The following is a 56,717-nucleotide window of genomic DNA, read 5'->3' as shown; positions in this document are numbered from 1 at the left end:
GTTTCCTTGTCGATGTGGCGGCCGAACGCCATGTGGCCCATCTGCATCGGCGGTTCGACGATCAGCTTCAGGTGGTACTTGCCCGGGCCTTGCAGCTTGACGTTGTCGCCATAGTGCGGACCGTCGTTCGCGACCATCGGCATCAGGTCGCCCTTGATCGGCTGGTTCGAGCCGGCCTTCGTCAGTTCGTAGTGCACCTGCAGATACGGCATCCAGTCGCCTTCGGCGAAACCGGTCGGATTGTTCTTGACCGCGTGGATGTCGGACTCGAGGTGGATGTCCGACTCCGACGCCTTGCGCATCATGCCTTCGGGTTCCATCGTGATCGGTTGCAGATAGACCGCGCCGATTTCCATGCCGCCCTGGATCTGCTGCTTGCCGATCGGATATTCGGCGGCCGAGGCGGACAGCGCCGCGGCAGCGGCTACCGCTGCCGCACCGCCCCGCACAAAGGAAGACATCCGCATTGAAACTCCTTGTTTTTATCAGACTGGAATCGATTTGATCGGAACTGAGCGCTCGCAAGCCAGATGTGAATTTAAATGCGAACCATTCTCAATATTGGTTGAGTTTATCATCGATCGCCGACGAGAACAAATCTGCCAGCACGCCCGGCCTTGTGCCGTCAGGGTCTTAAGGCTCGCTTAAGAAAACCGGTGTGCGCCGGGCGAAACAGGGACCGAATGAATCGCGGCCACGGCGGCCGCGCCGACGGCTCGAGCGGGAGCTTAAGCGCCGGCTGCGGTGAGCAGGCGCGGCGAATGGCCGCGCCCTTTGATGGTGGTCAAAAGCAAGGGGGAAAACGCGTCGGTCACTCGATGCCCGACACATGGTCGCCGACGTTCGCGCCGAACACGCGTTGACGCAGCAGCGCCAGCTGGTCGCGGGTCTGCGCGGCCTTCTCGAATTCGAGATTCTTCGCGTGCTCCATCATCTGCTTTTCGAGGCGCTTGATCTCTTTGGCGAGCTGCTTCTCGGACATGTCCTCGAACTTCGCCCGGACCTGCTGCTCCTTCAACTCGGCGCGCGCTTCGTCGACGTTGTAGACGCCGTCGATGATGTCGCGAATCCGCTTGACCACCCCACGCGGCGTGATGCCGTGGGCGGCGTTGAACGCGATCTGCTTCGTGCGGCGCCGCTCGGTTTCGTCGATCGCGCGACGCATCGAGTCAGTGATCTTGTCCGCGTACAGGATCGCCTTGCCGTTCACGTTACGCGCCGCCCGGCCGATGGTCTGGATCAGCGAACGCTCGGCGCGCAGGAAGCCCTCCTTGTCCGCGTCGAGAATCGCGACGAGTGACACCTCCGGAATATCGAGCCCCTCACGCAGCAGGTTGATCCCGACCAGCACGTCGAACGCGCCCAGACGCAGATCGCGGATGATCTCGACACGCTCCACCGTGTCGATGTCGCTATGGAGGTAGCGCACCTTGATGCCGTGGTCGGCCAGAAACTCGGTGAGCTGCTCGGCCATCCGCTTGGTCAGCGTCGTGACCAGCACGCGGTCGCCGGCCTTGACGCGCTCGTTGATCTCGCCGAGCACGTCGTCGACCTGGCTGCGCGCCGGCCGCACCTCGATTTCGGGGTCGACGAGGCCGGTCGGGCGTACCAGCTGTTCGGCGACCTGCCCCGACGTCTTCTTCTCGTAATCGGCGGGCGTCGCCGACACGAACACGACCTGGCGCATCTTGCGCTCGAACTCGTTGAACCTGAGTGGCCGGTTGTCGAGCGCCGACGGCAACCGGAAGCCGTAGTCGACGAGGTTCTCCTTGCGCGCCCGGTCGCCGTTATACATGCCGTTCAGCTGGCCGATCAGCACGTGCGATTCGTCGAGCATCATGATCGCGTCGGGCGGCAGGTAATCGACGAGCGTCGGCGGCGGCTCGCCAGGCGCTGCGCCCGAGAAGTGCCGCGAATAGTTCTCGATGCCCTTGCAGAATCCGAGTTCCTGCAGCATTTCGAGGTCGAAGCGGGTGCGCTGCTCGAGCCGCTGCGCCTCGACGAGCTTGCCGTCGCTATAAAAGAACTCGAGCCGGTCGCGCAGCTCGGCCTTGATGGTTTCGACCGCGCGCAGCACGGTGTCGCGTGGCGTCACGTAGTGCGACGACGGATACACGGTAAAGCGCGGAATTTTCTGCCGCACGCGGCCGGTGAGCGGGTCGAATAGCTGCAGCGTTTCGATTTCGTCGTCGAACAGCTCGACGCGCACCGCCATCTCGGCGTGCTCGGCCGGAAAAATATCGATCGTGTCGCCGCGCACGCGGAACGAGCCGCGCTGGAAGTCGGCTTCGTTGCGGCTGTACTGCATCGCGATCAACCGCGTGATGACGTCGCGCTGGCCGAGCCGGTCGCCCGTGCGCAACGTAAGAATCATCTGGTGGTATTCGGACGGGTTGCCGATACCGTAAATCGCCGACACCGTCGCAACGATCACCACGTCGCGACGCTCCATCAGGCTCTTGGTCGCCGACAGCCGCATCTGCTCGATATGCTCGTTGATCGACGAGTCCTTCTCGATGAACAGGTCGCGCTGCGGCACGTACGCTTCCGGCTGGTAGTAGTCGTAGTACGAGACGAAGTACTCGACCGCGTTGCGCGGGAAGAACTCGCGGAACTCCGAATACAGTTGCGCGGCGAGCGTCTTGTTCGGCGCGAACACGATCGCCGGGCGACCGAGCCGCGCGATCGTGTTGGCCATCGTGAAGGTCTTGCCGGACCCAGTCACGCCGAGCAGCGTCTGGAACGCGAGCCCGTCCCCGACGCCTTCGACGAGCGTGTCGATGGCCGTGGGCTGGTCGCCGGCAGGTGGATATGGCTGGTAGAGCTTGAACGGCGAACCTTCGAACGTTACGAATTTGGATTCGTCGAGCGTCTCGTCGGCTTCAGTCAGATGGTGTTCGGACATGAGGGGCGGCACCGGGCCTTGGGCAAAGAATCATTCTAACGGGTTGCGGAAAGTGAAGATCGAGCGGGGCCACGTAGGGCGTCGCCGGGCGCTGGGGCCACGACGTGTTATGACCCTTTGTGGCGCATGCGCGCAGCGGGCTCAAATGCAGCACACCTCGTCCGGTTCGCGCCTGCGCCATAGCCGCGCACGCTCGAATCCCTCATTGCCACATGGCCGCGCAGTGCCTGTTTTTCAAGCAAACAATTGCCCTTTGCCCGTCTCGTGGCCCGGAAAAACGCGCCCGGATTCGTTACAATGCGAAGTCGCGCTCGCTCGCCGCTGCCCGCAGGCCGGACCGCCCGCGCGCGAAGCCGCCCTCTTTTCACTACTGCTGCCGACCCATCATGTCTCTGTTCTCCGCCGTCGAACTTGCTCCCCGCGACCCGATTCTGGGCCTGAACGAAGCCTTCAACGCCGATACACGCGCCACCAAGGTCAACCTCGGCGTTGGCGTGTACTTCAATGAAGAAGGCAAGATTCCGCTGCTGCGCGCCGTGCGCGAAGCCGAAAAGGCCCGCGTCGAGGCCGCGCTGCCGCGCGGCTATCTGCCGATCGAAGGTATCGCCGCTTACGATGCCGCTGTGCAAAAGCTGCTGCTGGGCAACGACTCGCCACTGATCGCGGCCGGCCGCGTCGTCACGGCGCAGGCGCTGGGCGGTACGGGCGCGCTGAAGATCGGCGCGGACTTCCTGAAGCGCGTGAATCCGGACAGCAAGGTCGCAATCAGCGATCCGAGCTGGGAAAACCACCGCGCGCTGTTCGAAGGCGCGGGCTTCGTCGTCGAATCGTATCCGTACTATGACGCGCAGATGCACGGCGTGAACTTCGACGGCATGTTGAGCGCGCTGAACAGCTACGCGGCAGGCACCATCGTCGTGCTGCATGCCTGCTGTCACAATCCGACCGGCGTCGATCTGAGCGTCGAGCAGTGGAAGCAGGTCGTCGAGGTCGTCAAGGCACGCAACCTCGTGCCGTTCCTCGACATCGCCTACCAGGGCTTCGGCGACAACATCGAAGCGGACGCGGCCGCAGTGCGTCTGTTTGCGGCGCAGGAACTGAACGTGTTCGTGTCGTCGTCGTTCTCGAAGTCGTTCTCGCTGTACGGCGAGCGCGTCGGCGCACTGTCGATCATCACTGCGAGCAAGGACGAAGCCACGCGCGTGCTGTCGCAACTGAAGCGTGTGATCCGCACGAACTACTCCAACCCGCCAACGCACGGCGGCTCGGTGGTCGCGGCGGTGCTCGCGTCGCCCGAACTGCGCGCGACGTGGGAAAGCGAACTGGGTGAAATGCGGGACCGCATCCGCGCGATGCGCAACGGTCTCGTCGAGCGTCTGAAGGCTAGCGGCGTTGATCGCGACTTCAGCTTCGTGAACGCACAGCGCGGCATGTTCTCGTACTCGGGCCTGACGGCACCGCAAGTGGACCGTCTGCGCGAAGAGTTCGGCATCTATGCGGTCAGCACTGGCCGCATCTGCGTGGCTGCGCTCAATACGCGCAACCTCGACGTCGTCGCGAACGCGATTGCCCACGTGCTGAAGTAAGGCGATTCGCGGCGCGGAGGTTTACCGCGCCGATGCGGATGGTTCGCCGCTGCCACCGCCTGTAGAAACGGTGCCCATTTTCAGTAATGGGCGCCGTTTTTTATTTGCTGACAGGTCGACCTTGCCGGCGCAACGTCGGCTCTGTCAGTGGAACATCAGCGCGAGTCTCGATGGATATCGTGCGTGACGAACCCGGCATCGTTGTCGGGCATCTCGAGCCAGTCGGGGTGCTCGAGCGAACGACAAATATCTTCGAGACCGCTTCGCCAGTGCTCACGCATTGTGGACAGACCGAACTGAAAGTCCTTGTAGTGTCCTTCGTATTCCTTGTGCCGGTAGATCAGGTGTATCACGTTGTAGCGCTTTGAACACGACAGATCTTCGGCCAGCTGGCACCACGGATCGTCGCGCTGTTCGACGGGCACGCGATCCAGCACCTCACGCAGCACGTGGCGGAACCGCTGCGAGCGCTGCAGCATGTCGGTCACGAGACGCGTGCGGCTCGAATACTGGATGTCCTTCATGCGCCCCTGCACGTCGGTGATGTTGTCCGGCACGGGCCCGATCGCGCTCCATAGATCGACTTGAAACGCGAGCGTGTCGCGACGCGGCGTGGACTGGAGCACCTCGTAGAGCGGCGTATTCGACATCAGTCCGCCATCCCAGTAGAACTGGCCGTCGATCTCGACAGCGGCGAAGCCCGGCGGCAACGCGCCTGACGCCATGAAATGCTCGGGCCTGAGCGTGGTGTGCGTATTGTCGAAGTACGCGAAATTGCCTGTGCCGCAATTCACCGCCCCCACCGACACGCGTATTTCTCCCGAATTGATCCGGTCGAAATCACACAGCGTCTCGAGCGTCGCCTTCAGCGGCGTGGTGTCGTAGTAGCTCGCCAGTTGTGGCGAACCGGACACTGTGGGCAATGGCGGCGGGAAACGCGGCACGAAGAAGCCCTTTTGGCCTTCGACGATCGCGCCCATCGCCTGGGCTGCCGTAAATGCCTTACGCACTGCTTCGCTCGAATTGAACAGCACGTGCTCGATCGGAGCAGGCAACGGCGGCCCGAACGCCGGCTGGCAGATCGTCTCCCAGAATTGCAGAAGACGCTCGACGCGTTTTTCCGGTGGATTGCCCGCAATGATCGACGTATTCAGCGCACCGATCGAAATGCCCGCGATCCAGTTCGGTTCAATGCCGGCTTCGTAGAGTCCCTGAAAGACGCCGGCCTGATAGGCACCCAGCGCGCCACCGCCTTGCAGCATCAGCGCGACGGTTTCGTAGTTGGGCAACCGGAGATGCCGATGCGGGCGAGCGGAGGCCGCTGGACCCGCGCCCTCCCCGTCGCCGGACACGCCCACGCGCGCCCGCTTCAGATTGCGTTGCGCCATGGGCCTCTCCTTAGTGCATGTACCAGCCGTGGCTCACTACGAACGACTGGCCGGTCAGCGCCGCCGTCGGGAAGGTCGACAGGAACAGCACGGTCTGCGCGACGTCTTCGACCGTCGTAAAGATACCGTCGACGGTGCCGCCCAGCATCACGCGCTTGATCACTTCCTCTTCGCTGATGCCGAGTTCCTTCGCCTGCTCGGGGATCTGTTTGTCGACGAGTGGCGTGCGCACGAAGCCCGGGCACACGACGTGCGAACGCACGTTGTGCGCAGCGCCCTCCTTGGCCAGCACGCGCGACAGGCCCAGCAGAGCATGCTTCGCGGTCACGTATGCGGACTTCAGCGGCGAGGCGACATGCGAGTGGACCGAGCCCATGTAGATCACGACGCCGCCGCGATTGTCCTTGTACATGTGCTTGAGCGCAGCCTTGGTGGTCAGGAACGCGCCGTCCACGTGAATGGCCTGCATCTTTTTCCAGTCCGAGAACGAATAGTTTTCGATCGGATTGACGATCTGGATGCCGGCGTTGGAAACGAGAATGTCAATCGAGCCGAATTCCTCGGCAACCTTGTCGATACCCTGGTTGACGGCGTCTTCGCTTGTCACGTCCATTGCCACGCCGATTGCCTTGCCGCCGCTCTTTCTGATTTCTTCAGCCACGGCGTTCGCACCGTCCTGGTTCAGATCGGCGATCGCGACCGCCGCGCCCGCGGCCGAAAGAGTCAATGCGATCTGCTTGCCGATGCCGCTCGCGGCGCCCGTGACGACGGCGACCTTGCCGTTCAGATTCGTGTTCAGAGACGACATCCAGAACCTCCATGCAGTTGATGAGCAATGAGACCACAAGACCGCACGCGGCTTGAAGTCGGCCAAACGGGATAGACCGTTCGGCGGATGCAACGCAGCGGCCGACTTTGCTATTGTGCATGAACCCTGTGAACGACATAGGTAAAACGCACATCGATCCGTATCTCTTTAAACTGAACCCTTTCGAGCAGAATTCGGGCTCCGTTCCCGTGGCATCACCAACCAGGAGACATGCATGAATTATCGGCGTCTGGGCCGCTCCGGCCTGCAAGTGAGCGAGTTGTCCATCGGCTCGTGGGTCACGTACGGCAACCAGGTGGATCACCGCGCCGCGCGCGAATCGCTTGCCGCGGCACGCGACGCGGGCGTCAATTTCTTCGACAACGCCGAGGTTTACGCGGGCGGCAAATCCGAGGAGATCATGGGCCACGCATTGAAGGAACTCGCGTGGCCGCGCGTGAGCTACGTCGTGTCGACGAAATTTTTCTGGGGACTCAACGAGGCGCCGAACCAGTACCACACGTTGAACCGCAAATACCTGATGAACGCGATCGACGGATCGCTGAAGCGCCTGCAACTCGACTATGTCGACCTCGTGTTCTGTCATCGCCCCGACCCGAACACGCCGATCGAGGAAACGGTCTGGGCGATGAGCGATATGATCGCGCGCGGCAAGGCGCTGTACTGGGGCACGTCGGAATGGAGCGCCGACGAGATTCGCGCCGCTCATGAAATCGCCGAGCGGCATCATCTGCACAAGCCGGTCATGGAGCAGCCGCAATACAACCTGTTTCACCGCAAACGCGTCGAACAGGAATACAAGCGGCTTTACGAGGACCTCGGCCTCGGCCTGACGACGTGGAGTCCGCTCGCGTCGGGTCTGCTCACCGGCAAATATCGCGACGGTGTGCCCGCCGACAGTCGCGCGCAGTTGCAGGGCTATGACTGGCTGCGTCAGCAACTCACCGATCCGACGAGAAACAACGTGGTCGGCCAGCTCGGTACGCTCGCCGATGAACTCGGCTGCACGGTCGGTCAGCTTGCGATCGCGTGGATTCTGAAGAATCCGAATGTCAGCACGGTGATCACGGGCGCGTCGCGGGTCGAACAGATCGGCGAAAACATGCAGTCCGCCGAGGTCGCCGAGCGCATCACGCCGGAGATCAAACAGCGGATCGAAGAGATCATCGGCGACGCGCACGAGTAATCACGCACTGATTGGATAATCACGCACGCGCGGTCGCGTACAATACGCGACCGCGCCACCAGCTCCTTCGGGCCAGCCCGCGCTCTTTCAGCGTCTTCTCATCATGCTCAGCTACCGCCACGCCTTTCATGCCGGCAATCACGCCGACGTTCTGAAACACGCCGTCGTGTTGCAGCTTCTGCGCTACCTTGGCCAGAAGGACAAGGCCTACTGGTATATCGACACGCACGCGGGCGCCGGTGTCTACTCGCTGAAGGAAGGCTACGCGACGAAGACCGGCGAGTTCGAGACGGGTATCGCGAAACTGTGGGGCCGAAACGATCTGCCGCCGCTGTTCGCCGAATACGTCGACGAAGTCAGCGCGCTCAATGCCGATGGCCAGCTACATTTCTATCCCGGCTCGCCCTATCTCGCGTGGCGACAGTTGCGCGCGCAGGATCGCATGCGACTGTTCGAGCTCCACAGCACCGAAATCGATGTGCTGCGCCACAATTTCCGCGACGCGGGCCGTCGCGCGATGCTGTACGCGGGCGACGGCTTCGACGGCATTCTCGCGCTGCTGCCGCCGGCGCCGCGACGCGCGCTGATCCTGCTCGATCCGTCGTATGAAGACAAGCGCGATTACGGGCGCACGCTGCGCTGTGTCGAGGAAAGCCTGAAGCGTTTTCCGACCGGCACGTACGCGGTCTGGTATCCGCAGGTAAAGCGTCCCGAGTCGCAGCGCTTCCCCGATCAGCTAAAGCAGCTGCAGAAAGACAACTGGCTGCACGTCAGTCTGACCGTCAGCAACCCTCCCGAGGACGGCTATGGACTGTTCGGCAGCGGCATGTTCGTCCTGAATCCACCGTATACGCTCGCCAAGATGCTGAAGGACCAGATGCCCTGGCTCGTCAAGGCACTCGGCGAGGACAAGGCCGCTACGTTCAAGGTCGAGTTTCGCGGCAATTGAACGCGATGAGCGGCACGCGAGTGGCTTGCGCTCAGTTGAACTGCGCGGCCGCCTTGCTCGCGAACTCGTTCGTATAGGTCGCGCTCAGATCGATTTTCTTCGGATCGAGCCGGCTATCGAACGACGACAACGCGCGCAGCGACGTCGCTGGCCCATCCACGGGCATCAGGCCATCCGGCGAATACGCGTCGCGCACGTTGTGAAAGGCCTCGAGATAAAGCGCCGGGTCGCCTGGCAGATAGGCTTGCGGCACCATCTTCAGCAGATCGGCGTCGTTCGCGGTCTGCAGCCAATGATTTGCACGCCCGATCGCGCTGGTCAGCGCCTGCTTCGTCTTCGGATTTTGCTGGGTGAAGCTCTCGGGTGCATAGAGCGTCGCCGCGGGCATCGTGCCGCCGAACACGTCCTGCGTGCCTTTCACCGTGCGCGTATCGACCAGCACCTTGATCGCGGCGCTGCGCGGGAGCTTGGTCATCATCGGGTCGACATTGGACTGCGCGCCGATCTGCCCACTACCCACCGCGGCCAGCACCGTCGCGCCGCTGCCGACGCCGATCGCCGAAATGTCACTGCGCTGCACGCCGGCTTTGCACAATGCAAAGGTGAGCACGAGATCCGTCGACGAACCCGGCGCGCTCACGCCGACCTTCGCGCCTTTGAAGTCCGCGAGCGACTTGATCTGATCGGCCTTCGATGGAACCACGCCGATCACGATCTGCGGTGTCCGGCCCATCAGCACGAACGCGCGATAGTGCTGCCCTTTCGCCTGCATAAACAGCGTGTGCTCGAACGCGCCGGCGCCGACGTCAGCGCTACCACCCGCCACCGCTTCGAGCGCCTTCGACCCGCCCGCGAAATCTTCGAGCGTGACGTTCAGGCCTTCGACCTTGAAGTAGCCAAGCTGCTGTGCCGCAAGGACCGGTAGGTAGTAGAGGCCGGGCAAACCACCGACGGCCATCGTCAGCGTCGGCATTTCCGGCGTGTCCTTTGCGGACGTGGCGCCAGGCAGCGCGGCAAACGCGAACAGCATCATGCAGGCGCGCACGCCGCGGTCGATGCTAGCGGCGACGAAGCGCGCAACGATTGTCGTCGGGCGGTTTCGCGGGCGCCATGCGCCCAAACCCGGAGATGTCGGGCGCGGCGGCGCCTGCGAACGGCTGCCGCCTATCGCAACCAACAAGAGGGGAAAGAAACGGTCTCGGGTAGAAGCGTCGCTGACGATCTTTCGCGCCGTTGCTACCTCATTATTGAATCGGAACTGGTCGAGGTATCGGCCGCTGCGGCACAGCGCCACCCGTCGGCATTTGGATATACGGCGCCACCACGAACGGCGGCGAGGATTCGTTCGGTAACTCGACCGGTGCCGGGATCGATGGCGCGGCGACGATCGGCTGCGGCTCAGCCGGCGAGCTCAGCAGCACGGTGCCGCTCTGGCCATTATTGACGCCGCCAAGCGTATCGAGAATCACAGGCCGGCGGTCGTTATCGGAGACCGCGAATGCGTCCGACGCGACACAGAGTATCGCGAGCGTCGCCACGGCGGCCTTGGCCATCAGAGATCGGAGAGTTAGGAGCGAACGGACGGAGGACATGGGCGGCCCGATGGGTTATGAATACCGTCTTGTGCGAAAAACGCCCTACCTTACCGCGGCCTGCGTTGCGAAGCTAGTCGATATTCGCCATGACCAGTGTTCCGGCGCCGCCCACCCGAAAAATACCTGAAAGAGCGCAATTCTCGACATTCAGACATGACAAAGCCCCGCTTTGACGGGGCTCGACATTGGTACTACGATAGCCGCGCAACAGCAGGCGCCGCCGGGTCCAGCTCGAAGCGTAAACTTACTGCGAATAGCCGTTGGCTTCGAGCGAGCGGATGCGCTGCTCGAGTTGGACGATATCCGACGACGATGCGAGATACGCTTCGCGGCGGCTACGTTCCGCGGTTTCGAACCAAGTGCTCAGCTTTTCAAGAAGGTATGCAAACATGATGTTCTCCAAGGATCAGATCGAATCCCCGGTGACTGGACATCAGGGATTTTCCGTAGAAGGGTTAACCCGCATTATAGCCCGAAGGTGCAACCTGAACAGTGAAATGCCCGCATGATGGGCATTCCGGTTTGGAATGACGCACTGCTCCGGTGCATTTAGACGCCTGATTTTATTGGTTCTCCCGAGAAGTTTCCGCGATCATCACTGCCCCCCTGATTTCTATGCACGATTAAGGTGCAATTACACAAGAGCTCAATGAATATTGAGTTTCGGTTGCACCTCTTGCTCAACGAACCGTTAAAGCGGATGGCAACCTTGTCCCGAAACCAGATCCGTATCCGCGAGGCGCTCGATGATCGGACATTCGGGCCGCTCGTCGCCGTGGCAATGATCGGCCAGATGCGCCAGGGTGTCGCGCATATCGGTCAGCTCGGCAATGCGGCGATCGAGTTCGGCGACATGTTCGAGCGCGATCCGTTTTACTTCTGCGCTTGCACGCGAGCGGTCGTTCCATAGCGCAAGCAGTCGCCGGATATCCTCGACTAGAAATCCGAGCCGGCGCGCCTGGCGAATAAAGCGCAGCGAATGCACTTCCTGCGGGCCATACACGCGATAACCGGCGCTCGTACGCGCCTTCGCCGCCAACAGGCCGACGCTTTCGTAGTAGCGGATCATCTTCGCCGTAACACCCGACGCGCGGGCCGCTTCACCAATGTTCATTACTGTTTCCCTCATGATTTCGACCGAACTCGAGTCGATCCTACACCTTCCCATGGAGGGAAGGTCAGCGTACCAAACGCGGATCGGCAGGCATAATTCGACTATCCGCAATCTGATTCCGCCGAGGTCCCCGCAATGACAATCGAACTCCATGTAGAAGGCATGAGCTGCGAGCACTGTGTGGCCGCCGTCACGAACGCGATTCGCGAGCACGACGCCGCCGCGCAGATTCACGTGGATCTCGCGACCGGCCGCGTGGTCGTGGACTCGACACAAACGGTCGATGCGCTGAAGGGCGCGATCGACGAAGCCGGATACACGGTCACGTCTGTGCGCTGAGGGCGCGAATCATGTTCAAGGTTGCGGTGATTGGTGGTTCCGGGCTGCTGGGCCGAGCGCTCAACGAAGAACTTGCGCGCCAGGCTGGCTGGCAGATCGTCGCCACCACATTCAGCAGGCCATCGCCGCAGATGGTCGCGTTGGATGTTCGCGATAGCCTTGCGGTCGAGCGTTTCATCAAGCATGTGGCGCCAGATGCCGTCGTGATTGCTGCGGCGGAGCGCCGCCCCGATGTATGCGAGCGTGATCCGGCGCTTGCACGCGCGCTAAATGTTGATGCTGTGCGGACGATCGCCGAGGTGGCGAACCGACGCGGCGCTTGGACGCTATCGATCTCGACTGACTATGTGTTCGACGGCAGGCACCCGCCCTATCGACACGACAGCACACCCGAGCCGCTCAACGCGTACGGACAGAGCAAGCTCGAAGGTGAGCGAGCGCTGATCGAAACGGCTGAGCGCGGATGCGTGCTGCGTCTTCCCCTGCTGTATGGGCCGATCGTCAGCTGGTCGGAGTCGGCCGTGACTAGCCTGGTGCCGGCGATCGCGGCGTCAGCCGCGTCGGACGGTCAGACCGCCACGATGGACGCCTGGGCGATCCGCTATCCCACATTCACGCGCGATGTCGCGGTCGTGATTCGACAGATGCTCGAGCGGCACGCGCGCGGCGAAACGATCTCGGGCATCGTGCAATGGTCGGGCAACGAACCAATGAACAAGTACGAGATCGCTGTGCGCCTTGCGGCAGCGCTGCGAATCAATGCGCATCTGACGCCGCAGCGCACACCCACCGACTCGACGCCGCGCCCGCACGACTGTCATCTGACGTCGAGCCGTCTGGAGGCGCTTGGTATTGGCCGACGCACGCCATTCGACATGGCGATCAGTCAGGTGCTGGCCACGTTTCCGTGGCGAGGACCCGCGAGTCCAGTTTGATCCGGCCGCTTGCGTCCACGAGGGTGATGGAGAAGCAGGGGCCTAGATGGGAGAAAAACCGTCGCTGCGTTCCGGATTTTTCAGGCGTGCGTTTATGGTGCGTAAACGCAGAAACCCCACCGCGAGGGGTGGGGTTTCTGGCCTGGGAGGGAGCCTGACGATTACCTACTTTCACACGGGCAATCCGCACTATCATCGGCGTGGAGTCGTTTCACGGTCCTGTTCGGGATGGGAAGGGGTGGGACCGACTCGCTATGGTCATCAGGCATGACGGGTTGCTGCGTCGCTACGGGTGAGCGCCACAGCCAATCGGGAAGAAGCGTAAAGGATTCGTGTGTGGGGGTTGTGCTGTTTCTGGCACAACATGGATCTCAACCGGTGAAACCCACCGGTTATAGGATCAAGCCTTACGGGCAATTAGTATCAGTTAGCTCAGTACATTACTGTACGTGCACACCTGACCTATCAACGTCCTGGTCTTGAACGACCCTTCAAGGGGCTCGAAGCCCCGGGGATATCTCATCTTAAGGCGAGTTTCCCGCTTAGATGCTTTCAGCGGTTATCTCTTCCGAACATAGCTACCCGGCGATGCCACTGGCGTGACAACCGGTACACCAGAGGTTCGTCCACTCCGGTCCTCTCGTACTAGGAGCAGCCCCCTTCAAATATCCAGCGCCCACGGCAGATAGGGACCAAACTGTCTCACGACGTTTTAAACCCAGCTCACGTACCTCTTTAAATGGCGAACAGCCATACCCTTGGGACCGGCTACAGCCCCAGGATGAGATGAGCCGACATCGAGGTGCCAAACACCGCCGTCGATATGAACTCTTGGGCGGTATCAGCCTGTTATCCCCAGAGTACCTTTTATCCGTTGAGCGATGGCCCTTCCATACAGAACCACCGGATCACTATGACCTGCTTTCGCACCTGTTCGACTTGTCAGTCTCACAGTCAAGCACGCTTATGCCATTGCACTATCAGCACGATTTCCGACCGTACCTAGCGTACCTTCGTACTCCTCCGTTACACTTTGGGAGGAGACCGCCCCAGTCAAACTGCCTACCATGCACTGTCCCCGACCCGGATCACGGGCCAAGGTTAGAACCTCAAACAGATCAGGGTGGTATTTCAAGGACGGCTCCACGCAGACTGGCGTCCACGCTTCATAGCCTCCCACCTATCCTACACAGACCGGTTCAAAGTCCAATGCAAAGCTACAGTAAAGGTTCATGGGGTCTTTCCGTCTAGCCGCGGGGAGATTGCATCATCACAAACACTTCAACTTCGCTGAGTCTCGGGAGGAGACAGTGTGGCCATCGTTACGCCATTCGTGCAGGTCGGAACTTACCCGACAAGGAATTTCGCTACCTTAGGACCGTTATAGTTACGGCCGCCGTTTACCGGGACTTCAATCAGGAGCTTGCACCCCATCATTTAATCTTCCGGCACCGGGCAGGCGTCACACCCTATACGTCCACTTTCGTGTTTGCAGAGTGCTGTGTTTTTATTAAACAGTCGCAGCCACCAGTTTATTGCAACCCCTTCACCCTCTGCGCGCAGGCGCATCAAGCTACCAGGGCGTACCTTATCCCGAAGTTACGGTACCAATTTGCCGAGTTCCTTCTCCCGAGTTCTCTCAAGCGCCTTAGAATACTCATCTCGCCCACCTGTGTCGGTTTGCGGTACGGTCACTGTGAAACTGAAGCTTAGAGGCTTTTCCTGGAACCCCTTCCAGTTGCTTCGCTTCCGAAGAAGCTCGCGCCACACCCTTGAGTCCTGTGCCCGGATTTGCCAAAGCACCCTCTTCAATGCAGCGACCGGGACTTCCAACACCCGGACAACCTTCCGCGATCCGTCCCCCCATCGCATTTCACAATGGTGCAGAAATATTAATCTGCTTCCCATCAGCTACGCATTTCTGCCTCGCCTTAGGGGCCGACTCACCCTACGCCGATGAACGTTGCGTAGGAAACCTTGGGCTTACGGCGAGGGGGCCTTTCACCCCCTTTATCGCTACTCATGTCAGCATTCGCACTTCCGATACCTCCAGCACACTTTCCAGTGCACCTTCGCAGGCTTACGGAACGCTCTCCTACCATGCGTGCAAAGCACGCATCCGCAGCTTCGGTATATGGCTTAGCCCCGTTACATCTTCCGCGCAGGACGACTCGATCAGTGAGCTATTACGCTTTCTTTAAAGGGTGGCTGCTTCTAAGCCAACCTCCTGACTGTTTTAGCCTTCCCACTTCGTTTCCCACTTAGCCATATTTGGGGACCTTAGCTGGCGGTCTGGGTTGTTTCCCTCTTGACACCGGACGTTAGCACCCGATGTCTGTCTCCCGTGATTGCACTCTTCGGTATTCGGAGTTTGCTATGGCGTAGTAATCCGCAATGGACCCCACAACCATGACAGTGCTCTACCCCCGAAGGTGATACACGAGGCACTACCTAAATAGTTTTCGGAGAGAACCAGCTATTTCCAGGTTTGTTTAGCCTTTCACCCCTATCCACAGCTCATCCCCTAACTTTTCAACGTTAGTGGGTTCGGTCCTCCAGCACGTGTTACCGTGCCTTCAACCTGGCCATGGATAGATCACCTGGTTTCGGGTCTACACCCAGCGACTGGACGCCCTGTTCGGACTCGCTTTCGCTACGCCTGCCCTAATCGGTTAAGCTCGCCACTGAATGTAAGTCGCTGACCCATTATACAAAAGGTACGCCGTCACCCCTTGCGAGGCTCCGACTGTTTGTATGCATGCGGTTTCAGGATCTGTTTCACTCCCCTCCCGGGGTTCTTTTCGCCTTTCCCTCACGGTACTGGTTCACTATCGGTCGATCACGAGTATTTAGCCTTGGAGGATGGTCCCCCCATCTTCAGACAGGATTTCACGTGTCCCGCCCTACTTGTCGTACACCCAGTTCTTTCATAATGTTTTCGCCTACGGGGCTATCACCCGCTATGGCCGCACTTTCCAGAGCGTTCGGCTAACACTACAAATAAAGAGTACAGGCTGGTCCCATTTCGCTCGCCACTACTCTGGGAATCTCGGTTGATTTCTTTTCCTGCGGTTACTTAGATGTTTCAGTTCACCGCGTTCGCTTCGCGTAGCCTATGGATTCAGCTACGGATACTCCATTAGGAGTGGGTTTCCCCATTCGGACATCGACGGATCAAAGCTCGTTTGCCAGCTCCCCGTCGCTTTTCGCAGGCTACCGCGTCCTTCATCGCCTGTGATCGCCAAGGCATCCACCACATGCACTTGTTCGCTTGACCCTATAACGGGTGAGTCTCTCTCGAAACGCACTGCGTTACAGGTTGAGTATTCGTGTTGCGCCGTATTCCAAAGCGATCTCTCGATCACTTAAAAATACATCGATACAATCACAACCCTGATTCACCTACTCACGCGCCCATCTCTAAGCACGCTTTCGTGAATCTCTTTACTACTTCTTCCTGATTGTTAAAGAACGACAGCCGATAGCGGGTTGCCCCGTACCGCTCTGACTGGCTCAATCGCCAATGCCAAGTACTCAGCAGCACTTCCTGCTGAACCCTTGGCATTGAAGATTGGTGGAGGATGACGGGATCGAACCGACGACCCCCTGCTTGCAAAGCAGGTGCTCTCCCAGCTGAGCTAATCCCCCAGTCATACACAGATAGTTACCTGTCACTCCGGGGTGGACCAGTCAGCACCACAGACAAGACAGTGGTGGGTCTGGATGGATTCGAACCATCGACCCCCGCCTTATCAAGACGGTGCTCTAACCGACTGAGCTACAGACCCCTGAGTCTGTCTGCGTTTCTTCTTCTAACCACAGCCGATAAGCGTGAGCACTTGCGCAGCAATGCGTAGCTCTGGAAAGGAGGTGATCCAGCCGCACCTTCCGATACGGCTACCTTGTTACGACTTCACCCCAGTCATGAATCCTACCGTGGTGACCGTCCTCCTTGCGGTTAGACTAGCCACTTCTGGTAAAACCCACTCCCATGGTGTGACGGGCGGTGTGTACAAGACCCGGGAACGTATTCACCGCGGCATGCTGATCCGCGATTACTAGCGATTCCAGCTTCACGCACTCGAGTTGCAGAGTGCGATCCGGACTACGATCGGTTTTCTGGGATTGGCTCCACCTCGCGGCTTGGCAACCCTCTGTTCCGACCATTGTATGACGTGTGAAGCCCTACCCATAAGGGCCATGAGGACTTGACGTCATCCCCACCTTCCTCCGGTTTGTCACCGGCAGTCTCCCTGGAGTGCTCTTGCGTAGCAACTAGGGACAAGGGTTGCGCTCGTTGCGGGACTTAACCCAACATCTCACGACACGAGCTGACGACAGCCATGCAGCACCTGTGTTATGGCTCCCTTTCGGGCACCCCCACCTCTCGGCAGGGTTCCATACATGTCAAGGGTAGGTAAGGTTTTTCGCGTTGCATCGAATTAATCCACATCATCCACCGCTTGTGCGGGTCCCCGTCAATTCCTTTGAGTTTTAATCTTGCGACCGTACTCCCCAGGCGGTCAACTTCACGCGTTAGCTACGTTACCAAGCCAATGAAGGCCCGACAACCAGTTGACATCGTTTAGGGCGTGGACTACCAGGGTATCTAATCCTGTTTGCTCCCCACGCTTTCGTGCATGAGCGTCAGTATTGACCCAGGGGGCTGCCTTCGCCATCGGTATTCCTCCACATCTCTACGCATTTCACTGCTACACGTGGAATTCTACCCCCCTCTGCCATACTCCAGCGATGCAGTCACCAATGCAGTTCCCAGGTTAAGCCCGGGGATTTCACATCGGTCTTACATCACCGCCTGCGCACGCTTTACGCCCAGTAATTCCGATTAACGCTCGCACCCTACGTATTACCGCGGCTGCTGGCACGTAGTTAGCCGGTGCTTATTCTTCCGGTACCGTCATCCCCCGGCCATATTAGGACCAGGGATTTCTTCCCGGACAAAAGTGCTTTACAACCCGAAGGCCTTCTTCACACACGCGGCATTGCTGGATCAGGCTTGCGCCCATTGTCCAAAATTCCCCACTGCTGCCTCCCGTAGGAGTCTGGGCCGTGTCTCAGTCCCAGTGTGGCTGGTCGTCCTCTCAGACCAGCTACAGATCGTCGGCTTGGTAGGCCTTTACCCCACCAACTACCTAATCTGCCATCGGCCGCCCCTGCAGCGCGAGGTCTTGCGATCCCCCGCTTTCCTCCTCAGAGCGTATGCGGTATTAATCCGGCTTTCGCCGGGCTATCCCCCACTCCAGGACACGTTCCGATGTATTACTCACCCGTTCGCCACTCGCCACCAGACCGAAGTCCGTGCTGCCGTTCGACTTGCATGTGTAAGGCATGCCGCCAGCGTTCAATCTGAGCCAGGATCAAACTCTTCAGTTCAAACCTGTTACTGTTTTCGGGCTCTCTCGAACCCGGTCGCTCACTCAACGTACTGACGAAGTGTCCAGCCATCTTCCGATGACCAAACCTTCCTTTCATTACTGTGTGAGGCTTCTTGATACTTTTGCTGTCAGCAGATTCCGCAGAATCCGCCGTCGCATTGCGCATCAAGCGCCCACACTTATCGGCTGTTAGTTTTTAAAGATCGGTCCGCACCACCCGCCGCACCTGAACTACCCGGCACCGCTTCGTTTGCGTCGCTGCGTCTGCAGCAGAGAAACGGAATTATGAACAACTTCCGCCAGATCGTCAACAGGTTTTTATCACTCGCCTGACCTGCCCACGCCGCTGAAGTCCCCGCCACCCAAGGGTTCCCGCTTCCCCCGTGCCCGGCATCCGGTGCACGAAAGAGCGGGATTCTAGTCGGCGCAGCCAAAACTTGCAAGCGAAATCCTAGGGTTTTCCTTAGGGCGCCTTTCCCATACGACCCGGATCGTCTATCGCGGGCGTTTTCACTTCGGGCGACAAAGTCTGCGCGCCCGATGCGCCGATCGTCCAGTCATGCAGCACGGTATATGCGACCGCCAACAACGTGGGGCCGATGAAAACACCAAGGAAACCAAACGCTAACGCGCCGCCGAGGATACCCAACATCACCAGAATCAACGGCATATCGCTGTTCTTGCCGATCAGGATCGGCTTGATGACGTTGTCAGACATGCCAACTACCAGCACGCCCCATATGACCAGAAAAATCGCCCAGCCAGTCGAACCACCCTGATACAGCCAGATCGCCGCGGGCAGCCAGACGATGACCGGGCCGCCGGGCACCACCGACAGGAAAAACGTCGCCAGCCCGAGCAGCGCCGGCGCCGGCACACCCGCCATCCAGCAACCGAATCCCGCGAGAACCGCCTGCACGAGGGCCGTACCAAGAATCCCGTAGACCACGCCCTTTACTGTGCTGCCCGCCAGCGCCAGCAGATAGTCGGCGCGTTCACCCGCGACTCGACGCATCCCGGCGTTCAGCCACGCGGCCGCTCCCTCGCCACCGGTATAAAAGAAGAACGCGAGCACGATGCTCAGCGCCAGCAGCCCTAGACCGTGCGTCACCGCCAGCGCCGCCGCCAGAATCCACTTGCCCGCCGGTGCAGCGAGCGTGCGCAGTTGCGCGATCAGCTCAGAATTGCTGCTGGTCACGCGCTCCCAAAAGGCCTCGATGCTCGAACCAACAAGCGGGATCCGCTGTACCCACGGCGGCATATCGGGCAACCCCGACTCGAAAAGTCTTTCCACCAGCGCCACGATCTGGTGAACATGCGCGCCGAACGCGAAACCTGCATAGACGAACGGCCCGAGTACCACGACCAGAATGATCAGCACGATCAAGGTTGCGGCCAGCTTGCGCCGGCCGCCAACCACGTCAGTGAGTCGCCGGTAGAGTCCCCACGAGCTGTAACTGAGGATAGCTCCCCACAGCAGCGCGGTCGTAAAAGGCGCCAGCACCAGCAACGAACCACCCACGAGCACAATCAACGCGAATACCGCGGCAAGTCGTTCGATCAGTTGGTCCGATTTCACGAGGGATCTCCTATTGCGCCAGACCGTGGCAATGAAATGACACACGCCCGTCAGGCGCCCGCTGAACGCCGTCAGTATAGAAGCGAGTCGGGCGCTCGGGGGTCTCTTATACCATCCGGCCAAGGCGATGTGCGTCGCGTGCGACTGTGCTCGTGGCAAGCGCATTTTTGAGATGAAAAACGCCCAAATCGCTCGCGGATTGCCGACCAACCAATATAGCTTCCCGGAAACGACTAGAATATAAGGTTCCGTGCCCCCAATTTTTCCGGATTTATGCGCTCGCGAATCGCCAAACGTCTCCCCCCCGACGCCGACAAGCTCGTCGGTCTCTCGCTCGCGCTTTTCGCGTCGGGCAGCCGCACCGAAGATCGCTTCTGGGAAGCGAGGCTCGACGCGCTGCTGGCCAAAATCGTGCGCAACGCCAACCAGACTACGCTCGATGCCGCGCTCGATCATCTGCAGCAAAATCACCCTGATGCCTACGGCGCGCTGGCTGACATGGCCGAAACGCATAGCGAATCGTTCGTGCTCGAACACGAAGGCGTGTCTTACGAAGCACTGCTCATCGCGGCGCCCGTGCTCGCCTGGACCCGCTACGTGATTCCATCCGGCCCGCTCAAGTCCGAGGCCGCCGACGCGTTGCGCGCGCACCTGCAAGCGCACGTGCTCGCCGCGAACACGCGCGTCGCAATGGCTCCGTTCCTGTACAGCATCGACCAGTTGCCGCGCCATCACGTCGAAACGTGGCGCATCGCCCAGCAACTCGCGCAAGCCGCGGTAAGCGGCGGCAATGCGAAGCTCAACTACGGCGAACTGCCGGAGACCTCGCCGATTCTCGCCGACCCGCGCTTTCTGCTCGCCGTAGTCGCCGCGCCCGTCGGCGAAGCGACGTTCCGCTGGCAGGAAGAAGAGCACGGTAGTCGCATCGAGCGCGGCCAATGTCTCGAGCAATGGGCCAAGCAAGGTGGCGCGAATCTGTCGGTCGTGCTGCCGGGCTGCGAATTTGAATGCCTGCTGCCGGACGCGTACTACTCGGCCTGCCGCGACGCCGACGAAAGTGTGCGTCCGCACACCGTGCGTACCGCCGTGCGTTATCTTTTCGACACAATTGGTACTCCGCCGCAGGACCTGCGCGCGGTGATCGCCGGTTTCGGCGAACGGCGCATTGACGAGTACCGCGTCGGCTTCACGCGCAAGGGCAGCAACGAGGTGATCTACGGAGTCGTGTGGCCACTCTACGGCCGCGAAAATGGAGAACCGGGCATCGACGAAGAGCCGGAGGAAATCACTGGCTCGGACGATCCGCTCGAGGAAATCGTCGCGCTGCTCAAGGAAACCGGCATCACCGACGTGCGCCGCCACGCAGGCCGCTTCGAGCCGGAATATTGCGACGACTGCGGCGTGCCGCTGTATGCGGACCCGCTCGGCGAGATCGTCCATGCGGAAATGCCTGAGGACGCTGAGCCCGCGCAACCCCACTTCCATTAATCCCGACGTCGATCTCCACGCCTTATCGCAAAAAAGCCCCGTGTATGCGGGGCTTTTTCGTTGGATTTCCGCATTTCTTATGCCTTTTGGACAGCCGTCAAAACGAAAGGAATTTGTCATCATAGGCACGGTGACGTATCGCCGTGATCGAGTCAGCTTCACGAGTCGGACAGATGCGTCGCGCTATTTCGCCCGATACATCTGGAGACATGCATGCGCTTCTCGATTCTCAATTCCAACCCGGAACGACGTGATGGACTCAAAGCCTTGTTGCGGCAGATCGACCGGCTGGCGCGCTTTACCGAAGCCGATGAATGGCGTCTGCTCGAACGTCCGTTCAAGCGTTACCGGCCTGATCTCGTCGTAATCGACTGGGAGGACTGGATGTCGGTGGCGCAGGTTCGCGCGTTGCTCAGCCACTTTCCGGATCTGCGCATCAGCGTGCTCACCGACGGGACGGTGCCGGCGCTCGTGCGCGCGCTGATGGACGAAGGTGTGCTTGGCGTCGTCCCACGCGACACCGATCCCTGCCTGATCGTGCGTGCGCTGGAAATGGTGCTGCTCGGCGGTCACTACGTGCCGCCCGGCGCGCTGGCGATCGATCCGCCGCTTCCGACCGACACCACGATCCGTCCGTTCGATGAAGAATGTCCACCGCCCCGCCGCAACAGAATCTCAAGCGGACTGTCACCCCGGCAGGAGCAGATCATGCGCTGCGTGCACATGGGCAGCACCAACAAGATGATCGCGCGCACGCTCGGCATTAGCGAGGGCACGGTCAAAATCCACCTGACCAGCATATTCCAGCAACTCGGCGCGCCCAATCGCGCCGCCGCGGTCGCGCTTTACAACGGCTGGCTGACGAATCATTTGCAAGTTCTGCGCAACAACGGCGAGAGCACTGCGCGGCCTGTCATACGCGGGCAACCTGGCCCAGTTCCGCTACGGCACCGCAAACGCGCGCGCTTCCAGTATCCGTTGCCCGATAGCGACACCAGCACCGCGCTGCCAATGGCAGCGGAACCCGCCGCGTCGTATGGGGATGCACCGCACGACAGGCTCGTGCGGAAGTCAGTCAGGTCGAGCTCCACCTGACGTGGGGCGCGCTGCGCGCAGGCGCTCGAACAACTGCATTCGCGCAGCGTTGAAGGTGGGCTGGCATGGAATCCGCTCCCACCTTTTCTCGTCCAACGAGTAATATGAGACTCATGGGTTTCCTCTACACACCGCTTCCGTTCTGGGTCGCTGTCGGTGGCTGGATTGCCACTGCGATGGTGATCGCGCTCGCGCTGTGGAAAAATCCTTTCAAAAGACTTCAGGACGGCACGCTCCAGCACGTCTGGCTCGCGATCATCGTCGCGGTGTCGGTGCTGTGGGCGAGTAACGCCTGGCTCGACGACGGCACCGTCATGCACCTGCTTGGCGCCACGCTCGTCGTCACGCTGTTCGACTGGGGGCTCGCGCTAATCGCGATGGCAGTAGTCACAGGTCTGGCCGCCGTCGTCTTCGATGCGCCGTGGCAGGGCATCGCGCTGACGTTCCTCGTGTACGGCGCGCTGCCCGTCGGTATCTCGACCTTGCTCCAGCGCATCTGCACCGCGTGGCTGCCGCGCAATCTTTTCATGTTCATCTTCGGCCAGGGTTTCGTTTCACCCGCCATTGCCGTGTCGCTGACCGCCGCGGCAGCGCTCGGAGTTCACATCGCGGTCTCCGGCGGTTCGATGGCGGTGGTGCCGGTCGGCTACGCGCTCAGCGTGCTGCTCCTCGCCACCGGCGAAGCATGGTTCACTGGCATGGCGACCGCACTGATTGCGGTCTACCGTCCCGCGTGGGTCACGACGTACGATGTGCGGCGCTATCGTCTGGGCGGCCCGCGCACCTGAGAATGCGCGCTTTGACGTCGCGCGCCGCGCATCTGTGATAATCAGCGCTTTGTCATTGAAGGCTTACCGAGCGCTTCCACCGGGACAAGACTGAATATTTGTCGCAACATTGAACTCAACCCGTTCGCGGGGCATCTTATTTGCCTCACTTCCCATTAGCGTCTAAACAACTAGATGGATCGCACCAACTTACCGCGCCGATTGCTGCGGGTGATCGGCCGGTTGGCAGCCTGCACAGCGAGTCTCTCGCTGATCTGCGCGGCTCCCGCATTCGCTGATCAGCTCGAACAGCACAACGTCCTCGTCAACAGATTTATCACCGAAATGCACGCGGATCCGCTCGTCGCGGACTGCGCCGCGCATGGCGACTTTGTCGCGAGCACATCGACCGCGTTCGACCACGTCGAATTTCCGTCCAGCTCGTTCGACAGCGCCCATTCATCGGTCACCCCGTGGAACGACTCGTTCGACGAAGGCAAGCAGCGCGTCAAGGTGGACAGCATTGTCACCGTCGAGGGCGTCGGCGTGCGCCAGAACAACTCGGGCGAGCCGGCCGATCTGAAATTCCGCTGCGGCTACGTCGGCTCACAGATGCTCGCGTTCAGCTGGAACGATCCGGTGCCGCCGAACCGAGCGCATAGCGAAGGATCGGGCAAGCACAAGGGCAAAGGCAAGCACGCGGTCGGCGGCAAGTCGTCGAAGAAGTCATCGAATACAGGCTCGGGCAAATCGTCGCGCGCGACGTCGAGCAAATCGGCACACAAGAGCTCGAAGAAAAAGAGCCCGTGACATCTAGCGCTGATCGACTGGCGCGACCGTCCGATCTGCCGCCCCAATAAAAAGCGAGGCACGCACTTTTTCTGTGCGCGCCTCGCTTTTTGTGTCCGTCCGATTCTTTAAGCGAACGTCTCCACGTGGCGCAGAATCGCCTGCAACATCGCGGCGCCAAGCGACGCGCTGCGCTCGCCGTTCCAGCCCACCCGCTCGTCGGGCAGATTCGCGTTGTCCTTGAACGGCATTTCCAACGTCAACGATAGACAGCCGAATTCATTGCCGATGTACTTCGACGCGAGCTTCAACGCATCCTCGCGATACTTGCTCGCCGCATAGCCATACTTGTCCTGGAAATCCGGACTCGCGTGCTTGAACGCCTCGATGAATGCCTTCTGCTCGAGCCCCTGCCGCTCGGTAAAACCAGGCAGCATTTCGGAGCCCGCGACGAACACGTACGGCAGCGCCTCGTCGCCATGAATATCGAAGAACAGGTCGCAGCCCGTCGCGTGAATCGCGTCGCGCACCGCCAGCACCTCAGGACTGCGCGCGGCGTCCGGCTCCATCCATTCGCGATTCAGGTTCGCACCGGCCGCGTTGGTGCGCAGATTGCCGCGCACACTGCCGTCCGGATTCATGTTCGGCACGATATAGAACACCGCGTGATCGTACAGCTTGCGCGCGACCGGATCGCCCGCCCAATCGCCCCAGCCTACAAGGCGCTTCACGAACCCTTCGATAAACCATTCGGCCATCGTCTCGCCCGGATGCTGGCGAGCAATCAGCCAGATCTTCTTTTTCGGTGCGGCGTTGGTGGCTTCATCCGCGGGCGGCGTGCCCAGCGTGAGCAGCGAAAGCGGCCGGCCCTCGACGGTCTTGCCAAGTTCGGTCAGCGATGCGTGCGGCATCTGCTGAACGGCGCCGAGAAACTCTGCATGGCGCTCCTCGCTGTACGGCTCGAAGTACGCGTAGTAGACGCTGTCGAAATCCGGTGTGTGGTCGATCGTCAGCACCTTGCCGTCGTACGAGGCCGGCACGCGAAACCAGTTCACGCGGTCATAGCTCGCGACCGCCCGATAGTCCCGCCAGCCCTCCGCAAACGCGCACGCAGCTGCGTTCTCGAAGGTCAACACGCAGCGCTCGCCCGCCGCGCCCGAGAGGCGAAAATAGAACCACTGCGCGAACTCGGCGTGACTGTCGGGCCGCACGCGCAGGCGAATATTGCCGGCGTCCTCGCAGGACAGCACATCAATCGCGCCTGCGTCGAAATTGCTCGTAATCGATAACGTCATGAGATTCTTCCCTGCCTGAATTCACGCTGCCCGTTGAACGCAGCGCTACCCTCATTCCGCAATGCGGCGGCGAAATACGTACGTGGAATCGTTCGAGGCTTCGGCGTTGAACGCATAGCCTTCAGTATCGAAGTCCCTCAACTGCTCGGGACGATCGAGGCGGTTTTCCACCGCGAAGCGCGCCATCAAACCACGCGCGCGTTTTGCATGGAAGCTGATGATCTTGTAGCGGCCGCCCTTCCAGTCTTCGAACACCGGCGTGACGACCGGCGCGTCGAGCAGCTTCGGCTTGACCGACTTGAAGTACTCGCCCGAGGCGCAATTGACCAGCACGCGCGAGGCCACCGCATTCTCCTTCAACTGCGCGTTCAACGCATGCGTGATGCGCTCGCCCCAGAACGCGTACAGATCCTTGCCGCGCGGGTTAGCGAAGCGCGTGCCCATTTCGAGCCGGTACGGTTGCAGCAGATCGAGCGGACGCAACAGGCCATAGAGGCCCGACAGCACCCGCACATGATTCTGCGCATAGTCGAGATCGGCCGACGACAGCGTCTTCGCATCGAAACCTTCGTACACGTCGCCGTTGAAGGCGAGCACCGCCTGCTTGGCATTGTGCGGGCCGAACTGCGGCGACCAGTCCGCATAGCGCTGAAAATTGAGGTGCGCGAGCTGATCAGAAATGCTCATCAGCGAAGCGATCTGTTGCGGCGACAAACGGCGCAGGCCGTTGATCAGTTCAGCGGCGTCGTCGACGAAATCGGGGATCGTGTGCTTCTTGACGTGCGGTGGGGTGTCGTAGTCGAGCGATTTCGCCGGCGACAGAACGATTATCATAGAGGCTTGCAGGCACGCCGTGCCTGGCGGTCAAAGACGAAAGCCCGATTGTAACGAATGCCCGGTTCCCTCGCCTCAAGCGGCGCGTTGCGCGTCGTACTCGATTCCAATGTGTGGATCGATATTCTCGTATTCGACGACCCGCACACGCGGCCGATCGCCGCCGCGCTCGAAAGTGGCGCCCTTGCCGCGCTGATCGACGCGCGCTGCCTCGCCGAGCTCACCTACGTGCTCGACTATCCGCAATTCGCGCACCGGAACGTCGACAAAGCTGCTGCGCTCGCGGTCGTCGCGCGGCTGGCGCAACTGGTCGAGCCGCCTGAGCCGACCGAGTCCACCGGCAACGCACGGCCGCTGCCCCAATGCAAGGATCGCGACGATCAGAAGTTTCTCGAACTCGCGCATACGGCACAGGCCGACTGGCTCGTATCGAAAGACCGCGCCGTGCTGAAACTCGCGAAACGGATCGCGCGCGATTTCGGCTTCCGGATCGCGCAACCGGCGCCGTTCGTCGAGGCAACCGGCATCGCGCAGAATGCCGGAGGCGAGCCTGTCAGCGCGTGAATCCCGCGGCGCACGGCGTGTCGCGATTCCCTACAATCAGGCTTCGCCCTTCGCAACAACAGTTTCGAGAACCGGCCATCCTCATTGCCCTGCTACCCACGACGCCATGAACGCACCGCACGACACGCCCACGAGCCCCACGTTTCCGTCTCGCCTGCCGAATGTCGGCACGACGATTTTCACCGTGATGAGCGCGCTCGCCGCGGAAAAAGGCGCGGTGAATCTGGGCCAGGGCTTTCCTGACTTCGCCTGCGATCCGCGCATCGTCGACGCGGTCTCGAACGCGATGCGCGACGGCCACAACCAGTACCCGCCGATGGCCGGCGTGCTGCCGCTGCGTCAGGCGATTTCGGACAAGATCGCGAATCTGTACGGCCGGCGCTATGACGCCAACAGCGAAATCACCGTCACCGCCGGCGCCACGCAGGCATTGCTGACCGCAATTCTATGCACCGTCCATCCGGGCGACGAAGTGATCGTGATCGAGCCGACCTACGACAGCTATCTGCCGTCGATCGAACTTGCGGGCGGCAAGCCGGTCTTCGTCACGCTCGACGCGCCCGACTACGCGATCCCGTTCGACAGGCTCGCCGCCGCGCTCACGCCGAAGACGCGGCTCATCATGATCAACACGCCGCACAATCCGACCGGTACGGTGTGGCGCAACGAGGACATGCGCAAGCTCGAGGAGATCGTGCGCGGCACCAACGTGCTGATCCTGTCCGACGAGGTGTATGAGCACATGGTCTACGACGGCGCGCCGCATGAAAGCGTCGCGCGTTATTCGGAGCTCGCGCAGCGCAGCTTCGTCGTGTCGAGCTTCGGCAAGACCTATCACGTGACCGGCTGGAAGGTCGGCTATGTGGCCGCACCCGCCGCGCTCACCGCCGAATTCCGCAAGGTGCACCAGTTCAACGTGTTCACCGTCAACACGCCGATGCAGATCGGGCTCGCTGACTACATGAAGGATCCCGCGCCGTACATCGATCTGCCGGCGTTTTATCAGCAGAAACGCGACTTCTTCCGCACGGGCCTCGCGAATTCGCGCTTCCGGTTGCTGCCGTGCACGGGCACGTATTTTCAGTGCGTCGACTATTCGGCGATCAGTGACCTGCCCGAAGCCGAATTCGCGCAATGGCTGACCGGCGAGATCGGCGTCGCGGCCATTCCGGTCTCGGCGTTCTATCACGAGGCGCACGAGTCGGGCGTGGTGCGCTTCTGCTTTGCCAAGAAGGAAAGCACACTCGCCACCGCGCTCGAACGGCTCGCGCAGCTCTAGGATGCGCCGCGCGATGTCACGAACGAATCCACGTTCCATGCCATCGCGCTCCACGGCATGGGTGTGCGCTTCACACCCATGCGCGCATTACAGCACTGCTGTCACTCCCTCAGGACGCTCGCGACGCGGCGACATAGGCCTTGCGATCCTCGGTCACGCGCTGCGCAGCCGGCCGCGTGTTGATCGTCTTCACGTAGCTCTTCCAGTCGATCCCCGCTTCGAGCAGAAAATCGCGGCCGTAAATAGTCTGCGTCGCCATACCGACGAGCGGCAGGTTCACGTAGCCGGCGGTATCCGCGACGCTGAACTGCTCGCCGCACAGATACGGCGAGAACTTCGCGATTCGCCTGAAGCCGGCGATGTGATGGGTGAGCAGCTTCTCGACGCGCCCCTTCGTGGCGTCGCTGACCGTGCCACCGAAAAACGCTTCCTTGTAGAGATTGCGCGCCGTCAGTTCGAGATGCACATCGACGAAGAAGATCATTTCACGTTCCTTCGCGGCTTGCCACGGATCGGCGGAGAAGATCCGCTTGTCAGGAAAACGCGCGGCCAGATATTCAATGATGCATTGCGACTCGCACAGATCGCCGTGCTCGGTCTGCAGATAGGGCACCTTGCCGAGCGGCGAATGCTCGAGCAGCGCTTGCTCCTGACTCGGCTTCACGAACTGCTCCTCGAACTCGATGCCGTGCTCGAGCAGCACGAACTTGACCTTGTTGTAGTAGTTGGAAAACGCGAAACCGCACAGCTTGATCATCGGGTGTCTCCTTATGTCATGGTGTGTGAGACCGCGCGTCAAAGTCGAGGCAGCGGCTTTCGATCAAATCATCCAAGAAATTGCACGATCGTGCTATTCTAAAATAACCATGGAGTCAGGCATCACAATGAACTCTCGCAATTTCAGCATCGAGACCATCGGCATCGTCGGCACTGGCGCAATGGGCCGGGGCATCGCGCAGATCGCGGCGCTCGCGGGCCTGCGCGTGCGGCTCTACGACACCAACGCGGCCGCTATCGGCGCCGCGCGCGACTATCTCGCGGAGACTTTCGCCAAATTGACGGCCAAAGGCAAGCTCGAGCAGTCGCGCTCGCTTGCCGCGCTCGCCAACGTAAGCAGCGCGCAGGTGATCAGCGAACTGGTCGGTTGCGATCTGGTCATCGAGGCGATCGTCGAAAAGCTCGACGTGAAGCAGGCGCTATTTCGCGAGCTCGAAACCGTGGTCAGCGGGCGCTGCATTCTCGCGTCGAATACGTCGTCCCTGTCGATCACGGCGATCGCCGCGGGCTGCACCGATCCGTCGCGCGTGGTCGGCTATCACTTCTTCAATCCGGTACCGCTGATGAAGGTCGTCGAGGTGATCGACGGGCTGCGCAGCGACCCCGAGGCGGGCGACGCGCTGATGGATCTCGCGCGCCGCATGGGTCACACGCCGGTGCGCGCGAAGGACATGCCCGGCTTCATCGTCAATCACGCGGGCCGCGGCATGAATACCGAGGGCTTGCGCGTGGCGGGCGAAGGGGTCGCGAGCTTTGCCGAGATCGACCGCATCATGCGCGAGCAGGCCGGCTTTCGCCTCGGGCCGTTCGAGCTGCTGGACCTGACCGCGCTCGACGTGTCGCATCCGGTGATGGAGTCGATCTATCATCAGTTCTACGAAGAACCGCGCTTCACGCCGTCGCCGATCACCGGCACGCGGCTCGCGGGCGGACTGCTCGGCCGCAAGACCGGCGAAGGTTTTTATCGCTACCTGGACGGCAAACAGCAGGTGGTCGCCGAAGCACCCGCGCCCACCACGCTGCCGCAAAGTGTGTGGGTCAGCAAACGCTACCGCCCGGCGTATGAGGCCGTCGTGCAACTGGTCGGCAAAGCCGGCGTGAAGCTCGACGAAGGTGCGGCGCCTGCCGCCGGTTCGCTCATCGTCGTCACGCCGTTCGGCCACGACGCGACCACGGCCGCTGTCGACGAAGCGCTCGACGCGAGCCGCGTCGTCGCCGTAGACGCGCTGTTCCCGCTGGCCGGCGCGCAACGCCGCACGCTGATGACCACGCCAGCCACGACACGCGCCGCGCGCGACAGCGCGCATGCGCTGTTCGCCGCCGACGGCGTCCCCGTCACCGTGATCCGTGATTCGACCGGCTTCGTCGCGCAGCGGGTAGTTGCGACGATCGTCAACATCGGCTGCGACATCGCGCAAAGGCAGATCGCGACGCCGCAAGACATCGACCTTGCCGTCACGCTCGGCCTCGGCTATCCGCGCGGCCCCCTCGCGTTGGGCGACGCACTTGGCACCACCACGATCCTGACCATCCTGCGCAATATGTTCGACGTGCTCGGCGAGCCGCGCTACCGTCCGTCGCCGTGGCTCGCACGACGCGCGCAACTCGGCCTTTCGCTCACGCAACGCGACGCCGCCGACATCCAGACGGAGACCCAATCATGAGCGCCGCCCTGCTCGCTTCACGCCCGGCCAGCAGCGAATCCACGCTGGTCCTCACACTGTCGAACCCCGGCGCGCGCAACGCGCTGCACCCGGACATGTACGCGGCCGGCATCGAGGCGTTCGATACGATCGAGCGCGATCCGTCGATTCGCGCCGTCGTGATCACCGGCGCCGACAACTTCTTTTGCGCGGGTGGCAATCTGAACCGCCTGCTCGAAAATCGCGCGAAAGATCCGTCCGTGCAGGCCGACAGCATCGACATGCTCGGACAATGGATTTCGGCAATACGGCTATCGTCGAAACCAGTCATTGCCGCAGTGGAAGGCGCCGCGGCCGGCGCGGGATTTTCGCTCGCGCTCGCCTGCGATCTGATCGTCGCCGCGGACAACGCGAAGTTCGCGATGTCATACGCGCGCGTCGGCTTGACGCCCGACGGCGGCGGTTCGTGGTTCCTCGCGCAGTCGCTGCCGCGCCAGCTGGCCACCGAGGTACTGATCGAAGCCAAGCCGATCAGCGCTGCACGTCTGCACGAACTCGGCGTCGTCAACCGGCTCACGAAGGCCGGCACCGCCGTCGATCACGCGCTCGCCTGGGCCGACGAGCTCGGCTCGATTTCGCCCAATTCGGTCGCGCGCATCAAGGGGCTGATCGCCGCAGCCGGCACGCAGACGCTCGCGGATCATCTGGTCACCGAGCGCGATAACTTCGTCGCGTCGCTGCATCATCGCGACGGTCTCGAAGGCATCACCGCGTTCCTCGAAAAACGCGCTCCGATCTATAAATAAGCGACGGGAGAGCCGCCCGACATGCCCGACTACCAACTGCCGAAACGTCGCCGCATTTTCCTGATGCGTCACGGCGACGTCACCTACTTCGACGACTCCGGCCGTGCGATCGATCCCGAAACCGTGCCGCTGAACGCGAAAGGCCGCGAGCAGGCGAGCGCGGCGGGCCGCGTGTTTGCCGAACAGCAGCTGCGCTTTGATCGCGTAATCGTCAGCGGCTTGCCGCGCACGATCGAAACCGCGCGGCGCGTGCTTGCCGAAACGGGTCAGCAGATCGAACCCGAGATCGAGCCCGCATGGCAGGAGATTCGGGGCGGCCGGCTCGGCAGCATTCCGCAGGAAGACATCGAAGCGGCGTTTCTCGGCGTGTTCGACGGCATCGTGCCGGAGAGCATGCGCTTTCTCGACGGCGAAACGATCGGCGAGCTGTTTGATCGCGTGTTGCCGGCCGTCACGGCGCTGCGCGAGGACACGTCGTGGGACACCGTCTTGCTGGTGCTGCACGGCGGCGTCAATCGGGCAATCCTCTCGCACGCGCTGACGGCCGGCGGCCGCACGTTCTTCGGTCATCTGGCGCAGGCGACCGGCTGCATCAATGCGCTCGATGTCGGCACCGCGCCGCGCGACTGGGTGCTGCGCATGCTCAACTATTCACCGCCGTCGCCGTTGCATCGCGACGTCCGCAACACGACGATGGAAATGCTCTACGCGCAATTCATTCGATACCAGCGTAGCTGACACCGAACTGGAGGAGACACATGGCGCATGCCACGCAGACCGGCGAACCCGCACCCGGCCAGGACTATTCGGCTTTCGAGGGCACCCGCCCGGTCAACGAGCGGCAACGCTTCGACAACGACGCGCTCGCCGCGTGGCTGGCAGGGCACGTCGACGGATTCGAGGGGCCGCTCACGCTCGAGCAGTTCGCGGGCGGACAATCCAATCCCACTTTCAAGCTGATCACGCCGTCGCGCTCGTACGTGATGCGCGCGAAGCCCGGGCCCGCCGCGAAGCTGCTGCCGTCCGCGCATGCGATCGAACGCGAATATCGCGTGATGCACGCGCTCGCCGACACCGAGGTGCCGGTCGCGCAGATGCTCGCGCTGTGCGAGGACGAAAGCGTGATCGGCCGCGCGTTCTACGTGATGGAGTTCGTGGAAGGCCGCGTGCTGTGGGATCAATCGCTGCCCGGCATGACGCCCACTGAGCGCGCGGCGATCTACGACGAAATGAATCGCGTCATCGCGGCGTTGCACAGTGTCGACGTCGCCGCCGCCGGCCTCGTCGATTACGGCAAGCCCGGCAATTACTTCGCACGCCAGATCGGTCGCTGGAGCAAGCAGTATCTGGCATCCGAGACCGAGCCGATCGATGCGATGCATCGGCTGATCGATTGGCTGCCTCAGCATATGCCTGCGGAGACGAGCGGCCGTACTTCTGTCGTGCATGGCGACTACCGGCTAGACAATCTGATCTTCGATCGCAACGAGCCGCGCGTGCTCGCGGTGCTCGACTGGGAATTGTCGACGCTCGGCGATCCGCTCGCCGATTTTGCGTATCACTGCATGGCGTGGCATGTCGACCCGGCACAGTTCCGCGGCATCGCGGGACTCGATTGGGCCGAGCTTGGAATTCCCGATGAAGCACAGTACGTCGAGCGTTATTGCCAACGCACCGGCTTCGAGATTCATGGCGACTGGAATTTCTACCTGGCGTACAACATGTTCCGCATCGCCGCGATCCTGCAAGGGATCATGAAGCGCGCCGTCGACGGTACCGCATCGAGCGCGCAGGCGCTCGACGCCGGCCGACGCGCGAAGCCGATGGCCGAACTGGCCTGGCGTTACGCGCAGAAGGCCCTCTAGACGCAACGGCGCGCGCCCTGCGCCCCCTCATTCGCAGTCCGTTATCCGCGAGGTCTCAGATGAATTTCGATTACACCCCGAAGGTCCAGGCGTTGCGCGAAAAACTGCTCGCCTTTTTCGACGAGCACATTTATCCGAACGAACAGGCGTTCTATGCCGAGATCGCGCGCAATCGCCAGAACGGCAACGCGTGGGTGCCGACCGAACTGATCGAGCAACTCAAGCAGAAGGCGCGCGACGCCGGCCTGTGGAATCTGTTCCTGCCGCAATCGGAGCGCGGCGCCGGCCTGACGAATCTCGAATACGCGCCGCTGTGCGAGATCATGGGCCGCGTGCCCTGGGCCCCGGAAGTGTTCAACTGCAACGCGCCGGATACCGGCAACATGGAGACGATCGAGCGCTACGGCACCGAAGACAACAAGCGCGAGTGGCTCGAACCGCTGCTGCAGGGACAGATCCGTTCGGCGTTTCTGATGACGGAGCCGGAGGTGGCGTCGTCGGATGCGACCAATATCCAGACCAGCATCGTGCGCGATGGCGACCACTACGTGATCAACGGTCACAAGTGGTGGTCATCGGGCGCGGGCGATCCGCGTTGCAAGGTCTATATCGTGATGGGCAAGACCGATCCGGACGCGCCGCGCCATCAGCAACAGTCGATGATCCTCGTGCCCGCCGACGCCGCCGGCATCACCGTGCACCGCCCGCTCACGGTGTTCGGTTACGACGACGCGCCGCACGGCCATATGGAGATCACGCTCGAGAACGTGCGAGTGCCCGCCACCAACATGTTGCTCGGTGAAGGCCGCGGCTTCGAGATCGCACAAGGCCGTCTCGGCCCGGGGCGCATTCATCACTGCATGCGCCTGATCGGTCTCGCCGAACGCGCGCTCGAACTGATGGCGAAGCGCTCGCTGCAACGGGTCGCGTTCGGCAAGCCGGTTGCAGCGCAGGGCGTCACGCAGGAGCGTCTCGCCGAGGCGCGCTGCATGATCGAACAGGCGCGTCTGCTCACGCTGAAGACCGCCTACATGATGGACACCGTCGGCAACAAGGGCGCGCGCGGCGAGATCGCGATGATCAAGGTGGTCGCGCCGAACATGGCGTGTCAGGTGATCGACTGGGCGATTCAGGCGCATGGCGGCGGCGGCGTCAGCGACGATTTCCCGCTCGCGTATGCGTATGCGTCGGCGCGCACGCTGCGTTTCGCCGACGGTCCCGACGAAGTGCACCGCAATGCGATCGCCAAGCTCGAGCTCGCGCGTCATATGGATGCGGGCGCCGCGGCTCGCGTGGAAATGCCGGTCACGCGCGTTTGAGTGTTTCGGCTCGACGCGAGCCCGGCGGCTCACGCCACCGCAAGCAGCATCGCGCGATCTATGCTCTAATTTTCGGCAACGGCGGCGCCCTCATTGCGGCGCCGCTTTGACGAACAAGGAGCCAGGATGATCGACGTCTATAGCTGGGCGACCCCGAACGGCCACAAGATTCACATCATGCTCGAGGAGACGGGCCTGCCCTACACCGTGCATGGCGTGAACATCGGTGCAGGCGACCAGTTCAAACCCGAATTTCTCGCCATCAGTCCCAACAACAAGATTCCCGCGATCGTCGATTCTGAAGGTCCGAAAGGCGCCGATGGCCGGCCGTTCGCGCTGTTCGAATCGGGTGCGATCCTGATTTATCTCGCCGAGAAAACCGGCAAGTTTCTACCGTCGGATCCGGCCGCGCGCTATAGGGTGCTGCAATGGCTGATGTTCCAGATGGGCGGCCTCGGTCCGATGCTCGGGCAAACGCATCACTTCCGCGTGTATGCGCCCGAGCAGATCGAATACGCGGTCAATCGCTACAGCAACGAAGCGCGGCGTCTGTATGGCGTGATGGACACGCAACTCGGCAAGACGCGTTACCTCGCGGGAAACGACTATACGATCGCGGACATCGCCGCGTTTCCGTGGACGCGCTCGTGGCAAAACCAGGGCATCGACCTCGATGCGTTGCCGAACGTGAAGCGCTGGCATGAAGAGATCGCCGCACGGCCGGCGGTGGTGCGCGGCGTCGACGTGCTCGCGTCCGCGCGCGTGCCGCTGATGGACGACAAGGCGAAAGAGATCCTGTTTGGCGCGACGCAGTACGCGAAACACTGATTCAAGGCCGTCTCGCAAACACGGCTCGACACAAACAGAAAAGCGCGAGCGGCAGGCATGCCGGTTCGCGCTTTTTTCATTTCATCTGCGAAGGGCAAACGCTAGAAGTAATGCCGCGTGATGAACTCCGCAACGCACACCGGCCGCTCGCTGCCCTGACGCTCGAGCGTCACGTTCCATGCGAGTTGCACGCCGCCATTCTCCACGTCGGTCACCGATTCCACCGCGAACTTCCCGCGCAACGACGAACCGACCAGCACCGGCGAGATGAAGCGCACCCGATTCAAGCCGTAGTTGACACCCATGCGCTGCTCGATTCTCACCGTTTCGCCGAGCAAAGCCGGAATCAGCGACAGCGTCAGGAATCCATGCGCGATCGGCCCGCCAAAGGGCGATTCACGTTTGGCCCGCTCGGGATCGACGTGAATCCATTGATGATCGCCGGTCGCCTCGGCGAAACGGTTGACCCGGTCCTGATCGACGCTTAGCCATTCGCTGACGAGCGGCTCCGCGCCGATGAGCGCGCGCAAGGCTTCGGCATTGTCGAACGCGACGATTGTCGTCGCATTCGATGTCATGCCGCGACTCCAGGTTCGCGCAGACCGAACATGCCCTTCGAGTTCACCGTGATCACCGTTTCGCCATGCTGATTGATGCCCTCCCAGCGTGTCGACACGATGCCTCGATCGGGCTTGCTCTGCGACACGCGCTTGTCGACGACGACGTTCATCATCGTGATCGTGTCGCCAACTCGTACGGGCTTTAGCCAGCGGATCTCGTCGACACCGGGCGAACCCATCGACGTCGAATCCGCCAATAGATTGCGCACGAGCATGCCCATCATGACCGAGCACGTGTGCCAACCGCTCGCGACGAGGCCACGGAACGGCGATTCGGCCCCGGCAGCTTCGTCGAGATGAAACGGCTGCGGATCGAACTTCTGCGCGAACCCAACAATCTCCTCGCGCGTGAATGTGTGCTTGCCGATTTCACGGCTCGTGCCCACTTCCATGTCTTCGAAACTGAATTTCATCGTGCAACTCCTTTGTTCGCTTGAAGCGGCCGATCAGTCTTCGGCGACGGCAAATCCGGGTAGCGTGGCAAACCGCGCGAGATGATGATCGACGTCGCCGAGCGTGGTCTCGATGATCGCCAGACGCTTGAACAGATGCGCGGCCGCCACTTCGTTCGTGACGCCCATGCCGCCGTGCAGCTGCACCGCCTGTTGACCGACGAAACGCGCGGCCTGCCCGACCCGAACTTTGGCCGCGGAAATTGCGCGACGCCGCTCGTTCGCGTCTTCACTCGCGTAGCGCATCGCAGCCAGATACGTGATCGAACGCGCCTGCTCCGCGTGAATCAGCATCTCGACCATGCGGTGCTGCAATGCCTGGAAACGTGCGATCGGCTGGCCGAACTGCTGGCGCGTTTTCGTGTACTCGACGGTGGCGTGATTGAGCGCGTCGAGCGCGCCGAGCGCTTCCGCGCACAGCAGCAGCGTGCCGTAGTCGGCGATCTGCTCGAGGCCCGCCGCACCCGCATGTTTGCCGGCGAGCCGGCGCGCGGGCGTGCTGCTGAATTCGAGCGTGGCGGCGCGTTGGCCGTCGATCGTGCGGTACTCGGTGACCTTGACTCCGGACGCGTTTCGCGCGACGACGAAAAGCGCGATTTCGCCATCGAGGCGCGCCGGCACGATCCAGTGGTCCGCCTGTGCGCCGTGCAGCATGACCGATTTCGTGCCGCTCAGCATGTGCTGCGCGCCCTGCCCGCTCGCGGTCGTCGCGACCTCGAACAGATCGTAGCGCGCGTGCGGCTCGTGAAACGCCACGGCCAGTTTGCATCCGCCCTGGGCCGTCCGTTCGAGCAACGCGGCGTCTTCGCCGTCATCGGTGCCGGCAATGCGCAGCGCTTCGATGCCGACCGCGGTCGCCCAATACGGCTCGACGACGAGCGCGCGACCGAGTTCCTGCATGACCACGAGCATGTCGATGGGACCGCCGTTGAAGCCGCCCTGCGCTTCGGGCACCGGCAACGCGGTCAGCCCCAGCTCGGCGAACGCGGCCCAGTGTGAAGCCGATACGCCCTGCGCCGAGCGCACGATCTCCTGGCGCGCTTCGAAGCAGTAGCTCTTCTCGAGATAGCGACGCAACGCATCGGCAAATTGTTGTTGTTCGTCGTTGAAAGTGAAGTCCATGCGCCGCTCCTCAAAGTCCGAGAATCATCTGCGCGATGATGTTCTTTTGAATTTCGTTCGAGCCGCCGTAAATCGACGTCTTGCGGAAGTTGAAGTAGTACGCGGCGAGCGGCGCTGCATCGTCGTCACCAGCGAGACAATGCTCGCGTTCGCCTTCCAGGAAGGGCACGTCGAACGGTGCGGCGAGCGGACCGATGGCTTCGAACATCAACTCGGTCAGCCCCTGCTGGACTTCCGTACCCTTGATCTTCAGCATCGATGCTTCCGGGCCCGGACCGCGGCCGCCCGCCTCGTTGGCCACCACGCGTTGCACGGTGACTTCGAGCGCCATCAACTCGATCTCGAGACTCGCGACCTTTGCGGCAAACACCGGATCGTGCAGCAGCGGCTTGCCCTTCTTTTTCTGATTCAGCGAGACTCGCTTAAGAAAGGCCAGCTCGCGCTTTGACGCGCCGACTCGCGCAATGCCGGTACGCTCGTGCCCGAGCAGGTATTTCGCATACGTCCAGCCGCGATTTTCTTCGCCGACCAGATTGTCGACGGGTACTTTCACGTCTTCGAAGAACACTTCGTTGACTTCGTGATCTTCGTCGAGCGTGATGATCGGCCGCACCGTGATGCCGGGTGTTTTCATGTCAATCAGCAGGAACGAGATGCCCTCCTGCTTTTTGGCACCGCTGTCGGTGCGCACGAGGCAGAACATCATGTCGGCATGCTGGCCGAGCGTGGTCCAGGTTTTCTGACCATTGACCACGTAGTGATCACCGACGCGCTCGGCGCGAGTGCGCAGCGACGCAAGGTCGGAGCCCGAGCCCGGCTCCGAATAGCCCTGGCACCACCAGTCCGTGCCATCGAGAATACGCGGCAGATAGTGGCGCTTTTGCGCCTCGTTACCGTACTTCATCAGTACCGGCGCGACCATCGACACACCAAAAGGCAGCACGGAAGGCGCGCCGATACGCGCGCACTCCTCTTCCCAGATATGCCGTTGCGTCGCGTCCCAGCCTGGGCCGCCGTATTCGCGCGGCCACGCGACCGCCGACCAGCCTCGCGTGCCGAGCAGCCTGTGCCAGCTTGCGAAGTCTTCGCGGGAAAGACGTTTGTGATTAAGAACCTTGTCGCTCAGCTCGCGAGGCAGATTCGCTTCGAGCCAGGCGCGGATGTCGGCGCGGAACGCGTCTTCAGCGGGGGAATAGTCCAGATTCATGCGTAGTGTCTCCTGGCCGCCACGATCCGGCTGCCTGGAGCCACTGCGCTATTGCAGCGGTTCCTTCAGCGCAGCCGGGACCGGCAGCGGCATCACTTCAATGCCTTCCTCGACCAAAGCACGCGCATCCTCCGGCGTCGTGACACCGCGAATGCTGCGCGCGGGCGCTTCGTTGTAGTGAATGCGCCGCGCTTCCTCGGCGAAGCGGTCGCCCACGTTCTCAGTCTTCTCCAGTACCTCGCGCAGCGCTCGCATCATCTGCGCCTGCATTTGCTCCACGGCCGCCGGCACCTTCGAGTCGGCCGCGCCCGACAGATTCAGACGCGGCGCCGACGGCAAGCGGCTGACCTCGGTCGCGCCGCAGATCGGACATTCGACGAGCTTGCGGGACTGCTGCGACTCGAAGTCATCAGCCGAAGCGAACCAGCCTTCGAACCGATGGCCATGCGGACACTGTAAATCGAGGACCTTCATGTGGAATCAGGGCTTGCGTGCCAGTTTAGCGCAAAATGAAAATTTGTGAACGGTCGTTCGTAAAACTGTAGAGCCGACGCGCAGTCGCCAGATGCTGTACGGGAATCTGACGCGGGTGGGCGATTTTAACGCTTTACGGCAGGTGCTGCCGAAGGCGTCCCGGCGCGTATGCGGCACCACGCTTGCTCCGCGTTCTCCCGCCCGCTTCCGGACCCCTGCTACGCCACGAGATCTCCGAGTTGACGGCTCACACGTGGTTCAATCTGGCGGGCCTCCTTCGTCAGATTGATCTGTTTTGCCAGTTTCGCCATGTCCGCCACATCGGTCTTGATGGCGTACCCGCCGCGCGCGGTCAGCCATTCGAGCACGTCCGCCAGATGCCACACCGACGCACTGCCTTCGTGGACCGGCGGCGGGAAGTCGATGGGGTGGTTCAGCATCAGCTTGCGCATGTTTTGCCGCGACACACCGGCCACCTCGGCCACGTCGCTCAGGCCCACGAAGTCAGGTCCCGCCTCCACCAGCCGCGCGGACGGCACCGCGCGTTTCACGTCCTTGAGCGCGCTGGCGACAGCCTCGAATGCGCTCGTGCCTTCACGCGTGAAAAGCAGCCCGAGACGACCCGGTTGCCCGACGCCAACTGTGGCGTCGTCGCACCCCATTTCCCCCAACCGTTCGACGATTGCGTCCGCATCGCAATCTTCCGCCGCGAGGCGATATTTCAACGTGAACACATATTCCATACGTTACTCCTGTCTTTGTTTAGCCCAGGTTATCGCGATTGCTGTTCAATACCTACGAACCGACTAACGTCGAGTCGTGCAGTTGTCGACGATGCGCCGCAAGTGTCTGGCGTGATTGCCGGAGTTCTTTGGCGTACTCCAGACGCTCGATATACAGAACTCCCCGCAACGGCACTCGCTGTCCTTGTACGGGCAATAGATTTTTCCCCAAGCATGACCTTTTTCTCCGTCCTGAACGCGCCAGCCGTGCTGCTCCGCGTACGTCAATGCGGTCTCGATCTCTTTCTTCGCGTGCCTTCCTCGAACCATCGACACCTCCAATGTAGTCGTCCCATCGCAGGTTGTCAATCGACAACTTATGATGGGACTGAAATCAGATTACTCCGATGCCGATCGTTCGTTATCCCAAACAAGATCAAGGACCGACACGTGGATCGGAAGGTTCATACTAGCCGGCCGCCGGCATTGCGACGAGCCAGCCGGATGGCATAGGAAACGGCTTATTCTTGTGCCAGAAAGAAACCGAGAAGCCAATGACGAAGCCCCTGCCGGTCATCGACCAACAGGGGCTTCGCTAAACGGCAACGCGGATCAGTGATCCGGCGGAGGCAAACCTATACCGACTCGGGCGCCTTTGTCGGCCACGTGCCCGACAGCACTTTCTCGAGCCAGAACGTACCGATGATGGTCTTCACATCGGTGATTTTGCCCGTGCGCACCCACTCCGACACCTGCTCCACGGTTGCCGTGAAGAGTTCGAGAAACTCGCCGTCGTCGAGCTCGCGCTCGCCCACGGTCAAGCCCCGCGCGAGATAGATATCAATGAATTCGGTCGAATAAGAAATGATCGGGTGAATCCGTGTCAGGTACACGTACTCGCGAGCGGTATAGCCGGTTTCCTCGCGCAGTTCTCGCACCGCGCAGGCCAGCGCGCCCTCGTTCGGGTCGAGCTTGCCGGCAGGATATTCGACCATTACCTTGCCCATCGGATAGCGATACTGACTTTCGAGCAGCACCCGGCCATCATCGAACAAGGGGATCACCATGACGGCGCCCGGATGCTGAACGTATTCGCGCGTCGCCTGTTTGCCGTCCGGCAAACGGACCGTATCGTACTTGACCGTCATGAACGGCCCTTGATGGACCGTTTTGCTGTCGATACAAGTTTCGGTTAGCGCGGCATCGTGATTGGGAAGTTCAGCCATGTGCGGACCTCAGAACAGCCAGGCGCGCGCGACGGCGGCACGCCGTCAGCGGCGTTTGACGAGATATTGGAAGGTAAATCCGGGGAAAGCGAACACGACGAACAGCGCGAACGTGATCGCATAGAACTGCCAGCCCTGCTCGAAGCGGTTTCCCGCGCGCGCTTCGAGCAGCAAGCCCAGCGCGCCGACCGTGAAATACAGCACGATCAATTCGGCAATCCGGAGCCATGCGCTTTTCTTCGCCGCTTTCAACGGCACGGCGGCGAAGAGGCGCTGATTCAGGAACGGCAGGTTGGCGCCGACCAGCGCCAACAGCACGATAAACCAGCCCGCAGCGGACATCAGAGCAGCAGCGTGTGCTGGATTGCCTGCAGGCAGGCGCGCAACAGCGGATCCGGCACGATACCGAGCACCAGCACCGCGACACCGTTGAGCGCGAGCAACGCGCGCGTGCTCGTGTCGGCAAGGATCGGCGACTTGTCTTGCGGCTCGTCGAAGTACATCAGCTTGACGATACGCAGGTAGTAGAACGCGCCGAACAGCGACGTGATCACTGCCAATACGGTGAGCCAGGTCAGGCCAGCGTTCATCGTCGCCTGCAGCACGGCTAGTTTCGCGTAGAAGCCGACTGCCGGTGGAATACCCGCGAGCGAGAACATCATGATCATCATGACGAAGGCAAACACCGGGCTGCGCTGATTGAGGCCTTTGAAGTCCTCGAGCGTGTCCGCTTCGCAGTCACGACGCGCGAGCAGCATGATGACGCCGAAGGTGCCCAGCGTCGTGATCAGGTAGACGATGCTGTAGAACATCGCCGAGCTGTACGCGCTCGCGGCGCCCGTGGTCTTGTCGTCGACCACGCCGGCGAGCAGACCGAGCAGCACGAAGCCCATGTTCGAGATCGCCGAATACGCGAGCATCCGCTTGACGTTGCGCTGCACGATACCGGTGATGTTGCCGACGATCAGCGACAGCGCCGCCAGAATCACCAGCATCTGTTGCCATTCGACCGCGAGCGGCAGCAGGCCCATCACGAGGAAACGCAAGCCCCAGGCAAACGCCGCGACCTTCGGGCCGCCCCCAACCACGAGCGTCATCGCCGTCGGTGCGCCCTGGTACACGTCAGGCACCCACATATGGAACGGCACTGCGCCCATCTTGAACGCCACGCCCGCCACGATGAAGATCACGCCGAACAGCAACACGGTCGGATCGTAGTGGCTCGCGCTGATCGCCTTGAACACTTCGTTCAAGTCGAGCGAGCCGGTCGCGCCGTACAGCATCGAAATACCGTAGAGCAGGAAGCCCGAAGCCAGCGCGCCGAGCACGTAATACTTCATCGCCGCTTCGTTCGACGACGCCACTTCGCGACGCAGCGCGATCACCGCGTACAGCGACAGCGACATCAGTTCCAGACCGAGGTACAGCGTCAGGAAGTTATTGCCCGAGATCATCACGATCTGTCCGAGCAGCGAGAACATGCCGAGCAGGAAGAAGTCGCCACGGAACAGGCTACGGTCTTCGAGGTAGCGACGCGAATATACGATCGTCACCGCATAGCCGAGCGACACCACCGCCTTCATCAGGCTGGCGAACGGATCGACCACGTACATGTGATCGAAGAAGTAATGCACTTGCGGGTCGAACGCATTCACCGCGAACCAGATCCCGGCGACGAGCGTCGAGAAGAACGCGATGAAATACGTGGTGCGGCGACCCTCCTGGCCGACGAACGTGTCGTTGAGCCACGCGATCACAACGGCGAACATCACCAGTGCGTCGGGCAACAGAGCAGTCATAGGGGCGTTTTGCATGGTCTTAAATTCCTCCGCTCGTCGTTACTGAGGCAACGGCAGCTTCGATTGAGCAACGTGGGAGAGGAGGTTTTCCACGGATACGTGCATCACATCGGTAAAGGGCTTCGGATACAGGCCCATGAACAGCGTCAGTGCGGCGAGCACTGCCAGCATGAAAAATTCGCGGCGGTTGATGTCGAACAGGCTCTTCACGTGATCGTTGGCGACCGCGCCGAAGTACACCCGCTTGTACATCCACAGCGTGTAGGCCGCGCCGAGAATCAGCGTGACTGCCGCGCCACCCGCAATCCAGAAGTTGTACTGGACGGCAGCCAGAATCACCATGAACTCGCCGACGAAACCGGAGGTGCCCGGCAAGCCGCAGTTGGCCATCGCGAACAGCATCACGAACGCGGCGAACTTCGGCATCACATTGACGACGCCGCCGTAATCGGCGATCTGACGCGAGTGCATACGGTCGTACAGCACGCCGATCGTCAGGAACATCGCGCCCGACACGAAGCCGTGCGAGATCATCTGCACGATCGCGCCTTCCGCGCCGAGCTGATTGAAGATGAAAAAGCCGAGCGTGACGAAACCCATGTGCGCGATCGACGAATACGCGACCAGCTTCTTCATGTCGGCCTGCACCATCGCGACGAGGCCGATGTAGATAACAGCGATCAGCGACAGCGTGATGACGACCGGGGCCAGAAAGTGGCTCGCGTCAGGCGTGATCGGCAGCGAGAAGCGCAGGAAACCGTACGCGCCCAGCTTCAGCATGATCGCGGCCAGCACGACCGAGCCGCCGGTCGGCGCTTCCACGTGGGCGTCAGGCAACCAGGTGTGCACCGGCCACATCGGCACCTTCACGGCAAACGCGAGGAAGAACGCTATGAATAGCAGCACCTGTGGCGTCATCGCAATCTGCGTGTGCTGCCACGTCGCGAGGTCGAACGAACCCGTCTCGACGTACAGATAGATCAGCGCGACCAGCATCAGCAGGGAGCCCGCCAGCGTGTACAGGAAGAACTTGAACGCCGCATACACGCGGTTCGCCCCTCCCCACACACCGATGATGATGTACATCGGAATCAGCGTCGCTTCGAAGAACACGTAGAACAGCATGCCGTCCGCCGCGCTGAACACGCCGACCATGATCCCCGAGAGGATCAGGAACGCTGCGAAGTACTGGCCGACGTTCTTCGTGATCACTTCCCACCCTGCGATCACCACGATCACCGTGATCAACGCGGTCAATACGACGAACCACATCGAAATGCCGTCCACGCCGAGGTGGTACATGATGTGGAAGCGCTCGATCCAGCTCGCCTGCTCGACGAACTGCAGGTCGGCGGTGCTCGAATCGAAGCTGGTGATCAGCGGTAGCGTGACAAGGAAGCTCAGGACCGAGCCGATCAGCGAGATCCAGCGCGCCGGGGCCGGGTTCTGGTCGTTGCCGATCGCGAGGACCACCAGACCGAAGAGGATCGGCAACCAGATCGCGATGCTGAGAATCGGATAAGCGTGCATGAGTGTCTCTCGCCTTATTTGCCGCCGAGCGTTACAAACAGGGTCAGGAGCCCCAGCATGCCGATAATCATGGCGAACGCGTAGTGGTAGATGTAGCCGGATTGGAGGAAGCGGATCACGCTAGCGAACCAGCCGATAAAGCGTGCGCTGCCGTTGACGATACCGTCGATCACGACCACGTCGCCTTCCTTCCACAGACCCCGGCCAATGGCCACCGCGCCACGCGCAAACACGACTTCGTTGATCTTGTCCATGTAGTACTTGTTATCGAGCAACGTGTAGATCGGGCCGAATGCGCGCTTGATGACAGCCGGCAGATCCGGACGGACCAGATACAGGTACCAGGCGACCAGCACGCCAGCGAGCGCAAGCCACACCGGCAGGCCCGACACCGAGTGCAACCCCATCGACGCCCAGCCCTGGAATTCTTCAGCCATCTCATGCAGCGCCGGATGGTTCTCGCTGATGTAGATCACCTTGTCGAACGCGACGCCGTGCTGAAAGAAGTCACCGAACAGCATCGGACCGACGCCGATCGCGCCGATCACGATCGACGGAATCGCCAGCAGCACCAGCGGTACCCAGACGACCCACGGCGTTTCATGCGGCTCGTGAGCGTGTTGGTCGTGGTCGTCATGGCCGTGTGCGTCATGCGCATGCGCATGTGCATGCGACGCGGCTTCGGCGCCCATCGGCGATTCCGGGTGCTTCGGACCGCGGAAACGCTCCTCGCCGTGGAACACCAGGAAATACATACGGAACGAATACAGCGCGGTCACGAACACGCTTGCGACCACCGCGAAGTACGCGAAACCCGAGCCCGGCAGATGCGACAGCTTCACCGCGTCGATGATCGAGTCTTTCGAGTAGAAGCCCGAGAAGAACGGCGTGCCGATCAGCGCGAGCGAACCGATCAGCGACGTGATCCAGGTGATCGGCATGTACTTGCGCAGGCCGCCCATGTTGCGGATGTCCTGATCGTGGTGCATGCCGATGATCACCGAACCCGCGCCGAGGAACAGCAGCGCCTTGAAGAACGCGTGCGTCATCAGGTGGAACACGGCGACCGAATAAGCCGACGCGCCGAGCGCGACCGTCATGTAACCGAGCTGGGACAGCGTGGAATAAGCGACCACACGCTTGATGTCGTTCTGGACGATTCCGAGGAAGCCCATGAACAGCGCGGTAATCGCACCGATGACCATCACGAAGGACAGCGCCGTATCCGACAGTTCGAACAGCGGCGACATGCGCGTGACCATGAAGATACCGGCCGTCACCATGGTTGCCGCGTGAATCAGCGCGGAGATCGGCGTCGGGCCTTCCATCGAATCGGGCAGCCACACATGCAGCGGGAACTGCGCCGACTTACCCATCGCGCCGATGAACAGGCAAATGCAGGCCACCGTCAGCAGACCCCAGTCGGTACCCGGGAAGTTCAGCGCCGCGAGTTCGGTACGCTTCGCGAAGACTTCGCCGTAGTTCATCGAACCGGCGAATGCGAACAGCAGACCGATGCCGAGCAGGAAACCGAAGTCGCCGACGCGGTTCACGATGAACGCCTTCATGTTCGCGTAGATCGCGCTCTCACGCTTGAAGTAGAAGCCGATCAGCAGGTACGACACGAGACCCACCGCTTCCCAGCCGAAGAACAGCTGCAGGAAGTTGTTGCTCATCACGAGCATCAACATCGAGAACGTGAACAGCGAAATGTACGAGAAGAAGCGCTGGTAGCCGTCGTCGTCGGCCATGTAGCCGATCGTGTAGATGTGCACCATCAGCGACACGAAGTTCACCACGCAGATCATCATCGCGGTCAGCGAGTCGACCAGGAAACCGACTTCGAGTTGCGTCTTGCCGATCGACATCCATTGATAAACGGTCGCGTTGAAGCTCGCGCCGTCCATCACCTGGAAAAAGACGATGACCGACAGGATGAACGAAACCGCGACGCCGAGGATCGTGACCGAATGCGCACCCGCTCGCCCTATCGCCTTTCCGAACAGCCCTGCAACCAGGGAACCGGCAAGCGGTGCCAGCGGAATTGCCAACAGCAGGTTTTCATTGAGTATCGTGGACATAACCGCTTTTCCTGAAATTAACCTTTGAGCTGATCGAGATCCTCGACATTGATCGTGTCGAGACTGCGGAACAGGGTCACCAGAATTGCGAGACCGATCGCTGCTTCGGCTGCCGCAACGGTCAGCACGAAGAAGACGAAAATCTGGCCGTGCACGTCGCCCAGGTAGTGCGAGAACGCGACGAAATTGGTGTTCACCGCGAGCAGCATCAGTTCGATCGCCATCAGAATGATGATGACGTTGCGGCGGTTCAGGAAAATGCCGACGATGCTGATCGCAAACAGGATCGCGCCGAGGACAAGGTAATGGGCAAGGGTCAACATGATTTCTATCTCCTGTCCGCTCAGCTGTTCTTGGCCGGTGCCGAGTCGGCTGCTGCTGCGGCTGCCGCGGCAGCCGCTTCTTCCGCCGCAAGAGTCGCCGCGGTTTTCTCTGACGGCATCTTCACGACGCGCACGCGGTCCTGGGCTCGCACCTTGACCTGGGCGCTGACGTTCTGACGCTTGCTGTCTTTCTTGTGGCTCGTAGTCAGCGCGATCGCCGCGATGATCGCCACCAGCAGAATCAGGCCGGCGATTTCGAACGCGAAGATGTAGTCGGTGTAGATGACCTTGCCGATCAGGCGCGTATTCGACCAGTCGCCCATGCCGGCGGCGGCCGCGGCCGTGTCGTGAAGCGCCGTGGTGGTCGCGCCGTAGCCGTGCCACAGGATCAGCGCGGTTTCGACCACGATGATCGCGCCGACCGCCGAGGCCATCGGCACGAAGCGTTTGAAGTCCTTGCGCAGCACGTCGAGATTGATGTCCAGCATCATCACGACGAACAGGAACAGCACCATCACCGCGCCGACATAGACCAGCACCAGCAGGATCGCGAGAAACTCGGCCTCGAGCAGCATCCAGATCGCGGCTGCGTTGAAGAACGCCAGCACCAGAAACAGTGCGCACGCCACCGGGTTGCGCGAGGTGATCACCTTCAGCCCTGAAACCACCAGGAGCAGCGCGAAGATGTAGAACAGTACGGTCGTGAATTCCATGATTACCGGTTCATCGTTAGGCCATCGTCAGGCATTGTTCTTTGGCACGCGTGGTTGGCAACAGCGGGCGAAACCGCCAGAACCGCCGCACAGGTGCGCCGTGCCGCGGCGCTCAGGCCGCGGCGGTCGGCCCGACAGCAGGCCGTGTTACTGCTTTTACTGCCGCAATTACTGCATCAGCGGGAAAGCGCTTCAACGATACGGCGCGTCGGCGGCCTTGTTGGCGGCGATCTCTGCTTCGTAGCGATCGCCAACGGCCAGCAGCATTTCCTTCGTGAAGTACAGATCGCCGCGCTTCTCGCCGTGATACTCGAGAATGTGCGTCTCGACGATCGAGTCGACCGGGCAACTCTCTTCGCAGAAACCGCAGAAGATGCACTTGGTCAGGTCGATGTCGTAGCGCGTCGTGCGGCGGGTGTTGTCCGCGCGCGTTTCCGATTCGATCGTGATCGCGAGCGCCGGGCACACTGCTTCGCACAGCTTGCACGCGATACAGCGCTCTTCGCCGTTTTCATAACGGCGCAGCGCATGCAGCCCACGGAAACGCGGCGAGATCGGGGTCTTCTCTTCCGGGAACTGCACGGTGACCTTCCGCTGGAACGCGTAGCGTCCGGTCAGCGCGAGGCCTTTCAACAGTTCCGTGAGGAAGAAAGTCTTGAAGAAGTTTTGGATTGCGGTCATAGGTTCGTCCGCCCTTTATTTCCAGATGTTCAACGGCGACATGATCCAGAAGCCGACCACCACGAGCCACACGACGCAAACCGGAATGAAGACCTTCCAGCCCAGACGCATGATCTGGTCGTAGCGGTAGCGCGGGAACGTCGCACGCGCCCAGATGAACACCGACAACAGGAAGAAAACCTTGACGACGAGCCAAACGATGCCCGGGATGAACGACAGGAATCCGAACGGTGCGCTCCAGCCGCCGAGGAACAGAGTTGCAGCCAATGCCGAGATGACGATCATGTTGATGTACTCGGCGAGGAAGAACAGCGCGAACGCCATACCCGAGTAATCAATCATGTGGCCCGCGACGATTTCCGATTCACCTTCCACCACGTCGAACGGATGACGGTTCGTTTCCGCGATGCCCGAGATGAAGTACACGACGAACATCGGCAGGAGCGGCAGCCAGTTCCACGACAGGAAGTTCAGGCCGTGCGACGCGAAGAAGCCCTGCTCCTGCGAGCCGACGATGCCCGACAGATTCAGCGTGCCGGCCGTCATCAGCACGACCACGAGCGCGAAGCCCATCGAAATTTCGTACGAGACCATCTGCGCGGCGGCTCGCATCGCGCCGAGGAACGCGTATTTCGAATTCGACGCCCAACCGGCCAGAATCACGCCATACACGCCAATCGACGAAATCGCCATCGCGTACAGCAGACCCGCGTTGATGTCGCCGAGCACCGCGCCCGCCTGGAACGGAATGACCGCCCAGACCGCGAACGCCGGCACCACTACCATGATCGGGGCGATGATGTAGATCCAGCGGCTCGCCTGGGCGGGCTGGATCACTTCCTTGAGCAGCAACTTCAGCACGTCGGCGATCGGCTGCAAGAGCCCGGCGGGGCCGACGCGGTTCGGACCGAGACGCACGTGCATCCAGCCGATCAGCTTACGCTCCCACAGAATCAGGTAAGCGACGCACAGCAGGATCACGACGGCCACCACCAGGATGCGCACGAGCGCCCACACCGTGGGCCATGCCACACCGAGAAGCTGGGCGCCGCCCGAGTTGATCGTATCGAACAAGCTCATTTACGCCTTCTCCACCACCAGTTCACCGAACAGGCTGCCCAGCGCTGCACCGGCAGGCGTAGCCGCCGATACGCGGACGACCGTCTCCGCAAGATTCGCATCGCGCACGGCCGGCAACTGCACCGCTTGCTCGCCCTGACGAACGCGCACCGCGTCGCCCTCTTTCAAACCCAGTTTGTCGAACAGCGCTGCCGGCAGGCCAACCGAGTTCGCCGTACGGGCCGCCGCGGTCAGATGCAGCGACTCCGCACGACGCACGAGCGCATCGGCATGATAGATCGGCACGTTCGCGAGACGCTCGAACTTGCCTTCCTCCGCCTTCTCGGCCTTGCCGCGCGTTACCGCGACGCCAGTGCGGTTCGACAGACGCGAACTCAGGTCACCGTCGCCGAGCGCTGCCGTACGCACTTCTTCGACCGTGTCGTATTCGAAGCCCGGCGCGCCCAGCAGGCTGCCCAGCACGCGCAACACCTTCCAGGCAGGGCGCGTGTCGCCGAGCGGACGCACGACGCCGTTGAACGCCTGCACCGTGCCTTCCGCGTTGACGAACGAGCCGCCCGTTTCGGTGAACGGCGCGATCGGCAGCAGCACGTCGGCATAGTCCGCGCCCGTCTGGAACGGCGACATGACGACGACCATCTCGGCCTGCTTCAGCGCGGCAAGCGCCTGCGCCGGATTGGCCGTGTCGAATTCCGGTTCGAGATTCAGCAGCAGATAGCCCTTGCGCGGCTGCTCGAACACTTCGCGCGCATTCAGACCGCCTTCGCCCGGCAGCGCGTTCACCAGGTGCGCGCCGACCGTGTTGGCCGCTTCGGTCAGGAAACCGAGCGTAGCGCCGGTTGCCTCGGCAATCCATTGCGCCGTGGCGTGGATCGCCGCGAAGTCCGGATGACGGACCGCTTCGTTGCCAAGCAGCACGACGCGGTGCTCGCCGGTGGCCAGCGATTTCGCGATCTGCTTGTGCGCGTCCGTCGGCTGCGTACCGGTGAGTGCGTCCGGCAGCGCGACGCCGTTCGCTTCGCCCACCGCACCGGCGATGCCCGCGAGGACGTCGAGCCATGCCGACGGCGCCGCGACCACACGTCGCGCCTGCGGGATCATCGCATCGTCGTTGGTGGCCTGGATCAGCGTGAGCGGCGATCCGCCGCGTGCGACCTGGCGCAGACGTGCGGCGAACAGCGGATGATCCCGGCGCAGATCCGAACCGATCACGAGCGCCGCATCGACGTTCGACAGATCGGCGATTGTGCCGCCGAGCCACGGCGCGCCGGTCACGGGCGCCGAGAAATCCGACTGACGCAGGCGGAAGTCCACGTTCGGCGTTCCGACCACTTGCGCGATCTGCTTCAGCAGGAACAGCTCTTCGACCGTGCTATGTGCGCTCGACAGCGCCGCGAGCGCGTCCGCACCGTGGTCGCCCTTGATGCCCTTCAGACCCTTGACCACGTATTCGAGCGCGGTCTGCCAGTCGGTTTCGACCCACTGGCCGCCCTGCTTGAGCATGGGCCTGGTAAGACGTTCGGGGCTGTTGAGGCCTTCGTACGAGAAGCGGTCCTTGTCCGAAATCCAGCACTCGTTGATCGCTTCGTTTTCGAACGGCAGAACGCGCATCACGCGACTGTTCTTCACCTGCACGATGAGATTCGCGCCGACGGAATCGTGCGGGCTTACCGACTTGCGGCGCGACAGCTCCCACGTCCGGGCGCTGTAGCGGAATGGCTTGCTCGTGAGCGCGCCGACCGGGCACAGGTCGATCATGTTGCCGGACAGTTCGGAGTCGACCGTCCTGCCGACGAACGACGTGATTTCCGAATGCTCGCCGCGACCCAGCATGCCGAGTTCCATCACGCCGGCGATTTCCTGACCGAAGCGAACGCAACGCGTGCAGTGGATGCAGCGCGACATCTCTTCCATCGAGATCAGCGGGCCCACGTTCTTGTGGAACACCACGCGCTTTTCTTCGCTATAGCGAGACGACGACTTGCCGTAACCAACCGCCAGATCCTGCAACTGGCATTCGCCACCCTGGTCGCAGATCGGGCAATCGAGCGGATGGTTGATCAGCAGGAACTCCATCACGGCTTGCTGGCCCTTCACCGCTTTGTCCGACTTGGTGCGCACGATCATGCCGGGCGACACCGGGGTCGCGCACGCGGGCACGGCCTTCGGCATCTTCTCTACATCGACCAGACACATCCGGCAATTGGCCGCAATCGACAGCTTCTTGTGATAGCAGAAGTGAGGAATGTAGGTGTCGACCTTATGCGCAGCCTGGATCACCATGCTGCCTTCAGGCACCTCGACTTTCTTGCCGTCTATTTCCAGTTCAACCATGATGGTCAATCTTCCTTAACCTGTTACCGCTCAATCGTTCGCCTGTTCATCGCCCGCTTCGGGCGATGAATCCTGCGGTTGAGGTGTTCGTCTGGTAGTTATTCGTCAGCCAAACCTGTCGGCCCGACTCAGGCTGCCACTGTTTCGGGCGACGCCGCCGTGCCGGCATGACCGCCGACGAGGCAATGCTTGTGGGCGACGTGATATTCGAATTCGTCCCAATAGTGCTTGAGCATGCCCCGAACCGGCATGGCCGCTGCGTCGCCGAGCGCGCAGATCGTACGGCCCATGATGTTTTCCGCGACGGAGTTCAGCAGATCCAGATCTTCCTGGCGGCCGAGACCATGTTCGATACGATGCACCACGCGGTACAGCCAGCCCGTGCCTTCACGGCAAGGCGTGCATTGACCGCACGACTCTTCGTAATAGAAGTACGACAGACGCAGCAGCGAGCGCACCATGCAGCGCGTCTCGTCCATCACGATCACCGCGCCCGAACCGAGCATCGAGCCGGCCTTCGCGATCGAGTCGTAATCCATGTCGGTCTGCATCATCGTGTCGCCCGGAATCACCGGTGCCGACGAACCGCCAGGAATCACGGCCTTGATCTTCTTGCCGCCACGCATACCGCCCGCGAGTTCGATCAGCGTCGCGAACGGCGTGCCGAGCGGAATTTCGTAATTGCCCGGACGCTCGACGTCGCCCGATACCGAGAAAATCTTCGTGCCGCCGTTGTTCGGCTTGCCGATTTCGAGGTAATTCTGCGGGCCGATGGCGAGCAGGAACGGCACCGCCGCGAACGTTTCCGTGTTGTTGATCGTGGTCGGCTTGCCGTACACGCCGAAGCTCGCCGGGAACGGCGGCTTGAAGCGTGGCTGCCCCTTCTTGCCCTCGATCGATTCGAGCAGCGCGGTTTCCTCGCCGCAGATATACGCGCCGTAACCGTGGTGCGCATGCAGCTGGAACGAGAAGCCCGAGCCCATGATGTTGTCGCCGAGGAACCCGGCGCGGCGAGCTTCTTCTAACGCTTCTTCAAAGCGCTTGTAGACTTCCCAGATTTCGCCGTGAATGTAGTTGTAGCCGACCGTGATGCCCATCGCGTACGCACCGATCGCCATACCTTCGATCAGCGCATGCGGGTTGAAGCGAAGGATGTCACGGTCCTTGAACGTACCCGGTTCGCCCTCGTCCGAATTGCAGACGAGATACTTCTGGCCCGGGAACTGACGCGGCATAAAGCTCCACTTCAGACCGGTCGGGAAGCCCGCACCGCCGCGCCCGCGCAGACCCGACGCCTTGACGTCGGCGATCACCTGCTCGGCGGGAATCTTTTCTTCCAGGATGCGGCGCAGCTGCGCGTAACCGCCGCGCGCTACGTAGTCTTCGAGATGCCAGTTGTCGCCGTTCAGGCCAGCGAGAATCAGCGGTTTGATGTGACGATCATGTAAAGCCGTCATTTCGAAAGTTCCTCGAGCAGCTGGTCGATCTTCTCGCGGCTCATGAAGCTGCACATACGATGGTTGTTCACCAGCATTACCGGCGCATCGCCGCACGAACCCATGCACTCACCTTCTTTCAGGGAGAATTTGCCGTCGGGCGTGGTTTCGCCGAAGTCGATGCCGAGCTTCTGCTTCAGGTATTCAGCGGCGCTTTCGGAACCGCCATCCGGACCAAGCTGACACGGCAGGTTCGTGCAGAGCGTGATCTTGTACTTGCCGACCGGCGAGGTCTCGTACATCGTGTAGAAGGTCGCTACCTCCTGCACGGCGATTGCCGGCATGCCAAGATAATCCGCGACGAACTGCATAAGTTCGGGCGACAGCCAGCCATGCTCTTCCTGAGCAGTGGCCAACGCCGACATCACGGCGGACTGTTTCTGATCGGCGGGATACTTCGCGATCGCACGATCGATTTCTTTCAGGCCTTCAGCTGAGATCATTTTCAGACACGACTCTTTCAATTCCTACCGAACGAAAACCTGTCGCACACGTCTTATTGCGACAGACCCGGCGTTCCTTTGCTTGACGCGCGTGGGCGGTGCGACGACCGCAGACACGCGTCGCTGAATACGTCCTAGCGATCCACTTCGCCGAACACGATGTCCTGCGTACCGATGATCGTCACAGCGTCGGCGATCATGTGGCCGCGCGCCATTTCGTCGAGCGCGGACAGGTGCGCATAACCCGGGGCGCGGATCTTCAAGCGATACGGCTTGTTAGCGCCGTCCGAGATCAGATAGATGCCGAACTCGCCCTTCGGATGTTCGACCGCGGCGTACGCCTCGCCCTCCGGCACATGGAAGCCTTCGGTGAATAGCTTGAAGTGATGGATCAGATCTTCCATGTTCGACTTCATGCCGACGCGCGAGGGCGGCGCAACCTTGTGATTGTCCGTCATCACCGGGCCCGGATTTTTGCGTAACCACTCAATGCACTGTTTCGCGATCCGCGTCGATTGACGCATTTCTTCGACGCGCACCAGGTAGCGGTCGTAGCAGTCGCCATTCACGCCGACCGGAATGTCGAAGTCGAGCTTGTCATACACTTCGTACGGCTGCTTCTTGCGCAGATCCCACTCGATACCCGAGCCGCGCAGCATCGCGCCAGTCATGCCGAGCTGCAGCGCGCGCTCCGGGCTGACCACGCCGATGCCGACCAGACGCTGCTTCCAGATCCGGTTGTCGGTGAGCAGCGTTTCATATTCGTCGACGCACTTCGGGAAGCGCGTAAAGAAGTCGTCGATGAAGTCGAGCAGCGAACCCTGACGGTTCTCGTTCATCTTCGACAACGCCTTCGCATTGCGAATCTTCGACGCCTTGTATTGCGGCATCGCGTCAGGCAGATCGCGATAGACGCCACCCGGACGATAGTAGGCCGCGTGCATCCGCGCGCCGGACACCGCTTCATACACGTCCATCAGGTCTTCGCGTTCGCGGAACGCGTACAGGAACACCGCCATCGCGCCGACGTCGAGCGCGTGCGCGCCGATCCACATCAGGTGATTCAACACGCGCGTGATTTCGTCGAACAGCACGCGAATGTATTGCGCGCGCAGCGGCACGTCGATACCGAGCAGTTTTTCGATGGCGAGCACATAGCCGTGCTCGTTGACCATCATCGACACGTAGTCGAGACGATCCATGTACGGCACCGACTGGATGAACGTCTTGCCTTCGGCAAGCTTTTCAGTCGCGCGATGCAGCAGACCGATGTGCGGATCGGCGCGCTGGATCACTTCGCCGTCGAGTTCGAGCACGAGACGCAGCACACCATGCGCTGCCGGGTGCTGCGGACCGAAGTTGAGCGTGTAGTTCTTGATCTCTGCCATGACGTTCTCTTAGTGTTTCAGACCGCCATAGTGATCCTCGCGGATCACGCGCGGCGTGATTTCCCGCGGCTCGATCGTCACCGGTTGATAGACGACGCGCTTCTCTTCCGGGTCGTAACGCATTTCGACGTAGCCGGAGACCGGGAAATCCTTGCGGAACGGGTGACCGATGAAACCGTAATCGGTCAGGATGCGGCGCAGGTCCGGGTGACCTTCGAAGACGATGCCGTATAGGTCGAACGCTTCGCGCTCGTACCAGTTGACCGAATTCCAGATTTCGACGACGGACGGCAGGATCGGCATGTCGTCGTCCGGCGCGAATACGCGCAGACGCAGACGCCAGTTGTTCTGCACCGACAGCAGATGCAGCACGGCAGCGAAACGCGGGCCGTCGTAAGCGCCATCGGCATAGGTTTGATAATCGACGCCACACAGATCGACACATTGCTCGAAACCGAGCGAGCGGTCGTCACGCAGACGCTTTGCCACGTTGAGGTAATCGCTTGCCTTCACGACGATCGTCAACTCACCGACTGCCTCGGTGGTGCTCAACAGGAGGCCGCCAAAGGCCGCCTCGAGGTTCGCTTTCAGGGTCTCGAGTTTGCTTGCCATATTGTGGGGAGGCGTTGGCCTTATTGACGGGCGATGGTGTTGGTGCGGCGAATCTTGGCTTGCAGCTGGATCACGCCGTACACCAGCGCTTCCGCGGTGGGCGGACAACCCGGCACGTACACGTCGACCGGGACGATCCGGTCGCAGCCGCGCACCACCGAGTAAGAGTAGTGGTAATAGCCGCCACCGTTCGCGCACGAGCCCATTGAGATCACCCAGCGCGGCTCGGCCATCTGGTCGTAGACCTTGCGCAGAGCGGGCGCCATCTTGTTGCACAGCGTGCCGGCGACGATCATCACGTCCGACTGACGCGGACTCGGGCGAAACACCACACCAAAACGGTCGAGGTCATAACGGGCAGCCCCCGCATGCATCATCTCGACCGCGCAGCACGCAAGACCGAACGTCATCGGCCACAGCGAGCCGGTGCGCGTCCAGTTGATCAGTTTGTCTGCCGTAGTGGTGACAAACCCTTCCTTCAAGACCCCTTCGATACTCATTTGCTTTCCACTCCAGACGGGGCGGCAAGCCTGGCCACCCACGCAAACCGGCGATTAATCCATCATTCCCAGTCGAGGCCGCCCTTCTTCCAGATGTAGGCAAAGCCAAGCAGGAATTCGAGCAGGAAAATCATCATCGCAATGAAGCCAGTCCAGCCGACATCACGCAACGCCACGCCCCACGGGAACAGGAACGCGGTTTCAAGGTCGAAAATGATGAAGAGAATGGCGACGAGGTAGTAGCGCACGTCGAACTTCATGCGCGCATCTTCGAATGCTTCGAAGCCGCACTCGTACGGTGCGTTTTTCTCGGTGTCGGGCTTGTTCGGACCGAGGATCTTGCCAATACTGACCAGTGCTACGCCTAAACCGGTGCCCACAATAAGGAACAACAAAACGGGGAAATAGGCTGCGAGGTTCAAGACAATCCTCAATCGGTTGGTTCTGAGTGCCGTCAGGAGCATAGCACCCCTGACGCGAAATCACTTCCTCAACGTACATGGCGCAAGTCCTGCGTGCGCCAGAAGTGAAAATGCCAGCCGAAGCGAAGCAAACGGCTGGCATTTAGATAACATTTGGTGCCGACGGCGAGACTCGAACTCGCACAGCTTTCGCCACTACCCCCTCAAGATAGCGTGTCTACCAATTTCACCACGTCGGCACTATATGCAATCCGGGAAAACAACTTATAAAACCCGCGAATCGCTTCAAGACTTGAATTGTAACTTGTCTAAACAGATTGTTCAACGCACAAAAGCGCGTCG

Annotated in this window: 52 protein-coding genes, 3 tRNA genes and 3 rRNA genes (1 of these 58 cut by a window edge); 17 read left to right on the top strand and 41 right to left on the bottom strand. The window is 61.3% G+C overall.

From position 1 onward, the window contains the following. Positions 1-467 carry the 5' portion of an iron transporter gene (locus L0U81_RS05230; RefSeq protein WP_233800543.1) on the bottom strand. It extends 82 nt beyond the left edge of the window, so only the first 467 of its 549 coding nucleotides appear in the window; its start codon is at positions 465-467; the stop codon falls past the left edge of the window. A gap of 344 nt (positions 468-811) precedes the next feature. After that, positions 812-2,905, bottom strand: a complete 2,094-nt coding sequence (gene uvrB / locus L0U81_RS05225) for an excinuclease ABC subunit UvrB (protein ID WP_233800541.1) — start codon at positions 2,903-2,905, stop codon at positions 812-814. A 386-nt stretch (positions 2,906-3,291) separates the two neighbouring features. Between uvrB and L0U81_RS05220 the strand changes: the two genes are divergently transcribed. Further along, complete coding sequence (locus tag L0U81_RS05220; protein WP_233800539.1) at positions 3,292-4,491, top strand: amino acid aminotransferase; 1,200 nt, start codon at positions 3,292-3,294, stop codon at positions 4,489-4,491. A 155-nt stretch (positions 4,492-4,646) separates the two neighbouring features. Here L0U81_RS05220 and L0U81_RS05215 read toward each other — a convergent pair whose 3' ends face one another. Both L0U81_RS05215 and L0U81_RS05210 read right to left on the bottom strand, forming a co-directional pair. Then, the gene (locus L0U81_RS05215) at positions 4,647-5,879 is read right to left on the bottom strand and encodes a DUF3734 domain-containing protein (RefSeq protein ID WP_233800537.1); all 1,233 of its coding nucleotides are present in this window, start codon (positions 5,877-5,879) and stop codon (positions 4,647-4,649) included. A gap of 10 nt (positions 5,880-5,889) precedes the next feature. After that, positions 5,890-6,687 (bottom strand): 3-hydroxybutyrate dehydrogenase, encoded by a 798-nt coding sequence (locus tag L0U81_RS05210; protein ID WP_233800536.1) that lies wholly within the window; start codon positions 6,685-6,687, stop codon positions 5,890-5,892. A gap of 235 nt (positions 6,688-6,922) precedes the next feature. On the opposite strand from L0U81_RS05210, the gene L0U81_RS05205 reads away from it, so the two are divergent. Then, positions 6,923-7,894, top strand: a complete 972-nt coding sequence (locus L0U81_RS05205) for a potassium channel beta subunit family protein (protein ID WP_233800534.1) — start codon at positions 6,923-6,925, stop codon at positions 7,892-7,894. A 103-nt stretch (positions 7,895-7,997) separates the two neighbouring features. Beyond that, entirely contained in the window at positions 7,998-8,843 is an 846-nt protein-coding gene (locus L0U81_RS05200; RefSeq protein WP_233800532.1) for a 23S rRNA (adenine(2030)-N(6))-methyltransferase RlmJ, read from the top strand. 31 nt (positions 8,844-8,874) lie between these two features. On the opposite strand, the gene L0U81_RS05195 is transcribed toward L0U81_RS05200, so the two are convergent. The 4 genes from L0U81_RS05195 to cueR form a co-directional block, all read right to left on the bottom strand. Next, positions 8,875-9,876: an ABC transporter substrate-binding protein gene (locus L0U81_RS05195; RefSeq protein ID WP_233804222.1), complete on the bottom strand. Its 1,002-nt coding sequence runs from the start codon at positions 9,874-9,876 to the stop codon at positions 8,875-8,877. A gap of 211 nt (positions 9,877-10,087) precedes the next feature. After that, the gene (locus tag L0U81_RS05190; RefSeq protein ID WP_233800530.1) at positions 10,088-10,396 is read right to left on the bottom strand and encodes a hypothetical protein; all 309 of its coding nucleotides are present in this window, start codon (positions 10,394-10,396) and stop codon (positions 10,088-10,090) included. A 286-nt stretch (positions 10,397-10,682) separates the two neighbouring features. After that, positions 10,683-10,829, bottom strand: a complete 147-nt coding sequence (locus L0U81_RS05185) for a DUF3563 family protein (RefSeq protein WP_233800528.1) — start codon at positions 10,827-10,829, stop codon at positions 10,683-10,685. Between the two features lie 300 nt (positions 10,830-11,129). After that, positions 11,130-11,552, bottom strand: coding sequence for a Cu(I)-responsive transcriptional regulator (gene cueR, locus L0U81_RS05180; protein ID WP_233800526.1), 423 nt, complete (start codon positions 11,550-11,552; stop codon positions 11,130-11,132). 135 nt (positions 11,553-11,687) lie between these two features. Between cueR and L0U81_RS05175 the strand changes: the two genes are divergently transcribed. Continuing rightward, positions 11,688-11,891: a heavy-metal-associated domain-containing protein gene (locus L0U81_RS05175; protein WP_233800524.1), complete on the top strand. Its 204-nt coding sequence runs from the start codon at positions 11,688-11,690 to the stop codon at positions 11,889-11,891. A gap of 11 nt (positions 11,892-11,902) precedes the next feature. Further along, the gene (locus L0U81_RS05170; protein WP_233800522.1) at positions 11,903-12,826 is read left to right on the top strand and encodes a dTDP-4-dehydrorhamnose reductase family protein; all 924 of its coding nucleotides are present in this window, start codon (positions 11,903-11,905) and stop codon (positions 12,824-12,826) included. Positions 12,827-12,978: 152 nt separating this feature from the next. On the opposite strand, the gene rrf is transcribed toward L0U81_RS05170, so the two are convergent. The 6 genes from rrf to L0U81_RS05140 form a co-directional block, all read right to left on the bottom strand. Beyond that, positions 12,979-13,092, bottom strand: a 5S ribosomal RNA gene (gene rrf, locus L0U81_RS05165). A 130-nt stretch (positions 13,093-13,222) separates the two neighbouring features. Beyond that, positions 13,223-16,103, bottom strand: a 23S ribosomal RNA gene (locus L0U81_RS05160). Positions 16,104-16,398: 295 nt separating this feature from the next. After that, positions 16,399-16,474, bottom strand: a tRNA-Ala gene (locus tag L0U81_RS05155). A 63-nt stretch (positions 16,475-16,537) separates the two neighbouring features. Then, positions 16,538-16,614 (bottom strand) — tRNA-Ile (locus L0U81_RS05150). Between the two features lie 75 nt (positions 16,615-16,689). Continuing rightward, positions 16,690-18,220 (bottom strand): 16S ribosomal RNA (locus L0U81_RS05145). Together the 16S, 23S and 5S rRNA genes with 2 tRNA genes alongside form the textbook arrangement of a ribosomal RNA operon. 465 nt (positions 18,221-18,685) lie before the next feature. Beyond that, positions 18,686-19,801 (bottom strand): AI-2E family transporter, encoded by a 1,116-nt coding sequence (locus L0U81_RS05140; protein WP_233804220.1) that lies wholly within the window; start codon positions 19,799-19,801, stop codon positions 18,686-18,688. A gap of 273 nt (positions 19,802-20,074) precedes the next feature. On the opposite strand from L0U81_RS05140, the gene L0U81_RS05135 reads away from it, so the two are divergent. The 4 genes from L0U81_RS05135 to L0U81_RS05120 all read left to right on the top strand — a co-directional run bounded on the left by L0U81_RS05135 (position 20,075) and on the right by L0U81_RS05120 (position 23,961). Then, on the top strand, positions 20,075-21,289 hold the full coding sequence (locus tag L0U81_RS05135) for a DUF2863 family protein (protein ID WP_233800520.1): 1,215 nt from the start codon (positions 20,075-20,077) through the stop codon (positions 21,287-21,289). Between the two features lie 213 nt (positions 21,290-21,502). Next, complete coding sequence (locus tag L0U81_RS05130; RefSeq protein WP_233800518.1) at positions 21,503-22,384, top strand: response regulator transcription factor; 882 nt, start codon at positions 21,503-21,505, stop codon at positions 22,382-22,384. Between the two features lie 113 nt (positions 22,385-22,497). Continuing rightward, positions 22,498-23,172, top strand: a complete 675-nt coding sequence (locus L0U81_RS05125) for an energy-coupling factor ABC transporter permease (protein WP_233804218.1) — start codon at positions 22,498-22,500, stop codon at positions 23,170-23,172. Between the two features lie 174 nt (positions 23,173-23,346). Further along, on the top strand, positions 23,347-23,961 hold the full coding sequence (locus L0U81_RS05120) for a BspC domain-containing protein (RefSeq protein ID WP_233800516.1): 615 nt from the start codon (positions 23,347-23,349) through the stop codon (positions 23,959-23,961). A 107-nt stretch (positions 23,962-24,068) separates the two neighbouring features. On the opposite strand, the gene L0U81_RS05115 is transcribed toward L0U81_RS05120, so the two are convergent. Both L0U81_RS05115 and yaaA read right to left on the bottom strand, forming a co-directional pair. Continuing rightward, the gene (locus L0U81_RS05115) at positions 24,069-25,235 is read right to left on the bottom strand and encodes a M14 family metallopeptidase (RefSeq protein ID WP_233800514.1); all 1,167 of its coding nucleotides are present in this window, start codon (positions 25,233-25,235) and stop codon (positions 24,069-24,071) included. A 51-nt stretch (positions 25,236-25,286) separates the two neighbouring features. After that, positions 25,287-26,069, bottom strand: a complete 783-nt coding sequence (yaaA, locus tag L0U81_RS05110) for a peroxide stress protein YaaA (RefSeq protein ID WP_233800512.1) — start codon at positions 26,067-26,069, stop codon at positions 25,287-25,289. A gap of 57 nt (positions 26,070-26,126) precedes the next feature. Here yaaA and L0U81_RS05105 point away from each other — a divergent pair, with 57 nt between their 5' ends. After that, positions 26,127-26,633, top strand: a complete 507-nt coding sequence (locus L0U81_RS05105) for a putative toxin-antitoxin system toxin component, PIN family (RefSeq protein ID WP_233800510.1) — start codon at positions 26,127-26,129, stop codon at positions 26,631-26,633. Between the two features lie 106 nt (positions 26,634-26,739). Continuing rightward, positions 26,740-27,912: a pyridoxal phosphate-dependent aminotransferase gene (locus L0U81_RS05100; RefSeq protein WP_233800508.1), complete on the top strand. Its 1,173-nt coding sequence runs from the start codon at positions 26,740-26,742 to the stop codon at positions 27,910-27,912. Positions 27,913-28,021: 109 nt separating this feature from the next. On the opposite strand, the gene L0U81_RS05095 is transcribed toward L0U81_RS05100, so the two are convergent. After that, a complete protein-coding gene (locus tag L0U81_RS05095; RefSeq protein ID WP_233800506.1) occupies positions 28,022-28,669 on the bottom strand; it encodes a glutathione S-transferase family protein in 648 nt (215 codons plus the stop codon). Positions 28,670-28,796: 127 nt separating this feature from the next. Here L0U81_RS05095 and L0U81_RS05090 point away from each other — a divergent pair, with 127 nt between their 5' ends. The 6 genes from L0U81_RS05090 (at position 28,797) to L0U81_RS05065 (ending at position 35,150) form a co-directional block, all read left to right on the top strand. Further along, positions 28,797-30,353: a 3-hydroxyacyl-CoA dehydrogenase gene (locus L0U81_RS05090; RefSeq protein WP_233800504.1), complete on the top strand. Its 1,557-nt coding sequence runs from the start codon at positions 28,797-28,799 to the stop codon at positions 30,351-30,353. Beyond that, on the top strand, positions 30,350-31,138 hold the full coding sequence (locus L0U81_RS05085; protein WP_233800502.1) for an oxepin-CoA hydrolase, alternative type: 789 nt from the start codon (positions 30,350-30,352) through the stop codon (positions 31,136-31,138). Before L0U81_RS05090 ends, L0U81_RS05085 begins: the two co-directional genes overlap by 4 nt. 21 nt (positions 31,139-31,159) lie before the next feature. After that, on the top strand, positions 31,160-31,876 hold the full coding sequence (locus L0U81_RS05080) for a histidine phosphatase family protein (RefSeq protein ID WP_233800500.1): 717 nt from the start codon (positions 31,160-31,162) through the stop codon (positions 31,874-31,876). A gap of 20 nt (positions 31,877-31,896) precedes the next feature. Beyond that, positions 31,897-33,003 (top strand): phosphotransferase, encoded by a 1,107-nt coding sequence (locus L0U81_RS05075; RefSeq protein WP_233800498.1) that lies wholly within the window; start codon positions 31,897-31,899, stop codon positions 33,001-33,003. A gap of 59 nt (positions 33,004-33,062) precedes the next feature. Continuing rightward, the gene (locus tag L0U81_RS05070) at positions 33,063-34,322 is read left to right on the top strand and encodes an acyl-CoA dehydrogenase family protein (RefSeq protein WP_233800496.1); all 1,260 of its coding nucleotides are present in this window, start codon (positions 33,063-33,065) and stop codon (positions 34,320-34,322) included. 126 nt (positions 34,323-34,448) lie between these two features. Beyond that, positions 34,449-35,150 carry a glutathione binding-like protein gene (locus L0U81_RS05065; protein WP_233800494.1) on the top strand — a complete coding sequence of 234 codons (702 nt, stop codon included), beginning with the start codon at positions 34,449-34,451 and terminating at the stop codon, positions 35,148-35,150. A gap of 101 nt (positions 35,151-35,251) precedes the next feature. On the opposite strand, the gene L0U81_RS05060 is transcribed toward L0U81_RS05065, so the two are convergent. From L0U81_RS05060 to L0U81_RS04945, 24 genes are all read right to left on the bottom strand, one after another. Continuing rightward, positions 35,252-35,728 carry a MaoC family dehydratase gene (locus L0U81_RS05060; RefSeq protein WP_233800493.1) on the bottom strand — a complete coding sequence of 159 codons (477 nt, stop codon included), beginning with the start codon at positions 35,726-35,728 and terminating at the stop codon, positions 35,252-35,254. After that, positions 35,725-36,183, bottom strand: coding sequence for a MaoC family dehydratase (locus tag L0U81_RS05055; protein WP_233800491.1), 459 nt, complete (start codon positions 36,181-36,183; stop codon positions 35,725-35,727). Before L0U81_RS05055 ends, L0U81_RS05060 begins: the two co-directional genes overlap by 4 nt. A 33-nt stretch (positions 36,184-36,216) precedes the next feature. Continuing rightward, complete coding sequence (locus tag L0U81_RS05050; protein ID WP_233800489.1) at positions 36,217-37,344, bottom strand: acyl-CoA dehydrogenase family protein; 1,128 nt, start codon at positions 37,342-37,344, stop codon at positions 36,217-36,219. A 10-nt stretch (positions 37,345-37,354) separates the two neighbouring features. Next, entirely contained in the window at positions 37,355-38,551 is a 1,197-nt protein-coding gene (locus tag L0U81_RS05045; RefSeq protein ID WP_233800487.1) for an acyl-CoA dehydrogenase family protein, read from the bottom strand. Between the two features lie 48 nt (positions 38,552-38,599). After that, positions 38,600-39,025 carry a DUF1178 family protein gene (locus tag L0U81_RS05040; protein ID WP_233800485.1) on the bottom strand — a complete coding sequence of 142 codons (426 nt, stop codon included), beginning with the start codon at positions 39,023-39,025 and terminating at the stop codon, positions 38,600-38,602. Between the two features lie 218 nt (positions 39,026-39,243). Next, on the bottom strand, positions 39,244-39,768 hold the full coding sequence (locus L0U81_RS05035) for a helix-turn-helix transcriptional regulator (RefSeq protein ID WP_233800483.1): 525 nt from the start codon (positions 39,766-39,768) through the stop codon (positions 39,244-39,246). Positions 39,769-39,831: 63 nt separating this feature from the next. Further along, positions 39,832-40,077, bottom strand: a complete 246-nt coding sequence (locus tag L0U81_RS05030; protein WP_233800481.1) for a hypothetical protein — start codon at positions 40,075-40,077, stop codon at positions 39,832-39,834. Positions 40,078-40,382: 305 nt separating this feature from the next. Then, the gene (locus L0U81_RS05025; protein ID WP_233800479.1) at positions 40,383-40,973 is read right to left on the bottom strand and encodes an NUDIX domain-containing protein; all 591 of its coding nucleotides are present in this window, start codon (positions 40,971-40,973) and stop codon (positions 40,383-40,385) included. 45 nt (positions 40,974-41,018) lie between these two features. Beyond that, complete coding sequence (locus L0U81_RS05020) at positions 41,019-41,315, bottom strand: DUF2818 family protein (RefSeq protein ID WP_233800477.1); 297 nt, start codon at positions 41,313-41,315, stop codon at positions 41,019-41,021. Continuing rightward, on the bottom strand, positions 41,315-42,787 hold the full coding sequence (gene nuoN / locus L0U81_RS05015) for an NADH-quinone oxidoreductase subunit NuoN (RefSeq protein ID WP_233800475.1): 1,473 nt from the start codon (positions 42,785-42,787) through the stop codon (positions 41,315-41,317). The genes L0U81_RS05020 and nuoN overlap by 1 nt, the downstream gene beginning before the upstream one ends. Positions 42,788-42,811: 24 nt before the next feature. Further along, the gene (locus L0U81_RS05010; RefSeq protein ID WP_233800473.1) at positions 42,812-44,302 is read right to left on the bottom strand and encodes an NADH-quinone oxidoreductase subunit M; all 1,491 of its coding nucleotides are present in this window, start codon (positions 44,300-44,302) and stop codon (positions 42,812-42,814) included. A 14-nt stretch (positions 44,303-44,316) separates the two neighbouring features. Beyond that, complete coding sequence (gene nuoL, locus L0U81_RS05005) at positions 44,317-46,383, bottom strand: NADH-quinone oxidoreductase subunit L (RefSeq protein ID WP_233800471.1); 2,067 nt, start codon at positions 46,381-46,383, stop codon at positions 44,317-44,319. 17 nt (positions 46,384-46,400) lie between these two features. Continuing rightward, entirely contained in the window at positions 46,401-46,706 is a 306-nt protein-coding gene (nuoK, locus tag L0U81_RS05000) for an NADH-quinone oxidoreductase subunit NuoK (RefSeq protein ID WP_006052894.1), read from the bottom strand. A 20-nt stretch (positions 46,707-46,726) separates the two neighbouring features. Next, a complete protein-coding gene (locus L0U81_RS04995; protein WP_233800469.1) occupies positions 46,727-47,419 on the bottom strand; it encodes an NADH-quinone oxidoreductase subunit J in 693 nt (230 codons plus the stop codon). A gap of 192 nt (positions 47,420-47,611) precedes the next feature. Further along, positions 47,612-48,100 carry an NADH-quinone oxidoreductase subunit NuoI gene (gene nuoI / locus L0U81_RS04990; protein ID WP_008920597.1) on the bottom strand — a complete coding sequence of 163 codons (489 nt, stop codon included), beginning with the start codon at positions 48,098-48,100 and terminating at the stop codon, positions 47,612-47,614. Between the two features lie 15 nt (positions 48,101-48,115). Beyond that, positions 48,116-49,180 carry an NADH-quinone oxidoreductase subunit NuoH gene (gene nuoH / locus L0U81_RS04985; protein ID WP_233800467.1) on the bottom strand — a complete coding sequence of 355 codons (1,065 nt, stop codon included), beginning with the start codon at positions 49,178-49,180 and terminating at the stop codon, positions 48,116-48,118. After that, complete coding sequence (gene nuoG / locus L0U81_RS04980; protein ID WP_233800465.1) at positions 49,181-51,514, bottom strand: NADH-quinone oxidoreductase subunit NuoG; 2,334 nt, start codon at positions 51,512-51,514, stop codon at positions 49,181-49,183. A gap of 128 nt (positions 51,515-51,642) precedes the next feature. Further along, on the bottom strand, positions 51,643-52,971 hold the full coding sequence (gene nuoF, locus L0U81_RS04975; protein WP_233800463.1) for an NADH-quinone oxidoreductase subunit NuoF: 1,329 nt from the start codon (positions 52,969-52,971) through the stop codon (positions 51,643-51,645). Beyond that, positions 52,968-53,453 (bottom strand): NADH-quinone oxidoreductase subunit NuoE, encoded by a 486-nt coding sequence (gene nuoE, locus L0U81_RS04970; protein WP_062126291.1) that lies wholly within the window; start codon positions 53,451-53,453, stop codon positions 52,968-52,970. Before nuoE ends, nuoF begins: the two co-directional genes overlap by 4 nt. 134 nt (positions 53,454-53,587) lie before the next feature. Further along, on the bottom strand, positions 53,588-54,841 hold the full coding sequence (locus L0U81_RS04965) for an NADH-quinone oxidoreductase subunit D (RefSeq protein ID WP_233800461.1): 1,254 nt from the start codon (positions 54,839-54,841) through the stop codon (positions 53,588-53,590). 9 nt (positions 54,842-54,850) lie between these two features. Continuing rightward, positions 54,851-55,453, bottom strand: a complete 603-nt coding sequence (locus L0U81_RS04960) for an NADH-quinone oxidoreductase subunit C (protein ID WP_233800459.1) — start codon at positions 55,451-55,453, stop codon at positions 54,851-54,853. A gap of 20 nt (positions 55,454-55,473) precedes the next feature. Next, positions 55,474-55,953, bottom strand: a complete 480-nt coding sequence (locus L0U81_RS04955; protein ID WP_006052903.1) for a NuoB/complex I 20 kDa subunit family protein — start codon at positions 55,951-55,953, stop codon at positions 55,474-55,476. A gap of 62 nt (positions 55,954-56,015) precedes the next feature. Further along, entirely contained in the window at positions 56,016-56,375 is a 360-nt protein-coding gene (locus tag L0U81_RS04950; RefSeq protein ID WP_175150638.1) for an NADH-quinone oxidoreductase subunit A, read from the bottom strand. A gap of 154 nt (positions 56,376-56,529) precedes the next feature. Then, a tRNA-Leu gene (locus tag L0U81_RS04945) sits at positions 56,530-56,614 on the bottom strand. Between the last annotated feature and the right edge of the window lie 103 nt (positions 56,615-56,717).

The organism is Paraburkholderia sp. HP33-1 (assembly GCF_021390595.1).
Lineage (GTDB): Bacteria > Pseudomonadota > Gammaproteobacteria > Burkholderiales > Burkholderiaceae > Paraburkholderia.
Note: the sequence above shows the minus strand (reverse complement) of the source record. Positions and strands in the feature narration are given on the sequence as shown.

What these genes read in the sequence shown, in the direction of transcription:
- uvrB (WP_233800541.1), bottom strand. Translation starts at nt 2,905, where the DNA reads ATGTCCGAACACCATCTGACTGAAGCCGACGAGACGCTCGACGAATCC.
- L0U81_RS05220 (WP_233800539.1), top strand. Translation starts at nt 3,292, where the DNA reads ATGTCTCTGTTCTCCGCCGTCGAACTTGCTCCCCGCGACCCGATTCTG.
- L0U81_RS05215 (WP_233800537.1), bottom strand. Translation starts at nt 5,879, where the DNA reads ATGGCGCAACGCAATCTGAAGCGGGCGCGCGTGGGCGTGTCCGGCGAC.
- L0U81_RS05210 (WP_233800536.1), bottom strand. Translation starts at nt 6,687, where the DNA reads ATGTCGTCTCTGAACACGAATCTGAACGGCAAGGTCGCCGTCGTCACG.
- L0U81_RS05205 (WP_233800534.1), top strand. Translation starts at nt 6,923, where the DNA reads ATGAATTATCGGCGTCTGGGCCGCTCCGGCCTGCAAGTGAGCGAGTTG.
- L0U81_RS05200 (WP_233800532.1), top strand. Translation starts at nt 7,998, where the DNA reads ATGCTCAGCTACCGCCACGCCTTTCATGCCGGCAATCACGCCGACGTT.
- L0U81_RS05195 (WP_233804222.1), bottom strand. Translation starts at nt 9,876, where the DNA reads ATGATGCTGTTCGCGTTTGCCGCGCTGCCTGGCGCCACGTCCGCAAAG.
- L0U81_RS05190 (WP_233800530.1), bottom strand. Translation starts at nt 10,396, where the DNA reads ATGGCCAAGGCCGCCGTGGCGACGCTCGCGATACTCTGTGTCGCGTCG.
- L0U81_RS05185 (WP_233800528.1), bottom strand. Translation starts at nt 10,829, where the DNA reads ATGTTTGCATACCTTCTTGAAAAGCTGAGCACTTGGTTCGAAACCGCG.
- cueR (WP_233800526.1), bottom strand. Translation starts at nt 11,552, where the DNA reads ATGAACATTGGTGAAGCGGCCCGCGCGTCGGGTGTTACGGCGAAGATG.
- L0U81_RS05175 (WP_233800524.1), top strand. Translation starts at nt 11,688, where the DNA reads ATGACAATCGAACTCCATGTAGAAGGCATGAGCTGCGAGCACTGTGTG.
- L0U81_RS05170 (WP_233800522.1), top strand. Translation starts at nt 11,903, where the DNA reads ATGTTCAAGGTTGCGGTGATTGGTGGTTCCGGGCTGCTGGGCCGAGCG.
- L0U81_RS05135 (WP_233800520.1), top strand. Translation starts at nt 20,075, where the DNA reads ATGCGCTCGCGAATCGCCAAACGTCTCCCCCCCGACGCCGACAAGCTC.
- L0U81_RS05130 (WP_233800518.1), top strand. Translation starts at nt 21,503, where the DNA reads ATGCGCTTCTCGATTCTCAATTCCAACCCGGAACGACGTGATGGACTC.
- L0U81_RS05125 (WP_233804218.1), top strand. Translation starts at nt 22,498, where the DNA reads ATGGGTTTCCTCTACACACCGCTTCCGTTCTGGGTCGCTGTCGGTGGC.
- L0U81_RS05120 (WP_233800516.1), top strand. Translation starts at nt 23,347, where the DNA reads ATGGATCGCACCAACTTACCGCGCCGATTGCTGCGGGTGATCGGCCGG.
- L0U81_RS05115 (WP_233800514.1), bottom strand. Translation starts at nt 25,235, where the DNA reads ATGACGTTATCGATTACGAGCAATTTCGACGCAGGCGCGATTGATGTG.
- yaaA (WP_233800512.1), bottom strand. Translation starts at nt 26,069, where the DNA reads ATGATAATCGTTCTGTCGCCGGCGAAATCGCTCGACTACGACACCCCA.
- L0U81_RS05105 (WP_233800510.1), top strand. Translation starts at nt 26,127, where the DNA reads ATGCCCGGTTCCCTCGCCTCAAGCGGCGCGTTGCGCGTCGTACTCGAT.
- L0U81_RS05100 (WP_233800508.1), top strand. Translation starts at nt 26,740, where the DNA reads ATGAACGCACCGCACGACACGCCCACGAGCCCCACGTTTCCGTCTCGC.
- L0U81_RS05095 (WP_233800506.1), bottom strand. Translation starts at nt 28,669, where the DNA reads ATGATCAAGCTGTGCGGTTTCGCGTTTTCCAACTACTACAACAAGGTC.
- L0U81_RS05090 (WP_233800504.1), top strand. Translation starts at nt 28,797, where the DNA reads ATGAACTCTCGCAATTTCAGCATCGAGACCATCGGCATCGTCGGCACT.
- L0U81_RS05085 (WP_233800502.1), top strand. Translation starts at nt 30,350, where the DNA reads ATGAGCGCCGCCCTGCTCGCTTCACGCCCGGCCAGCAGCGAATCCACG.
- L0U81_RS05080 (WP_233800500.1), top strand. Translation starts at nt 31,160, where the DNA reads ATGCCCGACTACCAACTGCCGAAACGTCGCCGCATTTTCCTGATGCGT.
- L0U81_RS05075 (WP_233800498.1), top strand. Translation starts at nt 31,897, where the DNA reads ATGGCGCATGCCACGCAGACCGGCGAACCCGCACCCGGCCAGGACTAT.
- L0U81_RS05070 (WP_233800496.1), top strand. Translation starts at nt 33,063, where the DNA reads ATGAATTTCGATTACACCCCGAAGGTCCAGGCGTTGCGCGAAAAACTG.
- L0U81_RS05065 (WP_233800494.1), top strand. Translation starts at nt 34,449, where the DNA reads ATGATCGACGTCTATAGCTGGGCGACCCCGAACGGCCACAAGATTCAC.
- L0U81_RS05060 (WP_233800493.1), bottom strand. Translation starts at nt 35,728, where the DNA reads ATGACATCGAATGCGACGACAATCGTCGCGTTCGACAATGCCGAAGCC.
- L0U81_RS05055 (WP_233800491.1), bottom strand. Translation starts at nt 36,183, where the DNA reads ATGAAATTCAGTTTCGAAGACATGGAAGTGGGCACGAGCCGTGAAATC.
- L0U81_RS05050 (WP_233800489.1), bottom strand. Translation starts at nt 37,344, where the DNA reads ATGGACTTCACTTTCAACGACGAACAACAACAATTTGCCGATGCGTTG.
- L0U81_RS05045 (WP_233800487.1), bottom strand. Translation starts at nt 38,551, where the DNA reads ATGAATCTGGACTATTCCCCCGCTGAAGACGCGTTCCGCGCCGACATC.
- L0U81_RS05040 (WP_233800485.1), bottom strand. Translation starts at nt 39,025, where the DNA reads ATGAAGGTCCTCGATTTACAGTGTCCGCATGGCCATCGGTTCGAAGGC.
- L0U81_RS05035 (WP_233800483.1), bottom strand. Translation starts at nt 39,768, where the DNA reads ATGGAATATGTGTTCACGTTGAAATATCGCCTCGCGGCGGAAGATTGC.
- L0U81_RS05030 (WP_233800481.1), bottom strand. Translation starts at nt 40,077, where the DNA reads ATGGTTCGAGGAAGGCACGCGAAGAAAGAGATCGAGACCGCATTGACG.
- L0U81_RS05025 (WP_233800479.1), bottom strand. Translation starts at nt 40,973, where the DNA reads ATGGCTGAACTTCCCAATCACGATGCCGCGCTAACCGAAACTTGTATC.
- L0U81_RS05020 (WP_233800477.1), bottom strand. Translation starts at nt 41,315, where the DNA reads ATGTCCGCTGCGGGCTGGTTTATCGTGCTGTTGGCGCTGGTCGGCGCC.
- nuoN (WP_233800475.1), bottom strand. Translation starts at nt 42,787, where the DNA reads ATGCAAAACGCCCCTATGACTGCTCTGTTGCCCGACGCACTGGTGATG.
- L0U81_RS05010 (WP_233800473.1), bottom strand. Translation starts at nt 44,302, where the DNA reads ATGCACGCTTATCCGATTCTCAGCATCGCGATCTGGTTGCCGATCCTC.
- nuoL (WP_233800471.1), bottom strand. Translation starts at nt 46,383, where the DNA reads ATGTCCACGATACTCAATGAAAACCTGCTGTTGGCAATTCCGCTGGCA.
- nuoK (WP_006052894.1), bottom strand. Translation starts at nt 46,706, where the DNA reads ATGTTGACCCTTGCCCATTACCTTGTCCTCGGCGCGATCCTGTTTGCG.
- L0U81_RS04995 (WP_233800469.1), bottom strand. Translation starts at nt 47,419, where the DNA reads ATGGAATTCACGACCGTACTGTTCTACATCTTCGCGCTGCTCCTGGTG.
- nuoI (WP_008920597.1), bottom strand. Translation starts at nt 48,100, where the DNA reads ATGACCGCAATCCAAAACTTCTTCAAGACTTTCTTCCTCACGGAACTG.
- nuoH (WP_233800467.1), bottom strand. Translation starts at nt 49,180, where the DNA reads ATGAGCTTGTTCGATACGATCAACTCGGGCGGCGCCCAGCTTCTCGGT.
- nuoG (WP_233800465.1), bottom strand. Translation starts at nt 51,514, where the DNA reads ATGGTTGAACTGGAAATAGACGGCAAGAAAGTCGAGGTGCCTGAAGGC.
- nuoF (WP_233800463.1), bottom strand. Translation starts at nt 52,971, where the DNA reads ATGACGGCTTTACATGATCGTCACATCAAACCGCTGATTCTCGCTGGC.
- nuoE (WP_062126291.1), bottom strand. Translation starts at nt 53,453, where the DNA reads ATGATCTCAGCTGAAGGCCTGAAAGAAATCGATCGTGCGATCGCGAAG.
- L0U81_RS04965 (WP_233800461.1), bottom strand. Translation starts at nt 54,841, where the DNA reads ATGGCAGAGATCAAGAACTACACGCTCAACTTCGGTCCGCAGCACCCG.
- L0U81_RS04960 (WP_233800459.1), bottom strand. Translation starts at nt 55,453, where the DNA reads ATGGCAAGCAAACTCGAGACCCTGAAAGCGAACCTCGAGGCGGCCTTT.
- L0U81_RS04955 (WP_006052903.1), bottom strand. Translation starts at nt 55,953, where the DNA reads ATGAGTATCGAAGGGGTCTTGAAGGAAGGGTTTGTCACCACTACGGCA.